60 protein-coding genes and 3 pseudogenes (2 of these 63 running past the window's edge) are annotated in these 54678 nt (G+C 58.1%); 32 read left to right on the forward strand and 31 right to left on the reverse strand.

The features are described from left to right. A protein-coding gene (gene clpA / locus KGB14_RS25955) for an ATP-dependent Clp protease ATP-binding subunit ClpA (RefSeq protein WP_223489955.1) crosses the window boundary here: on the forward strand, positions 1 to 813 show its 3' portion. The gene continues 1458 nt to the left of window position 1, outside the view; the window shows 813 of its 2271 coding nt (coding positions 1459-2271); its start codon lies beyond the left edge, outside the window; the stop codon is at positions 811 to 813. A 241-nt stretch (positions 814 to 1054) separates the two neighbouring features. Here the strand turns inward: clpA and infA are convergent, their stop codons facing one another. The 4 genes from infA to trxB form a co-directional block, all read right to left on the reverse strand. Beyond that, entirely contained in the window at positions 1055 to 1273 is a 219-nt protein-coding gene (infA, locus tag KGB14_RS25960; protein ID WP_002553999.1) for a translation initiation factor IF-1, read from the reverse strand. A 100-nt stretch (positions 1274 to 1373) separates the two neighbouring features. Further along, entirely contained in the window at positions 1374 to 2081 is a 708-nt protein-coding gene (locus tag KGB14_RS25965) for an arginyltransferase (protein ID WP_223489957.1), read from the reverse strand. An 87-nt stretch (positions 2082 to 2168) separates the two neighbouring features. Then, entirely contained in the window at positions 2169 to 2849 is a 681-nt protein-coding gene (gene aat, locus KGB14_RS25970) for a leucyl/phenylalanyl-tRNA--protein transferase (RefSeq protein ID WP_223489965.1), read from the reverse strand. 68 nt (positions 2850 to 2917) lie between these two features. Beyond that, complete coding sequence (gene trxB / locus KGB14_RS25975; RefSeq protein ID WP_223489967.1) at positions 2918 to 3877, reverse strand: thioredoxin-disulfide reductase; 960 nt, start codon at positions 3875 to 3877, stop codon at positions 2918 to 2920. A gap of 306 nt (positions 3878 to 4183) precedes the next feature. Here trxB and KGB14_RS25980 point away from each other — a divergent pair, with 306 nt between their 5' ends. From KGB14_RS25980 to cysG, 6 genes are all read left to right on the forward strand, one after another. Then, a complete protein-coding gene (locus KGB14_RS25980) occupies positions 4184 to 6589 on the forward strand; it encodes a DNA translocase FtsK (protein ID WP_223489975.1) in 2406 nt (801 codons plus the stop codon). A 68-nt stretch (positions 6590 to 6657) separates the two neighbouring features. Further along, a complete protein-coding gene (gene lolA, locus KGB14_RS25985; RefSeq protein WP_150656273.1) occupies positions 6658 to 7281 on the forward strand; it encodes an outer membrane lipoprotein chaperone LolA in 624 nt (207 codons plus the stop codon). 157 nt (positions 7282 to 7438) lie between these two features. After that, positions 7439 to 8764, forward strand: a complete 1326-nt coding sequence (locus tag KGB14_RS25990) for a replication-associated recombination protein A (RefSeq protein WP_223489977.1) — start codon at positions 7439 to 7441, stop codon at positions 8762 to 8764. After that, a complete protein-coding gene (gene crcB, locus KGB14_RS25995; protein WP_223489979.1) occupies positions 8761 to 9135 on the forward strand; it encodes a fluoride efflux transporter CrcB in 375 nt (124 codons plus the stop codon). The genes KGB14_RS25990 and crcB overlap by 4 nt, the downstream gene beginning before the upstream one ends. Before the next feature lie 15 nt (positions 9136 to 9150). Beyond that, a complete protein-coding gene (gene serS, locus KGB14_RS26000; RefSeq protein ID WP_223489981.1) occupies positions 9151 to 10431 on the forward strand; it encodes a serine--tRNA ligase in 1281 nt (426 codons plus the stop codon). Beyond that, positions 10432 to 11826, forward strand: a complete 1395-nt coding sequence (gene cysG / locus KGB14_RS26005) for a siroheme synthase CysG (RefSeq protein ID WP_223489983.1) — start codon at positions 10432 to 10434, stop codon at positions 11824 to 11826. A gap of 121 nt (positions 11827 to 11947) precedes the next feature. On the opposite strand, the gene KGB14_RS26010 is transcribed toward cysG, so the two are convergent. From KGB14_RS26010 to KGB14_RS26050, 9 genes are all read right to left on the reverse strand, one after another. Continuing rightward, a complete protein-coding gene (locus KGB14_RS26010; protein WP_223489986.1) occupies positions 11948 to 12955 on the reverse strand; it encodes a glutathione S-transferase family protein in 1008 nt (335 codons plus the stop codon). A 91-nt stretch (positions 12956 to 13046) separates the two neighbouring features. Beyond that, the gene (locus KGB14_RS26015; protein WP_223489988.1) at positions 13047 to 14048 is read right to left on the reverse strand and encodes a glycosyl transferase family protein; all 1002 of its coding nucleotides are present in this window, start codon (positions 14046 to 14048) and stop codon (positions 13047 to 13049) included. Next, a complete protein-coding gene (locus tag KGB14_RS26020) occupies positions 14045 to 14380 on the reverse strand; it encodes a TusE/DsrC/DsvC family sulfur relay protein (RefSeq protein WP_223489990.1) in 336 nt (111 codons plus the stop codon). Before KGB14_RS26020 ends, KGB14_RS26015 begins: the two co-directional genes overlap by 4 nt. Next, positions 14377 to 14670 carry a sulfurtransferase complex subunit TusB gene (gene tusB, locus KGB14_RS26025; protein ID WP_223489993.1) on the reverse strand — a complete coding sequence of 98 codons (294 nt, stop codon included), beginning with the start codon at positions 14668 to 14670 and terminating at the stop codon, positions 14377 to 14379. Before tusB ends, KGB14_RS26020 begins: the two co-directional genes overlap by 4 nt. Then, positions 14670 to 15032, reverse strand: coding sequence for a sulfurtransferase complex subunit TusC (tusC, locus tag KGB14_RS26030; RefSeq protein ID WP_223489996.1), 363 nt, complete (start codon positions 15030 to 15032; stop codon positions 14670 to 14672). The genes tusB and tusC overlap by 1 nt, the downstream gene beginning before the upstream one ends. A gap of 1 nt (position 15033) precedes the next feature. After that, positions 15034 to 15426, reverse strand: a complete 393-nt coding sequence (tusD, locus tag KGB14_RS26035) for a sulfurtransferase complex subunit TusD (protein ID WP_223489999.1) — start codon at positions 15424 to 15426, stop codon at positions 15034 to 15036. 223 nt (positions 15427 to 15649) lie between these two features. Further along, positions 15650 to 16354: a YoaK family protein gene (locus tag KGB14_RS26040; protein WP_223490001.1), complete on the reverse strand. Its 705-nt coding sequence runs from the start codon at positions 16352 to 16354 to the stop codon at positions 15650 to 15652. Between the two features lie 28 nt (positions 16355 to 16382). Beyond that, positions 16383 to 16712 (reverse strand): DUF6388 family protein, encoded by a 330-nt coding sequence (locus KGB14_RS26045; protein ID WP_223490003.1) that lies wholly within the window; start codon positions 16710 to 16712, stop codon positions 16383 to 16385. Between the two features lie 15 nt (positions 16713 to 16727). After that, positions 16728 to 16976: a hypothetical protein gene (locus tag KGB14_RS26050; protein WP_008154823.1), complete on the reverse strand. Its 249-nt coding sequence runs from the start codon at positions 16974 to 16976 to the stop codon at positions 16728 to 16730. 162 nt (positions 16977 to 17138) lie between these two features. Between KGB14_RS26050 and KGB14_RS26055 the strand changes: the two genes are divergently transcribed. Beyond that, entirely contained in the window at positions 17139 to 17489 is a 351-nt protein-coding gene (locus KGB14_RS26055; RefSeq protein WP_223490006.1) for a hypothetical protein, read from the forward strand. Between the two features lie 109 nt (positions 17490 to 17598). Here the strand turns inward: KGB14_RS26055 and KGB14_RS26060 are convergent, their stop codons facing one another. Next, on the reverse strand, positions 17599 to 18027 hold the full coding sequence (locus KGB14_RS26060; protein ID WP_223490008.1) for a GNAT family N-acetyltransferase: 429 nt from the start codon (positions 18025 to 18027) through the stop codon (positions 17599 to 17601). Between the two features lie 143 nt (positions 18028 to 18170). Between KGB14_RS26060 and KGB14_RS26065 the strand changes: the two genes are divergently transcribed. Further along, positions 18171 to 18764 (forward strand): NUDIX domain-containing protein, encoded by a 594-nt coding sequence (locus KGB14_RS26065; RefSeq protein ID WP_223490010.1) that lies wholly within the window; start codon positions 18171 to 18173, stop codon positions 18762 to 18764. Positions 18765 to 18825: 61 nt separating this feature from the next. Here KGB14_RS26065 and KGB14_RS26070 read toward each other — a convergent pair whose 3' ends face one another. Further along, entirely contained in the window at positions 18826 to 19344 is a 519-nt protein-coding gene (locus KGB14_RS26070) for a methylated-DNA--[protein]-cysteine S-methyltransferase (RefSeq protein ID WP_223490012.1), read from the reverse strand. Between the two features lie 151 nt (positions 19345 to 19495). On the opposite strand from KGB14_RS26070, the gene ggt reads away from it, so the two are divergent. The 3 genes from ggt to KGB14_RS26085 all read left to right on the forward strand — a co-directional run bounded on the left by ggt (position 19496) and on the right by KGB14_RS26085 (position 23004). Further along, entirely contained in the window at positions 19496 to 21223 is a 1728-nt protein-coding gene (gene ggt, locus KGB14_RS26075) for a gamma-glutamyltransferase (RefSeq protein ID WP_223490014.1), read from the forward strand. A 132-nt stretch (positions 21224 to 21355) separates the two neighbouring features. Continuing rightward, positions 21356 to 21889, forward strand: a complete 534-nt coding sequence (locus KGB14_RS26080; protein ID WP_223490016.1) for a cysteine hydrolase family protein — start codon at positions 21356 to 21358, stop codon at positions 21887 to 21889. A 110-nt stretch (positions 21890 to 21999) separates the two neighbouring features. Next, entirely contained in the window at positions 22000 to 23004 is a 1005-nt protein-coding gene (locus tag KGB14_RS26085) for a helix-turn-helix transcriptional regulator (RefSeq protein WP_223490201.1), read from the forward strand. 123 nt (positions 23005 to 23127) lie between these two features. Here KGB14_RS26085 and KGB14_RS26090 read toward each other — a convergent pair whose 3' ends face one another. Next, entirely contained in the window at positions 23128 to 23487 is a 360-nt protein-coding gene (locus tag KGB14_RS26090) for a DUF6124 family protein (protein WP_223490018.1), read from the reverse strand. A gap of 566 nt (positions 23488 to 24053) precedes the next feature. Here KGB14_RS26090 and KGB14_RS26095 point away from each other — a divergent pair. From KGB14_RS26095 to KGB14_RS26105, 3 genes are all read left to right on the forward strand, one after another. After that, positions 24054 to 25880 carry an amidohydrolase gene (locus KGB14_RS26095; protein WP_223490020.1) on the forward strand — a complete coding sequence of 609 codons (1827 nt, stop codon included), beginning with the start codon at positions 24054 to 24056 and terminating at the stop codon, positions 25878 to 25880. Between the two features lie 331 nt (positions 25881 to 26211). After that, positions 26212 to 26865: a peroxiredoxin gene (locus tag KGB14_RS26100; protein WP_223490021.1), complete on the forward strand. Its 654-nt coding sequence runs from the start codon at positions 26212 to 26214 to the stop codon at positions 26863 to 26865. Between the two features lie 23 nt (positions 26866 to 26888). After that, entirely contained in the window at positions 26889 to 27347 is a 459-nt protein-coding gene (locus tag KGB14_RS26105) for a GNAT family N-acetyltransferase (RefSeq protein ID WP_223490023.1), read from the forward strand. 55 nt (positions 27348 to 27402) lie between these two features. On the opposite strand, the gene KGB14_RS26110 is transcribed toward KGB14_RS26105, so the two are convergent. Then, on the reverse strand, positions 27403 to 28263 hold the full coding sequence (locus KGB14_RS26110) for a CAP domain-containing protein (protein WP_223490025.1): 861 nt from the start codon (positions 28261 to 28263) through the stop codon (positions 27403 to 27405). A 253-nt stretch (positions 28264 to 28516) separates the two neighbouring features. Here KGB14_RS26110 and KGB14_RS26115 point away from each other — a divergent pair, with 253 nt between their 5' ends. From KGB14_RS26115 to KGB14_RS26125, 3 genes are all read left to right on the forward strand, one after another. Then, a complete protein-coding gene (locus KGB14_RS26115; RefSeq protein ID WP_223490027.1) occupies positions 28517 to 29329 on the forward strand; it encodes an AraC family transcriptional regulator in 813 nt (270 codons plus the stop codon). Positions 29330 to 29419: 90 nt separating this feature from the next. Then, positions 29420 to 29806: a cupin domain-containing protein gene (locus KGB14_RS26120; RefSeq protein WP_223490029.1), complete on the forward strand. Its 387-nt coding sequence runs from the start codon at positions 29420 to 29422 to the stop codon at positions 29804 to 29806. A 231-nt stretch (positions 29807 to 30037) separates the two neighbouring features. Further along, positions 30038 to 30859, forward strand: a complete 822-nt coding sequence (locus KGB14_RS26125; protein WP_223490031.1) for a MinD/ParA family protein — start codon at positions 30038 to 30040, stop codon at positions 30857 to 30859. An 83-nt stretch (positions 30860 to 30942) separates the two neighbouring features. Here the strand turns inward: KGB14_RS26125 and KGB14_RS26130 are convergent, their stop codons facing one another. Further along, a complete protein-coding gene (locus tag KGB14_RS26130) occupies positions 30943 to 31428 on the reverse strand; it encodes an adenosine-specific kinase (RefSeq protein ID WP_223490033.1) in 486 nt (161 codons plus the stop codon). Between the two features lie 248 nt (positions 31429 to 31676). Continuing rightward, positions 31677 to 32243 carry a thioesterase family protein gene (locus KGB14_RS26135; RefSeq protein ID WP_223490035.1) on the reverse strand — a complete coding sequence of 189 codons (567 nt, stop codon included), beginning with the start codon at positions 32241 to 32243 and terminating at the stop codon, positions 31677 to 31679. A 107-nt stretch (positions 32244 to 32350) separates the two neighbouring features. On the opposite strand from KGB14_RS26135, the gene KGB14_RS26140 reads away from it, so the two are divergent. After that, positions 32351 to 33316 carry a GlxA family transcriptional regulator gene (locus tag KGB14_RS26140; protein WP_223490036.1) on the forward strand — a complete coding sequence of 322 codons (966 nt, stop codon included), beginning with the start codon at positions 32351 to 32353 and terminating at the stop codon, positions 33314 to 33316. Between the two features lie 163 nt (positions 33317 to 33479). Here KGB14_RS26140 and KGB14_RS26145 read toward each other — a convergent pair whose 3' ends face one another. Beyond that, positions 33480 to 33950 carry a GNAT family N-acetyltransferase gene (locus tag KGB14_RS26145; protein WP_223490038.1) on the reverse strand — a complete coding sequence of 157 codons (471 nt, stop codon included), beginning with the start codon at positions 33948 to 33950 and terminating at the stop codon, positions 33480 to 33482. 252 nt (positions 33951 to 34202) lie between these two features. Here KGB14_RS26145 and KGB14_RS26150 point away from each other — a divergent pair, with 252 nt between their 5' ends. Together KGB14_RS26150 and KGB14_RS26155 are read left to right on the forward strand one after the other, a co-directional pair. After that, positions 34203 to 34592 carry a c-type cytochrome gene (locus tag KGB14_RS26150; protein ID WP_223490040.1) on the forward strand — a complete coding sequence of 130 codons (390 nt, stop codon included), beginning with the start codon at positions 34203 to 34205 and terminating at the stop codon, positions 34590 to 34592. Between the two features lie 131 nt (positions 34593 to 34723). Then, positions 34724 to 35059 (forward strand): hypothetical protein, encoded by a 336-nt coding sequence (locus KGB14_RS26155; protein WP_223490042.1) that lies wholly within the window; start codon positions 34724 to 34726, stop codon positions 35057 to 35059. Between the two features lie 70 nt (positions 35060 to 35129). Here the strand turns inward: KGB14_RS26155 and KGB14_RS26160 are convergent, their stop codons facing one another. After that, the gene (locus KGB14_RS26160) at positions 35130 to 35435 is read right to left on the reverse strand and encodes a panthothenate synthetase (protein WP_223490044.1); all 306 of its coding nucleotides are present in this window, start codon (positions 35433 to 35435) and stop codon (positions 35130 to 35132) included. Between the two features lie 352 nt (positions 35436 to 35787). On the opposite strand from KGB14_RS26160, the gene KGB14_RS26165 reads away from it, so the two are divergent. After that, positions 35788 to 36723: a Ppx/GppA family phosphatase gene (locus KGB14_RS26165; RefSeq protein WP_223490046.1), complete on the forward strand. Its 936-nt coding sequence runs from the start codon at positions 35788 to 35790 to the stop codon at positions 36721 to 36723. A 180-nt stretch (positions 36724 to 36903) separates the two neighbouring features. Here the strand turns inward: KGB14_RS26165 and KGB14_RS26170 are convergent, their stop codons facing one another. Further along, on the reverse strand, positions 36904 to 37344 hold the full coding sequence (locus KGB14_RS26170; RefSeq protein WP_223490048.1) for a phage infection protein: 441 nt from the start codon (positions 37342 to 37344) through the stop codon (positions 36904 to 36906). A 170-nt stretch (positions 37345 to 37514) separates the two neighbouring features. Continuing rightward, a complete protein-coding gene (locus tag KGB14_RS26175; RefSeq protein WP_223490057.1) occupies positions 37515 to 38273 on the reverse strand; it encodes a sulfite exporter TauE/SafE family protein in 759 nt (252 codons plus the stop codon). 201 nt (positions 38274 to 38474) lie between these two features. Between KGB14_RS26175 and KGB14_RS26180 the strand changes: the two genes are divergently transcribed. Continuing rightward, positions 38475 to 39404 (forward strand): LysR family transcriptional regulator, encoded by a 930-nt coding sequence (locus KGB14_RS26180; RefSeq protein ID WP_223490059.1) that lies wholly within the window; start codon positions 38475 to 38477, stop codon positions 39402 to 39404. A 131-nt stretch (positions 39405 to 39535) separates the two neighbouring features. On the opposite strand, the gene KGB14_RS26185 is transcribed toward KGB14_RS26180, so the two are convergent. Then, entirely contained in the window at positions 39536 to 40204 is a 669-nt protein-coding gene (locus KGB14_RS26185) for a TetR/AcrR family transcriptional regulator (protein ID WP_223490061.1), read from the reverse strand. Between the two features lie 126 nt (positions 40205 to 40330). Between KGB14_RS26185 and KGB14_RS26190 the strand changes: the two genes are divergently transcribed. The 3 genes and pseudogenes from KGB14_RS26190 to KGB14_RS26200 form a co-directional block, all read left to right on the forward strand. Next, complete coding sequence (locus KGB14_RS26190) at positions 40331 to 41548, forward strand: MFS transporter (protein WP_223490063.1); 1218 nt, start codon at positions 40331 to 40333, stop codon at positions 41546 to 41548. Between the two features lie 354 nt (positions 41549 to 41902). Beyond that, positions 41903 to 42775: a DNA/RNA non-specific endonuclease gene (locus tag KGB14_RS26195; RefSeq protein WP_223490065.1), complete on the forward strand. Its 873-nt coding sequence runs from the start codon at positions 41903 to 41905 to the stop codon at positions 42773 to 42775. Positions 42776 to 42911: 136 nt separating this feature from the next. Further along, positions 42912 to 43148, forward strand: a pseudogene (locus KGB14_RS26200) (LysR substrate-binding domain-containing protein); the annotation flags it as partial. Between the two features lie 140 nt (positions 43149 to 43288). On the opposite strand, the gene KGB14_RS26205 reads toward KGB14_RS26200, so the two are convergent. Continuing rightward, the gene (locus KGB14_RS26205; RefSeq protein ID WP_223490067.1) at positions 43289 to 43855 is read right to left on the reverse strand and encodes a TetR/AcrR family transcriptional regulator; all 567 of its coding nucleotides are present in this window, start codon (positions 43853 to 43855) and stop codon (positions 43289 to 43291) included. A gap of 113 nt (positions 43856 to 43968) precedes the next feature. Between KGB14_RS26205 and KGB14_RS26210 the strand changes: the two genes are divergently transcribed. Beyond that, positions 43969 to 44616, forward strand: a complete 648-nt coding sequence (locus KGB14_RS26210) for a glutathione S-transferase family protein (RefSeq protein ID WP_223490069.1) — start codon at positions 43969 to 43971, stop codon at positions 44614 to 44616. A gap of 53 nt (positions 44617 to 44669) precedes the next feature. On the opposite strand, the gene KGB14_RS26215 is transcribed toward KGB14_RS26210, so the two are convergent. Then, positions 44670 to 45158, reverse strand: a complete 489-nt coding sequence (locus KGB14_RS26215; protein WP_223490071.1) for a GNAT family N-acetyltransferase — start codon at positions 45156 to 45158, stop codon at positions 44670 to 44672. 133 nt (positions 45159 to 45291) lie between these two features. Beyond that, positions 45292 to 46068: a nucleotidyltransferase domain-containing protein gene (locus KGB14_RS26220; protein WP_223490073.1), complete on the reverse strand. Its 777-nt coding sequence runs from the start codon at positions 46066 to 46068 to the stop codon at positions 45292 to 45294. A 166-nt stretch (positions 46069 to 46234) separates the two neighbouring features. On the opposite strand from KGB14_RS26220, the pseudogene KGB14_RS26225 reads away from it, so the two are divergent. The 4 genes and pseudogenes from KGB14_RS26225 (at position 46235) to KGB14_RS26240 (ending at position 51149) form a co-directional block, all read left to right on the forward strand. Further along, positions 46235 to 47672: pseudogene (locus tag KGB14_RS26225) on the forward strand (IS1182 family transposase). A 507-nt stretch (positions 47673 to 48179) separates the two neighbouring features. Beyond that, a complete protein-coding gene (locus tag KGB14_RS26230; RefSeq protein WP_223490075.1) occupies positions 48180 to 49073 on the forward strand; it encodes a transporter substrate-binding domain-containing protein in 894 nt (297 codons plus the stop codon). A gap of 670 nt (positions 49074 to 49743) precedes the next feature. Then, positions 49744 to 50439, forward strand: a complete 696-nt coding sequence (locus tag KGB14_RS26235; RefSeq protein ID WP_317851054.1) for a tRNA (adenine(22)-N(1))-methyltransferase — start codon at positions 49744 to 49746, stop codon at positions 50437 to 50439. Between the two features lie 125 nt (positions 50440 to 50564). Continuing rightward, positions 50565 to 51149 (forward strand): DUF4157 domain-containing protein, encoded by a 585-nt coding sequence (locus KGB14_RS26240; protein WP_223490077.1) that lies wholly within the window; start codon positions 50565 to 50567, stop codon positions 51147 to 51149. Positions 51150 to 51274: 125 nt separating this feature from the next. Here KGB14_RS26240 and KGB14_RS26245 read toward each other — a convergent pair whose 3' ends face one another. Together KGB14_RS26245 and KGB14_RS26250 are read right to left on the reverse strand one after the other, a co-directional pair. After that, positions 51275 to 51898: a DUF4157 domain-containing protein gene (locus tag KGB14_RS26245; RefSeq protein ID WP_223490079.1), complete on the reverse strand. Its 624-nt coding sequence runs from the start codon at positions 51896 to 51898 to the stop codon at positions 51275 to 51277. A 197-nt stretch (positions 51899 to 52095) separates the two neighbouring features. Next, positions 52096 to 52258 (reverse strand): annotated as a pseudogene (locus KGB14_RS26250) (integrase); the annotation flags it as partial. Between the two features lie 118 nt (positions 52259 to 52376). Between KGB14_RS26250 and KGB14_RS26255 the strand changes: the two are divergent. Further along, positions 52377 to 53141 (forward strand): tetratricopeptide repeat protein, encoded by a 765-nt coding sequence (locus tag KGB14_RS26255; RefSeq protein WP_223490081.1) that lies wholly within the window; start codon positions 52377 to 52379, stop codon positions 53139 to 53141. Between the two features lie 320 nt (positions 53142 to 53461). Here KGB14_RS26255 and KGB14_RS26260 read toward each other — a convergent pair whose 3' ends face one another. Beyond that, positions 53462 to 53860: a hypothetical protein gene (locus KGB14_RS26260; RefSeq protein WP_223490083.1), complete on the reverse strand. Its 399-nt coding sequence runs from the start codon at positions 53858 to 53860 to the stop codon at positions 53462 to 53464. A gap of 310 nt (positions 53861 to 54170) precedes the next feature. After that, positions 54171 to 54678 carry the final stretch of an alpha/beta hydrolase family protein gene (locus KGB14_RS26265; RefSeq protein WP_223490085.1) on the reverse strand. The gene runs 545 nt beyond the window's last position, so 508 of the gene's 1053 nt are visible here — the last part of the coding sequence; the start codon falls outside the window, past its right edge — the gene reads right to left on this strand; it ends in the stop codon at positions 54171 to 54173.

Consider the following 54678-nt stretch of genomic DNA (forward strand, 5'->3'; position numbering starts at 1 on the left):
TCGCCTGACAAGCCCGTTGGTTCGTTCCTGTTCGCAGGGCCGACCGGTGTCGGTAAAACCGAAGCCGCGCGGCAACTGGCCAAGGCGCTGGGGGTCGAGCTGGTTCGCTTTGACATGTCCGAGTACATGGAGCGCCACACCGTATCGCGTCTGATCGGTGCACCTCCAGGTTATGTCGGGTTCGATCAGGGCGGTCTGCTGACCGAGGCCATCACCAAGCAGCCTCACTGCGTGCTGTTGCTCGATGAAATAGAGAAGGCGCATCCGGAAGTCTTCAACCTGCTGTTGCAGGTCATGGACCACGGTACGCTGACCGATAACAACGGGCGCAAGGCAGACTTCCGTAACGTAATCGTCATCATGACGACCAACGCCGGTGCCGAGACTGCAGCGCGTGCTTCGATCGGTTTCACCTATCAGGACCACTCGTCCGATGCGATGGAAGTGATCAAGAAGAGCTTCACGCCGGAGTTCCGCAACCGTCTGGACACCATTATCCAGTTTGGTCGCCTCAGTCATGAGGTCATCAAAAGCGTGGTGGACAAGTTCCTTACCGAGCTTCAGGCGCAGCTGGAAGACAAACGCGTGCAGTTGGAAGTGAGCGATGCTGCGCGTAGTTGGCTGGCAGCGGGTGGCTATGATTCGGCAATGGGTGCTCGACCAATGGCGCGTTTGATTCAGGACAAGATCAAGCGTCCGCTGGCGGAAGAGATTCTCTTTGGCGAACTGGCCGACCATGGTGGTGTGGTTCACATCGATCTCAAGGATGGCGAGCTGACCTTCGAGTTCGAGACCACGGCTGAAATGGCCTGACGTTAACCGCAATAAAGCAAAAGGCGCTGAAAGGCGCCTTTTTGCTGTTTATCACACCGATCCCCCTGTAGGAGCTGCCGAAGGCTGCGATCTTTTGATCTTGCTTTTACCGGCCATAAGCAAAATCAAGATCAAAAGATCGCAGCCTTCGGCAGCTCCTACGCGAGCAGGTTTCGGTGGGCGTTAAAATTGCAGGCAAACAAAAACGCCCGGCATAGCCGGGCGTTTTGTATTGACTTGATTAGCGAGCGCGGTAAGTGATGCGCCCTTTGCTCAAGTCATAGGGCGTCAGCTCGACGCGCACTTTGTCACCGGTAAGAATACGGATGTAGTTCTTGCGCATCTTGCCGGAGATATGCGCGGTTACGACGTGCCCATTTTCCAACTCCACACGAAACATGGTGTTGGGCAGGGTGTCGACGACAGTGCCTTCCATTTCGAAGCTGTCTTCTTTCGACATGCAGTAAAGCCCTCGGTGTCCAATGAATGGCCCGGTGCAACTGCGCCAGGCAAAAGCGGCGTGCATTGTGCCCGAAAAATGGGGTTTAAGCCAAGGGGTTCTAGTTCAGGATGACCCAACGTTGATTAATCAGCAGTTCGATAGGGCGATATTGGGTTTTGTAGCTCATTTTTTTGCAGTTTTTGATCCAGTAGCCGAGATAGACCGCTTCCAGCCCCAGGCGCCGGGCTTCGGCGATCTGCCAGAGGATTGCAAAGCGCCCCAGGCTACGACGCTCCTCGCCGGGTTCGTAGAAGGTGTAGACCGCCGACAGACCGTTGGGCAGCAAGTCGGTAACGGCCACTGCCACCAGTCGGCCTTCGAGCCGAAATTCGTAGAAGCGGGAGAACGGCAGGTCACGCACCAGAAAGGTCGAAAACTGGTCGCGGCTCGGCGGATACATATCGCCATCGGCGTGACGTTGTTCGATGTAGCGTTGATAGAGGTCGAAGTACTCTTCGCTGAACTTTGGTCGGGCCGGACGCACTTGCAGGTCGGCATTGCGTTTCAAAATGCGTTTCTGCTGACGGTTGGGTGCAAATTGCGCCACAGGGATGCGCGCCGGTACGCACGCATTGCAATTCTGGCAATGGGGCCGGTAGAGGTGATCGCCACTGCGACGAAAACCCATTTCCGACAGATCTGCGTAGACATGCACATCCATGGGCTGACTGGGATCGAGGAACAGCGTCGTGGCCTGTTCCTCGGGCAGATAACTGCAAGAGTGGGGCTGAGTGGCATAGAACTTCAAACGCGCCAACTCGGTCATGATCAACCCTCGGGATATGCTTTTGGTTAGGGGGCGTTCTCAATTCGTTTCCCCGCATTAAGTGTAAGCCACGCGCGCAAAAGTCGCTCAGCAAACCCAGGTGGCACGGCTGGGTTGATCCAGATGCCGCGCAAGATAGCCGGCAAATTCACGGCGGGGAATCGCTCGGGCACCCAGACTGTGCAGATGATCGGTAGGCATCTGGCAATCGATCAGCACAAAACCTGAGTCTTTCAGATGTCGCACCAGTGTGGCGAAGCCATATTTGGAGGCGTTGTCGGCGCGGCTGAACATCGACTCACCGAAGAACAACTGCCCCATGGCCAGGCCGTAGAGCCCGCCGACCAGCACGCCATCATCCCAGACCTCCACGGAGTGGGCATAACCGCGCTTGTGCAGTTCGACGTAGGCGTCCTGCATCGCCTGGGTGATCCAGGTGCCGTCGGCGTAATCCCTGGGCGCGGCGCAGGCACGGATGACCGAGACAAAATCCCGATCAAAGGTCACTTGATAGCGTTGTTGGCGCAGCAGTTTGTTAAGGCTGCGGGAGACGTGCAGTTCGTCGGGAAACAATACGGTGCGCGGATCAGGCGACCACCAGAGGATCGGCTGACCCTCCGAAAACCACGGAAAGCAGCCGTGACGATAGGCCTGAATCAGACGGTCGGCGGACAGGTCGCCACCCGCGGCCAGCAGTCCGTTGGGATCGCGCATGGCTTTTTCCAGCGGCGGAAAGGTCAGGGTGTTGCGTTGTAACCAAGTCAGCATGGCATCCGGGCTTGCAGAAGGGGAGGGCGGTAGCGGGCCATTGAGCCCGCCTTGAAGGAGGTTAACCGTCAAACGGTGGGGATGTCATCGAGATACTTCTCGGCATCCAGTGCGGCCATGCAGCCGGCTCCGGCGGACGTCACTGCCTGGCGGTAAATGTGATCGGCCACATCACCGGCGGCGAACACGCCTTCGATGTCGGTGGCGGTGGCGTCACCTTCGCTGCCGCCCTTGACCAGCAGGTACCCGTCACGCATTTTCAACTGACCCTGGAACAGGTCGGTGTTGGGCTTGTGGCCGATGGCGATGAATACGCCGGCCAGGGGCAATGCACTGGTTTCGTCGGTTTGGCTGTGACGCAGGCGGGCGCCGGTCACGCCGCTGGCATCGCCCAGCACTTCATCCAGATTCTGGTTCCAGTGCAGGCGGATATTGCCATTGGCGGCTTTTTCGAAGAGCTTGTCCTGAAGGATTTTCTCCGAGCGCAGTTTGTCGCGACGGTGAATCAGGTGGACTTCCTTGGCGATGTTCGACAGGTACAGCGCTTCTTCAACCGCCGTATTGCCGCCGCCGACCACCGCCACCACCTGATTACGGTAGAAGAAGCCGTCGCAGGTGGCGCACGCCGAAACGCCTTTGCCGGCAAAGGCTTCTTCCGAGGGCAGCCCCAGGTATTGCGCCGAAGCGCCGGTGGCGATAATCAGCGCATCGCAGGTGTAGGTGCCGCTGTCGCCGATGAGCTCGAACGGCCGTTGTTGCAACTTGGCGGTATGGATGTGGTCGTAAACGATCTCGGTGTCGAAGCGTTCGGCGTGTTTTTGCATGCGTTCCATCAGTACCGGGCCGGTCAGGCCTTCGACGTCGCCGGGCCAGTTGTCGACTTCGACGGTGGTGGTTAGCTGGCCACCTGCCTGTATGCCGGTAATGACGACTGGTTTTAGGTTGGCGCGGGCGGCGTAAACGGCGGCACTGTAACCGGCGGGGCCGGAACCCAGAATGATCAGGCGTGAATGCTTAGCTTCGCTCATAAAAACACCTCATAAGCCTTTGTCACAAAAGAGAATGCATGCTCAAATTGGACCGCGTGTACTGTGCTGTTGGCTATGCTACACCTACGGACCTGGAGCATGGCATCGGGCGAACAAACCCGTACAATGCCTGCCTGTAACCGTGTGTGTGTCAAAAAAGCATTGCGCGCCGTATTTCGAAAACCCGGGGTGCAGTGTTAAAAGTAGTCCCAGTTGCGCCTGTTAACTTTTTTACCTGCCTGGATTGGGCAGTTTTTATAGTCATTCAACAGATGGACGCGCCATAGGCGCAGGAAAAGAAGCGTTTTGAAGAAATCCACCGCAGCACCTAAAACAGTCGTTCCGCTCTGGCGCCAGCAATTGCACTACCGGCTCAAGGAAGGTGCATTGATCGCCATCGGCGCCTTGTGCCTGTTCCTGATGATGGCCTTGTTGACCTATGGCAAGGACGATCCGGGCTGGAGCCATAACAGCAAGATCGACGATGTGCAGAACTTCGGCGGGCCGGCCGGCTCTTACAGCGCCGATATCCTGTTCATGGTTCTGGGTTACTTCGCCTACATTTTCCCGCTGCTGCTGGCGGTCAAGGCGTATCAGATCTTCCGTCAGCGCCACGAGCCGTGGCAGTGGAGCGGCTGGCTCTTCTCCTGGCGTCTGATCGGCCTGGTGTTTCTGGTGCTGTCGGGCGCGGCGCTGGCCCATATTCACTTCCATGCGGCGACCGGTCTGCCGGCCGGCGCCGGCGGCGCTCTGGGCGAAAGCCTTGGCGATCTGGCCAGGAACGCGCTGAACATCCAGGGCAGCACGTTGTTGTTCATCGCGCTGTTCCTGTTCGGCCTGACGGTGTTCACCGACCTGTCGTGGTTCAAGGTGATGGACGTCACTGGCAAGATCACCCTTGATCTGTTCGAACTGTTTCAGGGCGCGGCCAATCGCTGGTGGGCGGCCCGTGTCGAACGCAAGCAACTGGTCGCCCAGCTGCGTGAAGTCGACGATCGCGTGCATGACGTGGTCGCGCCGACCGTTACCGACAAACGCGAGCAGGCCAAGGTCAAGGAACGCCTGATCGAGCGCGAGCAAGCCCTGAGCAAGCACATGTCCGAGCGCGAGAAACAGGTGCCGCCGGTGATTGCCCCGGCTCCGCCCAAACCCGCAGCGCCCAGCAAGCGCGTGGAGAAAGAGAAACAGGCACCATTGTTCGTCGACAGCGCCGTCGAAGGCACCTTGCCGCCGATCTCGATTCTCGACCCTGCGGAAAAGAAACAACTCAATTATTCGCCTGAATCCCTGGCGGCCGTCGGCCACTTGCTGGAAATCAAGCTCAAGGAATTCGGCGTCGAAGTCTCGGTGGACTCGATTCACCCGGGCCCGGTGATTACCCGTTACGAAATCCAGCCTGCCGCCGGGGTTAAAGTCAGCCGCATCTCCAACCTGGCGAAAGACCTGGCCCGTTCCCTGGCCGTGACCAGTGTGCGTGTCGTGGAAGTGATTCCGGGCAAGACCACGGTCGGTATCGAGATTCCCAATGAAGACCGGCAGATCGTGCGGTTCTCCGAGGTCTTGTCGACCCCCGAATACGATAACTTCAAGTCCCCGGTCACACTGGCCCTGGGTCATGATATCGGTGGTAAACCGGTCATCACCGACCTGGCGAAAATGCCGCACTTGCTGGTAGCCGGTACGACCGGTTCCGGTAAATCGGTGGGTGTGAACGCGATGATCCTGTCGATTCTGTTCAAGTCTGGCCCGGAAGACGCCAAGCTGATCATGATCGACCCGAAAATGCTCGAGCTGTCGATCTACGAAGGCATTCCGCACCTGCTGTGCCCGGTGGTCACCGACATGAAGGACGCCGCCAACGCCTTGCGCTGGAGCGTCGCCGAGATGGAACGGCGTTACAAACTGATGGCGAAGATGGGCGTGCGCAACCTGTCGGGCTTCAACGCCAAGGTCAAGGAAGCGCAGGACGCCGGCGAGCCGTTGAGTGATCCGCTGTACAAGCGCGAAAGCATCCACGACGAGGCGCCGCTGCTGCAAAAGCTGCCGACCATCGTCGTGGTCGTCGACGAATTCGCCGACATGATGATGATCGTCGGCAAGAAGGTTGAAGAACTGATCGCCCGTATCGCGCAGAAGGCACGTGCCGCCGGTATTCACTTGATCCTCGCGACCCAGCGGCCGTCGGTGGACGTGATCACGGGTCTGATCAAGGCGAACATCCCGACCCGCATGGCGTTCCAGGTATCGAGCAAGATCGATTCGCGGACCATCATCGACCAGGGCGGCGCCGAACAACTGCTGGGCCACGGTGACATGCTCTACATGCCACCGGGCACCAGTCTGCCGATCCGTGTTCACGGCGCGTTCGTGTCCGATGACGAGGTTCACCGGGTGGTTGAAGCCTGGAAACTGCGCGGCGCGCCGGAATACAACGATGACATCCTCGCCGGTGTCGAAGAGGCCGGTAGCGGCTTTGAAAATGGCGGCGGTGGCGGTGACGATGATGCCGAAACCGACGCGCTCTACGACGAAGCGGTGCAGTTCGTGCTGGAAAGCCGTCGCGCGTCCATCTCTGCGGTTCAGCGCAAGCTGAAAATCGGCTACAACCGCGCGGCGCGCATGATCGAAGCCATGGAAATGGCCGGGGTCGTGACCTCCATGAACACCAACGGCTCGCGTGAAGTCCTGGCCCCTGGCCCGGTGCGCGACTGATCCGGTTTTGAAAGGGGCGGCGTCTTGAGGCGCCGCCCGCACTCCCACGAATGTTTAAGAGGACTCCCATGCGTCTTATCCGCATGCTGTTGCTGCCGGTACTGGCTTTGACCACGCTCTCGGCCCACGCCGATGACAAGGACGTGGCGCGTCTGACTCAACTGCTGGAAAAATCCCAGACCCTGACCGCGCGTTTCTCCCAGCTGACCCTTGATGGCAGCGGCACCCAGTTGCAGGAAACCGCGGGTGAAATGTCCTTGCAGCGTCCTGGCTTGTTTTACTGGCACACCAACGCGCCGGCCGAACAAACGATGGTCTCCGACGGCAAGAAGGTGACGTTGTGGGATCCGGACCTTGAGCAGGCCACCATCAAGAACCTTGATCAGCGCCTGACCCAGACCCCGGCATTGCTGCTGTCGGGTGACGTGTCCAAGATCAGCCAGAGCTTCGACATCAGCGCCAAGGAAGCCGGTGGCGTGATCGACTTCACCTTGAAGCCGAAAACCAAAGACACCCTGTTCGACAGCCTGCGCCTGTCGTTCCGCAACGGTCTGGTCAATGACATGCAGATGATCGACAGTGTCGGTCAGCGCACCAATATCCTGTTCACCGGTGTGAAGGCCAACGAGCCGATTCCTGCGTCCAGATTCAAGTTCGACATCCCTAAAGGGGCGGACGTGATTCAAGAGTAAGACGCATAACCTGTGGGAGCGAGCCTGCTCGCGATAGCGTCGGGTCAATCAACATTGATGTTGAATGTAATGCCGCCATCGCGAGCAGGCTCGCTCCCACAGGGGTCAACGGTGTTCAAATTATTGACTGATAGGCAGTGAGGTTTCGCAAGTAGTGATGGACCTGTTTCGAAGTGCCCCGATTGCTCAGCCTCTGGCCGCCCGTTTGCGTGCGACCAATCTGGACGAGTACGTCGGTCAGGAACACCTGCTCGCTCGCGGCAAGCCTTTGCGCGAAGCCCTGGAGCAGGGTGCCCTGCACTCGATGATTTTCTGGGGGCCGCCGGGGGTGGGTAAAACCACGTTGGCGCGGCTGCTGGCGGAAGTCTCCGATGCGCATTTCGAAACGGTGTCGGCGGTGCTGGCCGGGGTCAAAGAGATCCGTCAGGCGGTGGAAGTCGCCAAGCAGCAGGCCGGACAGTACGGTAAGCGCACTATCCTGTTCGTCGACGAAGTGCACCGCTTCAACAAGTCACAGCAGGATGCGTTCCTGCCGTACGTTGAAGACGGCACGTTGATTTTCATTGGCGCGACCACGGAAAACCCCTCGTTCGAACTCAACAACGCTTTGCTCTCAAGAGCCCGCGTCTATGTGCTCAAAAGCCTCGACGAAGCGGCCCTGCGCAAGCTGGTGCACCGCGCATTGACCGAAGAGCGTGGGCTGGGCAAGCGGCAGCTGACCCTCAGCGATGAAGGCTTCCAGATGCTGTTGTCTGCTGCCGATGGCGATGGCCGGCGTCTGCTCAATCTGCTGGAAAACGCCTCGGACCTGGCCGAAGACAACAGTGAGATCGGCGTTGATCTGCTGCAAAGTCTGCTCGGCGATACCCGTCGTCGCTTCGACAAGGGCGGCGAAGCCTTTTACGACCAGATCTCCGCGCTGCACAAGTCGGTGCGCGGCTCCAACCCCGATGGCGCGCTGTACTGGTTCGCACGGATGATCGATGGCGGCTGTGACCCGTTGTACCTGGCCCGGCGCGTGGTGCGCATGGCCAGTGAAGACATCGGCAACGCAGACCCTCGCGCCTTGAGTCTGTGCCTGGCGGCGTGGGAAGTGCAGGAGCGCCTCGGCAGCCCCGAAGGCGAGTTGGCGGTGGCCCAGGCCATTACGTATCTGGCCTGCGCGCCGAAAAGCAATGCGGTATACATGGGTTTCAAAGCCGCGATGCGCAGCGCCACCGAACACGGTTCGCTCGAAGTGCCGCTGCACCTGCGCAACGCGCCGACCAAATTGATGAAGCAACTGGGTTATGGCGACGAATACCGTTACGCCCATGATGAACCGGATGCCTACGCCGCTGGCGAAGACTACTTCCCGGACGAGCTCGAACCGCAACGGTTTTATCAACCAGTGCCCCGCGGCCTGGAGCTGAAGATCGGCGAAAAGCTTAACCATCTCGCGCAGCTTGATCGCCTGAGCCCCCGGCAGCGGAGAAAACCGTGATTCCCTTGATCGTTGCAGTTTCCGTCGGCGGTGTCGCCGGTACGCTGTTGCGCTTCGCGACGGCTAACTGGATCAGTACGAATTGGCCGCGGCACTTCTATACCGCGACGCTGGCCGTTAATATCGTGGGCTGTCTGCTGATCGGCGTTTTGTACGGCCTGTTTTTGATACGCCCGGAAGTACCGATCGAGGTGCGCGCCGGGTTGATGGTCGGCTTCCTCGGGGGGCTGACGACTTTTTCATCCTTTTCACTGGATACGGTGCGCTTGCTGGAAAGCGGGCAAGTGCCGCTGGCCCTGGGCTATGCGGCCATCAGCGTATTCGGCGGGCTGCTTGCGACGTGGGCTGGCCTGTCCTTGACCAAACTTTGATAACGAGAAACCGACATGCTCGATTCCAAACTGTTACGTAGCAACCTTCAGGACGTAGCGGACCGCCTGGCATCCCGTGGCTTTGCCCTGGATGTTGCGCGCATCGAAGCGCTGGAAGAACAGCGCAAGACCGTCCAGACCCGCACCGAAGCATTGCAGGCTGAACGTAACGCGCGTTCCAAATCCATCGGTCAGGCCAAGCAGCGCGGCGAAGACATCGCGCCATTGATGGCCGACGTCGAGCGTATGGCGGGCGAGTTGAGCGCGGGTAAAGTCGAATTGGACGCGATCCAGACCGAACTGGATTCGATCCTGCTGGGCATCCCGAACCTGCCGCACGAATCGGTGCCGGTCGGCGATGACGAAGAAGGCAACGTTGAAGTGCGCCGTTGGGGCACGCCGAAGGCTTTCGACTTCCCGGTGCAGGACCACGTGGCCCTGGGCGAGAAGTTCGGCTGGCTGGACTTCGAAACCGCCGCCAAGCTGTCCGGCGCCCGTTTCGCCCTGCTGCGCGGCCCGATCGCCCGTCTGCACCGTGCGCTGGCGCAGTTCATGATCAACCTGCACATCAACGAACACGGTTACGAAGAGGCTTACACCCCTTACCTGGTGCAGGCGCCTGCGTTGCAGGGCACCGGTCAGCTGCCGAAATTCGAAGAAGACCTGTTCAAGATCAGCCGCGAAGGCGAAGCCGATCTGTACCTGATCCCAACGGCTGAAGTGTCGCTGACCAACATCGTCGCTGGCGAGATCGTCGATTCGAAACTGCTGCCGATCAAGTTCGTGGCACACACACCGTGCTTCCGCAGCGAGGCCGGTGCGTCGGGTCGCGACACTCGCGGCATGATCCGTCAGCACCAGTTCGACAAGGTCGAGATGGTCCAGATCGTTGAACCATCGACGTCGATGGAAGCGCTGGAAGGCCTGACTGCCAATGCCGAGAAAGTCCTGCAGCTGCTGGAGCTGCCATACCGCACCCTGGCGCTGTGCACCGGCGACATGGGTTTCAGCGCGGTCAAAACGTACGATCTGGAAGTGTGGATTCCAAGCCAGGACAAGTACCGCGAGATTTCGTCGTGCTCCAACTGTGGCGACTTCCAGGCCCGCCGCATGCAAGCGCGTTTCCGCAACCCGGAAACCGGCAAGCCTGAGCTGGTTCACACCCTGAACGGTTCCGGCCTGGCGGTCGGTCGTACCCTGGTGGCGGTGCTCGAGAACTATCAGCAAGCCGACGGTTCGATCCGTGTGCCTGAGGTGCTCAAGCCGTACATGGGTGGCCTTGAGGTCATCGGCTAAATGGACTATCTGCCGCTGTTTCATAACCTTCGCGGCAGTCGTGTATTGGTCGTCGGTGGGGGGGAGATTGCCTTGCGCAAATCCCGCCTGCTGGCCGAGGCCGGTGCGCTGCTGCGGGTGGTCGCGCCTGAAATCGAATCGCAACTGCGCGAACTGGTGGCCGGCAGCGGTGGTGAGTGCCTGTTGCGTGGCTACGCCGAAACGGACCTGGACGGTTGCGGGCTGATCATCGCCGCCACTGACGACGAACCGCTGAACGCACAAGTCTCCGCCGATGCCCATCGGCGTTGCGTGCCGGTCAACGTGGTCGATGCGCCGGCCCTGTGCAGCGTGATCTTCCCGGCGATTGTCGACCGTTCTCCATTGATCATCGCGGTGTCCAGCGGCGGCGATGCACCGGTGCTGGCGCGGTTGATCCGCGCCAAGCTGGAAACCTGGATTCCGTCCACCTACGGTCAGCTGGCCGGTCTGGCGGCGCGTTTCCGCACTCAGGTCAAAGGCCTGTTTCCGGATGTGCAGCAGCGCCGGGCGTTCTGGGAGGATGTATTCCAGGGCCCGATTGCCGACCGGCAACTGGCCGGGCAGGGCACCGAAGCCGAGCGCTTGATGCTGGCGAAAATTGCGGGTGAAGCACCTGTCGCTACCGGCGAGGTTTATCTGGTGGGCGCCGGGCCGGGTGATCCCGACCTGTTGACCTTCCGCGCCTTGCGCCTGATGCAGCAAGCCGATGTGGTGTTGTATGACCGTCTGGTGGCGCCAGCGATTCTGGATTTGTGCCGTCGCGATGCCGAGCGGGTCTATGTCGGCAAACGCCGCGCCGATCACGCCGTGCCTCAGGAGCAGATCAACCAGCATCTGGTGGATCTGGCCAAGGCCGGCAAGCGCGTGGTGCGCTTGAAGGGCGGCGATCCGTTCATTTTCGGGCGCGGCGGTGAAGAGATCGAAGAGCTGGCGGCCCATGGCATCCCGTTCCAGGTCGTGCCGGGCATCACCGCCGCCAGCGGTTGCGCGGCGTATGCCGGGATTCCGCTGACTCACCGCGATTACGCGCAGTCGGTGCGCTTCGTCACCGGGCACCTCAAGGACGGTTCAACCGATTTGCCGTGGGCTGATCTGGTCGCGCCGGCGCAAACCCTGGTGTTTTACATGGGGCTGGTAGGCTTGCCGATCATCTGCGAGCAGTTGATCAAGCACGGTCGCGCGGCCGATACCCCGGCGGCGTTGATTCAGCAGGGCACTACGGTCAATCAGCGGGTGTTTACCGGCACCCTGGCCGACCTTCCACGGCTGGTGGCGGAGCATGAAGTGCATGCGCCGACGCTGGTGATTGTTGGGGAAGTGGTGCAACTGCGCGAGAAACTGGCTTGGTTTGAAGGGGCTCAGGCGCTGGTCTAGAGACCGAGTCGCCCCCATCGCGAGCAGGCTCGCTCCCACAGGGGATTTGTGAACGACGCAAATCCAATGTGGGAGCGAGCCTGCTCGCGATGGGGCCCTCAACATCAATACAGAATTACGATCATTCCTGGTTGTTGCGCCAAACCCCTTTCCCCTTCAACCGCGCCCGATCATGAGCCGCAGTGAAGTCCTGCGCCGGCCCTTTAGGCACGATTCCGGTCGGATTGATCGTTTTGTGGCTGCCGTAGTAGTGGTTCTTGATGTGCTCAAAACTCACCGTCTCGGCAATCCCCTGCCACTGATAAATCTCCCGTAGCCAGTTCGACAGATTCGGATAATCGGCAATCCGCCGCAGGTTGCATTTGAAGTGGCCGAAATACACCGCATCGAAGCGAATCATCGTAGTGAACAGCCGAATATCCGCTTCCGTCAGGTATTCGCCCGTCAGATAACGATTTGCCCCCAGCAACTGCTCCAGCCGATCCAGCTCGCCAAACAACTCATCGAACGCTTCTTCGTAAGCCTGCTGCGACGTGGCAAACCCGGCGCGATAGACGCCATTATTCACCGCTGGATAAATCCGCTCGTTTAATGCATCGATCTCGGCCCGCAATGGCGCCGGGTAGAAGTCCAGGTCATTGCCGGTCAGGTCATCAAATGCGCTGTTGAACATGCGGATGATTTCCGCCGACTCATTGTTGACGATGCGATTCGTCTGCTTGTCCCAGAGCACCGGAACGGTGACGCGGCCGGTGTAGTCGGCGGTATCGGTGGTGTAGCGCTGATGGAGAAAATTGAAGTGATCGAGCTTGTCGCCGGTCGAGCCCAGATTTTTATCAAAGGTCCAGCCGTTTTCCAGCATCAACCAACTGACCACCGACACATCGATCAGGTTTTCCAAGCCCTTGAGCTTGCGCAGGATCAACGTGCGATGGGCCCACGGGCAGGCGAGGGAGACGTAGAGATGATAGCGACCGGCCTCGGCGGCAAAACCACCGACGCCGGTCGGGCCTGGCTTGCCGTCGGCGGTCAGCCAGTTGCGACGTTGTGCCTGTTCACGCTGGAACGTGCCGTCCTTGCTGCTTTCGTACCATTGATCCTGCCAGCGACCTTCGACTAACAAACCCATGTTCAAAACTCCTCAAACCGATAAGCGTTGGAGAGGAGTTTATGCGCATAGGTTCGAACAAAAAGCGCAAAGGTTGGGCGTTTATGATCGGTTAAATCGATCTGTCCCGGGCATCCCAGTACTGCTGGGCGGTTTCGAACGCTTGCTCGCGGGGCTGGCCGAGGCCGCGCAAGGCCAGGGCCATGGTCGAGATCAACGCCATTTGCGGGTAGCTGTCGACCACGTCCCCACGCCACACCGCTTTCAAATGCTCGGGATCCAGGCTCGCTGGTTTGACGTGGCGCTGGGTCGACAGCTGCGGCCATTCTTCATCCCAGCTTTCGCCGCCGGTGGTGCCATACAGGTGACTGTCGGCGTCCGGGTTGATTTCGATTTCACCGCCGTCGCCCTTGATGACGATGGCGGTGTCGCCCAGCAAACCGCTGGCATCGCGATGCACGGCCTGATAGCCGGGGTGGAAAATGCTTTGCAGACCGCAGCGAGCGCCCAGCGGATTAAGAATCCGCGCCAGGGAATGGATCGGCGAGCGCAGGCCCAAGGTGTTGCGCAGGTCGATCATCCGCTGAAGTTGCGGGGCCCAATCCACCAATGGCATGAACGCCAGACCGCCCCGGTCCAGCGCCGTGCCGACCTGTTGCCAGTTGCGGCACAGTGGAATGTTCAGCGTCTGGAGCAGTTGTTCGCTGTACAGCCGACCGGCCGTGTGCGCGCCGCCGCCATGCATGAAGATGCGCACGCCGTTCTGCGCCAGGCACTTGGCCGCCAGCAGATACCACGGCAAATGACGCTTCTTGCCCGCGTAAGTCGGCCAGTCCAGATCGACCGCCAGCGCCGGTGGATTCAGGCGTTCACGCAAGGCTTCGGTGAACCCGGCCATTTCCTCGGCGCTTTCTTCCTTGTGCCGTAACAGCATCAGGAATGCACCGAGCTGGGTGTCCTCGACCTTTTCATCGAGCACCATGCCCATGGCTTCGCGGGCCTCTTCGCGGGTCAGGTCGCGGGCGCCGCGTTTGCCTTTGCCAAGAATCCGCACGAACTGGGCGAACGGGTGCTCGGCGGGCGTTTCGAGGGTCAGTGCTGGATAGTCGGTCATAAGCAATTCGTCGGTTTGGGCAGGCCCGCCAGTTTCGCGGCGAGTTTGGCAGGGGTGCCTTTGAACAGTCGGTTCAGGTGCAGGCTGTTGCCCTTGTCGGGGCCGAGTTTCAATGCGGTGTACTTGATCAGCGGGCGGGTCGCCGGGGACAGCTGGAACTCGTCGTAGAAGCTGCGCAGCAGTTCGAGGATTTCCCAGTGTTCGGCGCTCAGCTCGATGTCTTCGGCGGCAGCGAGGGCGACGGCCACCTCGGCAGACCAGTCGCTCAGTTCGACCAGGAAACCGTCCTTGTCCAGTTCAATGGCGCGGGCGCCGACCGTCAGGGATTTCATAGCCAACTGTTGACCTTGTCGTAGTGAATCGACAGCTCGACGAAGGCCGGGTAATCGATAGCCTTGGCCCAGTCCGGGACTGCCAGCGCCCGTGCTTGAGTATCTTCGGCCAGTACGAACAGTTTCAGGCTGCGAGCATGCAGCGCGCTGAACGGCGCAGTGCCTGGCTGCAAGGCATAGGCCGCGTCGCCGCTCAGCAACAGCGCATCGTCGGGGCCGATCACGCGCAGGCAACTGCTCAGGCGGTCGTCGCCGAAAGGGGAATGAGACAACACATGCAAAGTCGACATCAGAGGGTGATCACCTGGTCGTAACGGTCAATAAGGGCGGTGATTTCCTGGGCGGCCAGCACCTGGGCTTCTTCAAGCGACAGAGCTTTAGGGTCCAGACCACGGGCAGCAACGCTTTCACCGCACACGAACAGGTCTTCGACACCAAATATCGGCAAGGCTTGCAGGTTGGCGCTCAGGTCTTTCTGTTGCAACGCCTTGGCGTCCTGTTTCGCCGCGAGCTGGAACACGCCGTCATCGAGAAACAGCAGGCCGATCGGCAGATCGAAGGCGCCACCGGCCAGCACGATGTCCAGTGCTTCCCGCGCATTAGGCCCCGACCACGGCGCCTGACGGCTGATTATCAGCAAGGATTTAGCCATCTCACACGCCTCCAAAACAGATCAAGCGGTCAGCGTCCTGTACCGCGTCATGCAGTTGACCAAGGCCGGACAATTCCCACGGCGCGCCCACCGCAACGGCTTCACGCTGATAGCGCTGGGCTTCTTCTTCGTTCAACACCCCACGGCGCAGGGCCGCGGCGATGCAGACCACGCCATCGAGCTGATGCTCGGTGACAAAGTTGCGCCACTGTTTGGGCATGTCCTGCTCATCCTGAGGCGTGACCACGCTGCCGGACGCGTTGTAAACGCCATCCTGATAGAAAAACAGCCGGACAATCTCATGCCCGCCGGCCAGCGCGGCCTGGGCGAACAGCAAGGCACGGCGCGAGGAGGGCGCATGGGCGGCGGAAAACAGCGCAATGGCGAATTTCATGACGGGCTCGATCAGCAAAACTGCGGCCATGATAAAGCTTTATCGGCGAGGCGGCGAAGGGCGTTTACTCATAGACCGAGTCGCTGCCATCGCGAGCAGGCTCGCTCCCACAAGGGATTTGTGTCGTACACAATATTGAAATCCACCACAGCCCCCTGTGGGAGCGAGCCTGCTCGCGATAGCGGAGTGTCAGGCAACATCAATGTTGAATGTGATAACCCGATCAGCGCGGCATATAACCCAACTGCCAACGCCGCGGAATCTTCAACGACAGCACCCCCAGCGCCCCGGCCAGCAGGCCGCTGACAAACAGCGCCCTGAGCCCCAGATGATGTTCCAGCAGCGCCCCGATCACCGCGCCGGCAAACATCCCGGTCCACGGGATCAATTGCACCCGCCAGCCGTTGCGCCGCTCGCCCAGCATCCAGCGTCCCAGCCCACGGCCGAACCGCGACAGCGCGCCGGTGACGTAGGTCAGGCCGACCGGCAGACCGTTCACTTCTTCCACGGCAGCATTGAGCATGCCCATGGCAATGATCGTCGCCAGCAGCGCCGGCAGTTGCAGGTCATAGGGCCAGGCCGCAGCGCCGCACAGCAACGTGGCGATGCACAGCATCAATGGCAGCGCCCGTCGGCCACCGAACCGGCTGACAACAATGCCCAAGGCATTGCCGATGACGAACGTGGCCACGAGAATCAGCAGACGCAACGTCAGCCCGAGATCGCCATCGCTGATCGCTACGGCAAGGCGGGTGGTGTTGCCGCTCATGAAGGACACGAAGTCGCCGCTGGCCATGAAGCCGATGGCATCGGTCATGCCGGCGAGCACCGACAAACCGGCGACCAGCGACAGGCCGATGCGTCCGCGCCATTTATGAGTATGCAGATGGCCCGGCGTGGCCCGGGTGCTTGAAGGAGAAGGCAGCATTGAAGAGGACTTCCTTGAGCAGCGATGATTACTTGGCTAACCCATATAACTCGCAATACTCCAGCCAGTCCATGCCCGCCATCTCCGCGACTTCCTTGTGCACCTCCATGCGTTGAGCCTGGTAATCCTCAGGCGTGGCGGCGGTCAATTGCAACGTCAGCTCCCAGGCAAACAAGCCCAGACGCTCGGCCTCGGCTTCGAACGCTTCATGCAAACGCTCGTCGCGGTACTGCTCGGCTGTCTCACCCTTGGCCTGGGCCAACAGCGGATTGAGGTTATCCAGTTCGATACGCAGCTCAGGACGCTCGTCGAGAAACTTCCTCAGCGCCTGCTCGTGTTGCTGTTCGGTTGCCGCCATGGTCACTCCTTGAGATTACGAAGACTGCTTTTTACTCGCCTTGGCGGCCGCGGCCAGACACTCCAGAGCAAATTGCTCGGGGTAGGTCATCTGGATCGGCGTGGTTTCGCCTTTGACGGTTCTTTCGCCGTCGAGAATGTAACGGATCCGCTTGTCGGTGACGCCAATTCGCTTGGCGATCCAGGAAGGCGTCTGACCGATCTGGCTGATCAGCTTGTCGGCGTATTCAGCGGTCGGTTTGTAGTATTCGGCGTTGGGTGTCATGACCTTTCCAGAAAAATGGGCCCGGAAAAATGGGCGATGCGGCGTTAATGGCGCGACAGGGTGCGCGAATCGTTGCGCGGTGTCGCGGTATAAATGAAGTAAAGCAGAACGATACGCCGCGCCACGGTGATACAGTCCGCTTTTTCCTGATGAGCGAACGCAATGCGAATTCTGATGGTGGCGCTGGCCGCAACCTTGCTGGCGGGCTGCGCCGGATCGGTGATGAATGACGCCCGCACCAAAACCCCGTACAAAACCCTGACCTCGGACAAACCGGAAAAAGTGGTCGCCCAGTGCGTGCAGTTTGCCTGGCAGGACGAAGCGGTGTTCGGCGTCGATGCCGGCGCCTATTTGCAGCCGGGCAAGAAGGGCGGTTCGACGGTCTACACCCGGTCGGCCGAGTCCTTCGTGGACGTGACCGCCGATGCTTCGGGGACAGCGTTGAACTACTACGCGCAGCATGACGATTTTGTCGCCAAGCGCCGATTGGCGGCGTTGGCGACCTGTTTGTAAGCAAGATCAAAAGATCGCAGCCTTCGGCAGCTCCTACAGGGTGAACGCAATCCCATGCAGGAGCTGCCGAAGGCTGCGATCTTTTGTTGGCACCCCGAAAAATCGAAGGTTACACATCCATCAAACGCTTCTGGAAAAAGAAGCGCTTGTGGCCCGGCGGGTAATCGGCAATTTGCCCCAACTCGCTGTAACCGTGCTTCTTGTAAAACTCCGGCGCCTGGAAGTCGAAGGTGTCCAGCCAGATCCCGATGCATTCCTTCTCCCGGGCCAGGTCTTCGGCCATCTGCATCAGCTTCGAGCCCATCCCTTGTCCCCGGGCCTGCTCCGGCACCGACAACAACTCAATGAAAAGCCACTGGTAAAACACTCGGCCATACAGCCCGCCGAGAATCTCGTCGCTGTCATCGCGTACCAGCAAAGCAATCTGCTCTGACACGGTGGTTCCAGCCTTTGAGGCGTTGTAGGCGCGCAGCGGTGTGAGGATCGCCTCGCGTTCTTCCTGAGTGGCATTTTCCGACAATTCGATTCGCAGGGTCATGGCTACATCCTTATGGCGGTGAGCAGGAGCCTATCCGGGTCGCGGCGATTGTTCTATCCCAAAAAGAAGCCCGGCAGCCATGCCGGGCTTTTTCTTTTTCGCCTAACATGGACGCCTTCTGATGAAAATAAGGATGGATTGTCATGTCGAACACAGCCGAGCGGGTCAACATCATCGAGTCCCAGGTGCTGTCCCACGACTGGTATCTACTGAAGAAAATCACTTTCGATTACTTGCGCAACAGCGGCGACTGGCAACGTCAGACCCGCGAAGTCTATGACCGTGGCAACGGCGCGGCGATTCTGTTGTTCAATCGGGAAAAGAGAACCGTCGTGCTGACCCGCCAGTTTCGCTTGCCGGTGTTCGTCAACGGCCACGATGGTTTGCTGATTGAAGTGGCGGCGGGGCTGCTGGAAGGCGCTGCGCCTGAAGAACGTATTCGCGCTGAAGCCGAAGAAGAAACCGGCTATCGCGTTCACCATGTGCAGAAAGTTTTCGAAGCCTACATGAGCCCAGGCTCAGTCACTGAAAAGCTGCATTTCTTCATGGCCGAGTACGACGCGTCTTCGAAAGTCAGCGATGGCGGCGGGCTGGAGGAAGAAACCGAAGAGCTGGAAGTGCTGGAGTGGAAGTTCGACGAGGCGCTGGCGGCGTTTTATCGCGGGGAAATCTGCGATGCCAAGACCATCATGCTGCTGCAGTATGCGGCGATGAAGGATGTCTTCGGAGCGGTTTGATCTAGTGGGCGGCGATTCAGGCAATGGCTGTGGGATGTTCCCTGTTTTTTTGCAGGGTTCATCAGATAAACAAATCATCCATCCTGCCGGCCTCGTGGCACTCGTACCCTTCCAGCGTCAGCAAGCGCTCTTTCGCCTCAAGCCCGCCGGCAAACCCCGTCAGTTTCCCTGATGCGCCGATCACCCGATGACACGGCGCGACAATCGAAATCGGATTCTTGCCATTAGCCGCCCCCACCGCACGAACCGCGTTGGGATTGCCGATCTGCCGGGCAATCTCGCTGTAGCTGCGCGTCTGGCCAAACGGAATCGTCAGCAGCGCCTGCCACACCTTCTGCTGAAATTCCGTCCCGGCAAAATCCAGTTCCAGCTCGAAACGGTTACGCGTGCCGGCAAAGTACTCCTGCAGTTGCTGTGCGGTGCGTACCAGAATCGGGTTGTCCGCTGCTTCCGTCATTGGCCCCAGCCTTACCCGGCCCGGCTTGTCGTTTTCCCAGAGGATGGCCGCCAGTCGCGCGCCTTTCGCGACCAGTTTCAATTCGCCGACCGGAGACGCCAGGGTGATGAAGGTGTAAGTCATGCCGGCGGACTCCGCAAAAGTGCTGAACAGGGGCCAAGCATACTGCCTCGTCGGGGAGGCGCAATACGCAATCCCGGCCATACTTGCCTACTGCTCTTGAACCGTTCCCTCTGTTTTTGACAGAGCCTAAAAACAAAAAAGAGACCGACTCATGAAGTTCGAACCTTTTACCAAATCGCTCATGGCAACCACATTGGCGCTGAGCTGCCTGACGGCCCACGCGGCCTCTGTCGCCCCGGTCGCGGCCGAAAACGGCATGGTCGTCACGGCTCAGCATCTGGCCAGCCACGTCGGCGTCGATGTCCTCAAGAGCGGTGGCAACGCCGTCGATGCAGCCGTTGCGGTGGGTTATGCGCTGGCGGTGGTGTACCCGGCGGCGGGCAACCTGGGCGGTGGCGGTTTCATGACGATTCAATTGGCGGACGGGCGCAAGACCTTCCTCGACTTCCGTGAAAAAGCCCCGCTGGCCGCCACCGCCGACATGTACCTCGACAAAGCGGGCAACGTCGTCCCGGACCTGAGCACCCGTGGTCATCTTGCCGTTGGCGTGCCGGGCACTGTGTCCGGCATGGAGCTGGCGCTGAAGAAATACGGCACCAAACCCCGCAAGGAAGTGATCGCCCCTGCGATCAAGCTTGCTGAAGACGGTTTTGTGCTGGAGCAGGGCGATGTCGACTTGCTGGAGTACGCCACCGACGTCTTCAAGAAAGACATGCGCGACTCGGGCTCGATCTTCCTGAGCAATGGCGAGCCGATGCAGGTCGGCCAGAAACTCGTACAAAAAGACTTGAGCAAAACCCTGCGGGAAATTTCCGAGAAGGGTGCCGACGGTTTCTATAAAGGCTGGGTGGCCGACGCCATCGTCACCTCAAGTCAGGCCAACAAGGGCATCATCACCCAGGCCGACCTCGACAAATACCAGACCCGCGAACTGGCGCCGATCGAGTGCGATTACCGTGGCTACCACGTGGTCTCGGCGCCGCCGCCAAGCTCCGGCGGCGTGGTGATCTGCGAGATCATGAACATCCTCGACGGCTACCCGATGAAAGACCTGGGCTACCGCTCGGCGCAGGCCATGCACTATCAGATCGAAGCGATGCGCCACGCGTATGTGGACCGCAACAGCTACCTCGGTGACCCGGATTTCGTGAAAAATCCGATCGCCCATTTGCTGGATAAAAACTACGCGACCAAAATCCGTGAAGCCATCGACCCGCAAAAGGCCGGCGTGTCCCGCGAGATCAAACCTGGCGTAGCACCCCATGAAGGCAGCAATACCACCCATTACTCGATCGTCGATAAGTGGGGCAACGCGGTGTCGGTGACCTACACCCTCAACGACTGGTTCGGCGCCGGCGTCATGGCGAGCAAAACCGGGGTCATCCTCAACGATGAAATGGATGACTTTACCTCGAAAATCGGCGTGCCGAACATGTACGGTCTGGTGCAGGGCGAAGCCAACGCCATCGCCCCCGGCAAGGCACCGCTGTCGTCCATGAGCCCGACCATCGTCACCAAGGACGGCAAGGTCGTCATGGTGGTCGGCACCCCCGGTGGCAGCCGCATCATCACCGCAACCCTGCTGACCATCCTCAACGTGATCGACTACGGCATGAACATCCAGGAAGCTGTGGATGCACCGCGTTTCCACCAGCAATGGTTGCCGGAAGAAACCAACCTGGAGAACTTCGCCATCAGTCCGGACACGAAGAAGATGCTCGAAAGTTGGGGGCACAAATTTGCCAAGCCGCAGGACCCCAACCATATAGCGGCTATTCTGGTAGGTGCGCCTTCGCTGGAAGGCAAGCCAGTGGGCAAGAACCGCTTCTATGGAGCGAACGATCCACGGCGTAATACCGGGTTGTCACTCGGTTACTAAAACAGGCGAACACCGGCCACCTGAACTCCCCGGGTGGCCCTGATCCCAGATCTTCGAACACAGCCTCGCAGGCTGCCAGAAAAGGGAGTTGAAATCCGTCTCCGAGCCACCCACTTATCAAGGAAGGAAGCCATGAGCACCGCACTCCTGATCATCGACGTCCAACACGGGCTGTGCACCGGCGAATATGAATGCTTCAACATCCAGCGCGTCATCGAAACCATCAACGACCTCAGCACCAAAGCCCGGGCCGCCGACATCCCGGTCATCCTGATCCAGCACGAAGAAGAGGGCGACCTGCTGCAATATGGCAGCGAAGGCTGGCAACTGGCCGAGGGTCTGAAGACTTCACCCCAAGACCTGCGCGTGCGCAAAACCACTCCGGATTCGTTTTACCAGACCCACTTGCATGACCATCTGCAAGAACTGGAGGCCGACCGCCTGATCATCTGCGGCCTGCAAACCGACTACTGCGTCAACGCCACCGTCCGCCAGGCGCATCAATTGGGCTACGACGTCGTGCTGGTGGCTGACGCCCATTCCACCATCGACAACGGCACGATGAGCGCCGAAGACATCATCGCCGAACACAACAAGGATCTGGCGCACCTGACCGGCTCCGTGGCACGGATCGATGTTATGCCGGCCAGTGAAATCAATCTCTGAAAACACCGCCAGCCCCGTGGCGAGCGAGCTTGCGCGCCTGGGGCTGGACGCATTCGCTGCGCCTATGGCATGGTCAAAAAATATGCCATGCAGCGAACGGGATCAGGACGATGGAGGAGGGTGATGAGGTCGGCACCGGGGCGTCGATGGCAACGCTGAAGGCGTTCAATCTTTGCGTATTGCACCTGGGGCGTCTTGCCCGAGATCGTGGTGCATCCCGGTTCATCACCGACGGCCTGCAGGCATTCAGCCAACTGGTGCCCTTCGCTTCAGCCTGGTGGGGCGAGATGTCTGCGTCAGGCGTTGATGTTTCGGCCAGAAACTGGATGCATGGGCGAATCAATCTGCCCGAGTCGTTTGCCGCCGAGTGGCACACGTGTGCGCGCAACGACAGATTCTCCCATGACACCATGAGTCGACCCGGTGAGGTCGTGCGCGACAGCGGCTTCACCGACCCCAATGAAGAAGTGAACGCATTCGCTCGACGCCACGACCTCTACCACCTGATGTGCATCACCTTCGAGTTACCCGAAAGCGGCTTGATGTTCTTTGTCTGTCTCTATCGAGGCATCGATGCCCAGGCTTTCAACGACAGCGAGGCCGATCTGTTTTCGGCCTTCTGCGACCACTTGTTGCAGCTGTGGCGATTTCAGGTGCAGGACATGATCCGCTTCGACACGGGCAACGGCGCGTCTGACTTTGGCGTCGCGCGCATGGACGGCAGCTTGCTGTACGTGGGGGCAACGCTGTGTGCAGCCATTGAACGTGAGTTGCCCGGTTGGAGCGGTTCAATGCTTCCCGCGCAGGTGATCGGGCAACTGCAAAAGGCACCCTGTGTCATGCGTCTGGGCCGCTGCGCACTGACACTGAGCCCCAACGCCGAGTACGTCATCCTGTCGCTCGAAGCTCAGCCGCGCGGGGCGGTGCTTGCGCCACGCGAGCGGACGACAGCGATGCTGTTTGCCGCCGGCCATTCGTACAAGGAAATTGCCAAGATCCTTGAATTGAGTCCTGCGACAGTGCGCACCTATTTGCGCAACTGCTACCTGCAACTGGGTGTGAAGAGCAAGGTGGAGCTGGGGTCTGTGCTGCGTTCAGCGACCTGCCGCGATTAAGTCCGCCTACACGCGTCCTTTGTAGGAGCGAGGCTTGCCCGCGAAGGCGTCAGGTCTGGCACACCGCGTTATCGTTCTTCGCGGGCAAGCCTCGCTCCTACAAGGGCAATGGAGCTCACAGTTCTAAGGCGTATCGATTTTATCCAGCACCCGGTTCGCCGTGATCTCCGCCACCATGATGCTGTTTGAAATGCCCAGCAGGGCGTAGCGCGATTCACCCTCCAGATGATCCACCAACTGATGGACCATCACATCGACCGAGGCCAGCGTCTCGACCAAAAAAACCGCCAGGGTTTCGGTTGTGGCTTCTGGGTCCACGGAAAACAGGGTGCTGCATGTTCGCTGGGTGGCTTTGATGTCGGCATTCGACGGGAAGTGGAAGTCGAGGGCGCGTTCGGCGGCCTCGTTGAGTTTTTTTGAATCGGGAGATTCGTAGGGGGACGCCGGGTCTGTGACCGGCGGGTTGGGCGTTACCTTGAACATGGTGACTAACCTCTAGTGAGGCCGCAACCATCTCGCTGCTAAACGAAAGGGTGGCAGCTGTGCGCAAGTTAGCAGACCGGTAAGTCACCCAAAACCCGGCGCACCCGAAGGTGCCATGCGCACAGCCACCATCAAGTGCAGGCGAATGCCTGACTGGATAAGACATGTGCAACCGTGAATGACTAGCCGGGCTGCTAAACCCGATCACTGGGAATCAGTGACGCGAATCAAGTTACCGGTGGGGCTCCAGGCGCACAAGCCGGCGGATTCTGGCGCGGCCGTAGGCAATGGCGCAAGGTTTTGTAGCTTTCAGGAAGTAAATTTGAGGTCTTTTAAACAAGCCTCTTCGGTCAATGTTGACTGTGCCGCCGTCTTCGCGAGCAAGCCCGGTCCCACAGGTTCCGCTTCTACACCAGATCGGACGCCTGTCATCTAATTGCCTCACCCCTCCTCATTTGTAGAGGTCCATCCGCCCCCCGCGCCCTATAGGGTATGCCCTGCATACCAGAGGCTTGCGGCCGTCTGTTCGGGCCACTTCCAAAACTATAAAAATAGAGGTGAAGCAGTTGAAATTTTCCAGGCTGTTTATCGCCGTTGCGTCGACAACGGCATTTTCCTGCATGGCGCTGGTGGGGTGTCAGACCCAGGGTTCGACATCGGCCGACATGGTGATGCGCAACGGCTATATCTATACCGTCGACGGCAAGAACTCGGTGCAGCAGGCGATTGCCGTCACGGGCGGGAAGATCGTCTATGTCGGCAGCGATGAAGGGGTTGCCTCGTACATCGGCACCCAGACACGGCTGATCGATCTGGCGGGACGCATGTTGATGCCCGGCTTCGTCGATGCGCACATGCACCCGGGGGACGGCGGTCGCGCCATGACGTTGTGCGACCTGAAATACCAGACGATGACTCGCAAGGTTTTCCAGGAAACCATTCAGGCGTGTCTGGATGCCGACAAAGGCAAGGGCCCTGATGTCTGGCTTGAAGTGGGCAGTTGGGACCGCATCGGCATGACCGGGCTCGACGGCGATCCCGACAAATCGACGCTGGATGCGCTCAAGACCACTCGCCCGATTCAAGTCCGTTCCACCGACTTCCATACCGTGCTGACAAACTCTCGCGGCCTGGCGGTGGCAGGCATCAACAAGCACACGGCCAATCCGGGGGATGGCAAGTACATGCGCGACAGCGTCGGCAACCCGACCGGTATCTGCGAAGACGGTGCCGCCGATGCCATGGCCGCCGTGGTGCCGCCGGCCAGCGACGCAGAAAAACTCAAGCAGACCCGCGCGGCGCTCGATGCCATGCGTCGACAAGGCATCACCAGTTTCTTCGATGCCTTGTCGGGACCTGAAAATGGCAAAGCGTTTACCACCCTGCAACAGTCGGGCGAGTTGACTGCACGGGCCTTGCTGGCGATCAAGCTCGACCCTGCCGCCGCTGCTGAAGACCCGGCGAAAACCATTGCCGAGGCCAAGGCATTGGCCAACATCTACGACCAGGGCGAAGCCAACGTTGCGCCGGGTGTGAGCATGCGTCATGTGAAATTGTTCATGGACGGCATCATCAACGCTCCAGCGGATACCGGTGCGATGTTGACGCCGTACCTGCGCAATGCCGGCACCGATGCCGCGCCCAAGTGGACGCCTGGCAAGAATATCGGTGAGCTGTACTTCCCGCCGCAGGTGCTCAATCCATTGCTGTTGCAAGCGGTGCAGGCCGGTCTCGATCCGCACCTTCACGCCACCGGGGACCGAGCGGTGCGTGACTCGTTGAACGGTATCGAATACGTGCGCCAGCAACTGCCGGGCAACGGTTTTCGTCCGGCAATTACCCACGCCGAGTCGGTGGACCCCGCCGACTATGCACGCTTCAAGGCGCTCGATGTGACCGCTAACATGTCGTTCCAGTGGGCCCAGCAGGCGCCGTCCACGGTTGACGGCACCAGCGATCATCTCGGGCCTGCGCGTTTTGCCCGTATGGAGCCATCGGGCAGCATCAGCCGCGCTGGCGGTCGCGTTGCTTATGGCAGCGACTGGCCTGTCGACCCGCTCGATGAATTTCTGGCGCTGAAGATCGGTGTCACCCGTTCAGGCGATCCGCTCAACCCGCACAGCTATGGCCCCCAGTATGCGGGCAGGCTGAATGCCGACCCGGCGCTGTCGCGCACTGACGTACTGCGCACCATCACCATGAACGCCGCCGAGCAGCTGAAACTGGACGCTGTCGTCGGTTCGGTCGAGGTTGGAAAGTTCGCCGACTTGATCGTGCTGGACAAGAACTTCATGCAGGTGCCGGAGGATGAGCTGGCCCGCAATGACGTGCTGCTGACGATGGTCGGCGGCAAAGTCGTGTGGGCCAAGGCGCCGTTCGCTGGACTTGAATGAGCGACGAAAGTCCTGTGGGAGCGTGGCTTGCCCGCGAAGAACGCACCGCGGTTTTCAGGTATTACGCGTCATCGTTCTTCGCGGGCAAGCCACGCTCCCACAGGGTCTGCGTCTTGACTGACCGGCATTCTCTACTACGGGCTGGCCAGGGCGCCATTCGAAGGCTTGAATGCCCCGCCGTCAAAGGGGGGCAGAGCGGGCACGGCGATAGCTACCGTGTGTTCAAGCGTCTCCTATACTGATCCGCGTTGACAGGTTCAACGCAGATCCTGAATGCCGCTGGCACAGCAGCCAGCGGCGTCCCTGTGACTCAACAGTAAGGAGAACGAACATGGCAATCCGTATTGGCGACGAAGCACCGGACTTTACCGTCGAAAGCACCGAAGGCACGCTGCATTTTCACGAGTGGATCGGCGACAAGTGGGCGATTCTGTTTTCGCATCCCAAGGACTTCACCCCGGTATGCACCACTGAACTCGGCTACATGGCAGGGCTCAAGCCAGAGTTCGATAAACGCAACACCAAGATCGTCGGGCTCAGCGTTGACCCTGTCAGTAACCATCAGACCTGGGCCAAAGACATCGAAGAGACCCAGGGGCATGCGGTCAACTATCCGATGATCGGTGACGAGAACCTGGTGGTGGCGAAGCTCTACGACATGATTCATCCGAATGCCAGTGGCGGCACGCGTACCGCAGCCGACAATGCCACGGTGCGTTCAGTGTTCATTATCGGCCCGGACAAAAAGGTCAAGGCGATGCTGATCTACCCGATGAGTGCCGGGCGCAATTTCGATGAGGTGCTGCGTCTGCTCGATTCTCTGCAGTTGAATGCCAAGCACACCGTCGCCACCCCGGTGAACTGGCGTCCGGGCGAAGACGTCATCATTCCCACGTCGGTCTCCGATGAAGACGCCAGGAAGAAATACCCGGATGGTTTCAAAACGATAAAACCTTATTTGCGCACAGTGGCGCAACCGAAGTAACCCATCCGTTCGGAGACCCAAACATGGCCGTCCAGGTCCTGCGCGTTGATGCAACCCACATCGACAAAGTCGCCAGTCTTTTCGACGCCTACCGAGGCTTTTACGGCCAACCCTCGAACCTGATGCAGTCCCGCGATTTCATCGCCGAGCGCATCGCCAGGGACGAATCGGTGATTTTCTTCGCCGAGGATTCCACCGGCGAAGCGCTCGGCTTCGTCCAGTTGTACCCGACGTTCTCCTCCATTGACGCCCACCGTGCCTGGCTGTTGAGTGATCTGTTCACCACGCCTGCCGCCCGAGGCAGAGGGGTCGGGACGTTACTGATGAACACCGCCCGGGCGTTCGCGCTATTGACTGGTGCCAAGGGGATGGTGCTGGAAACCGCCACGGACAATCACGTCGCGCAACGGTTGTATGAATCATTGGGCTATGTGCGTGACAGTGGGTATTACACCTACTGTCTTGACTTGAAGCAGGGCTGACCCAAGGTTTTGAGAACAGGACCGTCTGACCCTGTTCTACAGCAGGCGTCTCACTTCAAGGCGCGCCAAACAGCATCGTCCAGTAAACCCCCTCATTGCTGCGCGAATCGGTGGCATAGGCCGCGCCCACCTGGGTAAACATCGGGTTCATCAGGTTGGCGCAATGCCCGGGGCTGGCCAGCCAGCCGGCCATCGCCTTGCTCGGTGAGCCTTGCCCGGCAGCGATGTTCTCGCCAATCTGCCGGCCGGGGTAACCGGCGGCTTTGGCTCTATCTGCCGGCATATCACCGTCAGGATCGCGGTGGGCGAAGTAATTGCCGTAGGCCATCGCCTTGCTGTGCCCTTGCGCAGCGGCCCCCAGGGCGGCATTCCAGGCCAGTGGTCGCGCGGCGGCGAAGCGCTGGCGCCCACACAGGCGCGGCCTGGCCCGTGCCGCATTGACCTCGGCCAGCAGCGCCTTGCCCGCCGCTCGCGGATCGCCGATACGTCCGTCGAGCACCGGTTGTGCCAGTACTACCTGCCATTCGCTGCGGGCGCGAGTGACGCCGATGTCGGCGAACTGGGTATCAAGCAGCGCCCCGCAATGATCGCTCTGAAGCATGTCAAACGCCTCATCGGCATCTTGCGCGCCGACCACGCGAATGGTGCGCACCGACACCGCTTGATAGCCATTGGCTTTCAATGCGCTGCGCAAACCGCCGCCATAGCCGACTGGCAAGGCCAGGTTCGATTTCAACGACAGCGGCCGCAACGGCTTGACCGTACGCCCCGCACAACGATCGGGATCGGCGCGGTAATCGTTGATGACTTCCACCAGTTGCCGTTCCCCGCTGGCATGGGCGGGGCTGGCGAGCAGCGGGAGCAAAGGCATCAGGCACAGCGAGATAAAGCGACGGCAGCGGACAGTTGGGCGCATGAACGGACAGCTCTGATGAGATGACGGCGATAAGGGGGATAAGATCGAGCGATGACCGTAGGAGCGCTTCGTTGGCTGAGCTTCTTTTACGGCACGGCTAAGACTGCGGGTCTGAAGACTGGTTCACGACGACAAGAGACAAATTTGACGGCGCCTGGGTGAGGGCTGATTCAGGCTTGCACGGGTCAGTCCGCCGGGGACATCAATCGCCCGGACTGGTACCGTACTGACATCATTCAGGTGGTACAGGGACATGACGAAAACCAGGGGTGACAAGGATTGGGTAAAGCGCTCGGCGCAGCCGTTGAAGATGGAGCGCATCGAAGCCTTTTTTGGCGGCCATGGGTTTACGCCGCATCGCCACGATACGTACGCCATCGGACGAACGCTGTCGGGCGTACAAAGCTTCCAGTACCGCAACGCTCAACGTCACAGCCTGCCCGGGAGAACCATCGTTTTGCATCCGGATGAGGTGCATGACGGTGAAGCCGGTACCGAGGCGGGTTTTCATTATCGGATGATCTACATCGAACCGGCCTTGATTCAGCAGGTGTTGGGTGGCAAACCCTTGCCCTTCATCGAGGGTGGTTTATCAAGCGACCCACGGCTTTGTGCCGCGACCCAAGTGCTGCTGCAAAACCTCGACGCTTGCATCGAGCCCCTGGAAGAAGACGATGCCATTTACGATCTCGCGCAAGCGCTGGATGTGATCTCGGGGCAACGCGGGCGGTGCAAGTCATTCGATTTTGCAGCGGCCGAACGCGCGCGTGCGCTGATTCATGACTCGCTGGATCGAGTCATTACCCTGGATGAGTTATCGCAGGCGAGTGGTCGAGACCGCTGGAGCCTGAGCCGTGATTTTCGTGCGCTGTATGGTACGAGCCCCTATCGATACATGACTCAACGACGTCTCGATCTGGCAAGAGCGTTGATGTTCGCAGGCCACTCGATGGCGGAGGCGGCCGTATCGGCAGGTTTTTTCGATCAAAGCCACATGACGCGTCAGTTCACCCAGACCTACGGCGTCTCACCCGGTCGGTGGATGAAGAGGCTGGGCCTTGTTTGAGGGCGTTCGACTTGCACAATCATGCAATACGCAGCGCTGCTCCTCTCCTAAAGTCAGGGCTCGATATTTTGGCTAGTGAGGGCGACTCAAATGCATTCCCAACCCGGCGTGAAGACCTGCACCGCGATTAACTTTTCCGAAAAACTGGCTTTGTTCAGCGAGCATTGGGCGCCCAGGGTCATTGCCGAAATGAACGACTACCAGTTCAAGGTGGTGAAAATCGAGGGCGACTTTGTCTGGCATTCCCATGCCGATACCGATGAAACCTTCATCGTCCTCGAAGGCGAACTTCGGATTGATCTTCGAGAGGGGGCCGTCGTGGTGAGGCAGGGGGAAATGTATGTCGTCCCCAAGGGCGTCGAACACAAGCCTTACGCTGAACGAGAAGTGAAGATGTTATTGATCGAGCCGCGTGGTGTGCTCAATACCGGCGATCAGGACGGAGAAAGAACCGCAATGAATGACGTCTGGGTTTAGATCATGGGTGGACACAGTGAGCGGGTGCCGATCTTGCCGGGTTACAGGGCGAAAAATGTGTATTTGTGGCCTTGATCTGTCGGCTTTTTCGTTGAAATGGTTCGATGGTATGTGGCGAAGTGCCTATCGTCGGAAGACAAATCGGCTATTTCGCGCTTTTCAGCTATTCTTCCGACATCTGGAGAGTGCCATTACGTACTGGCACACAATGCGCAGGGAAGGAAAGCTGAAATGGATGAGGTGCATTGCGTGCAAGTTATCGCTGTGACCGGCGGTAAGGGTGGTGTGGGCAAGACGACGGTGGCGGTTAACCTTTCGTTGGCGCTGGCAAAAATGGGACGGCGCGTGGTGTTGCTGGACGCCGATCTCGGCTTGGCGAATATCGATATTTTGTTGGGGCTGACTCCGCGCTACACACTGGCCGATGTCATCGAAGGGCGTTGTGAGCTGTCCGAAGCACTGGTGCCGGGGCCAGGAGGAATTCGTGTTGCTCCGGCCTCTTCTGGTTTGCAGAGCATGATTCATCTGGAGCCGGCGCAATACCGTGCGCTGATCCAGTCCTTTAGTGATATTGGCGACAAGCTGGATGTGCTGGTGATCGATACGGCCGCCGGTATCGGTGGTTCAGTGGTCAACTTCATTCGCGCGTCGCAGGAAGTGATGGTGGTGGTGTGCGATGAACCCACCTCGATCAGCGGCGCCTACGGGCTGATCAAGTTGCTTAACCTGAACTACGGTCTGCATCGTTTCCGCGTGTTGGTGAATATGACGGGAAGTCCGGCGGAAGGTCGCAATCTGTTTGCCAAGCTGGAAAAGATTACCGACATGTTCCTGGATGTCTCGCTGCAGTACGTCGGCGCGATACCCAACGATGACTGTGCGCACAAAGCCGTGCAGAAGGGGCGTGCGGTGTTTGAAGCCTTTCCCCGCTCCAAATGCGCTCAAGCCTTCCGGGCCCTGGCTCAAAACGTCGACACCTGGCCATTGCCGACTCATCCGAGAGGGCATGTGGAGTTTTTCGTTGAGCAACTTGTGCAGAATTCGGGCAGGTGAGTCTCAAGGCCAGCCTTTAAGAAAATCTTGAGTCAGAGAGAAACTTGTGGCGAGGGAGCTTGCTCGCCACAAAAAGACTCAAATCACAACTTGTAGCCGATCTGCCGCAACAGGTTCTTGCGCCACAGGATGTCTTCATCGCCTTCAATGCCATTGGCACAGAAGCCATCCACCACGCCCAGGATGGCTCGTCCCTGTTCCGTCTCGGCGAGAATCACTTCAGTTGGATTGGCCGTTGCACAAAAAATACGACACACCTCTGGAACCATTTTGACGGTGTTCAATACGTTCAGCGGGTAGAAACCGTCGCCCAGGAAAATGATGAAGCTATGGCCCGCGGCAATGGCTTGCGCATTTTTCTGCGCAAGTTCGATCATCGCGGTGTCGGTGCCGGACCAGCGCACCAGGCATTTGCCGGAGGCTTCACAAAAGGCCACGCCAAACTGGATACCTGGTACGGCGTTGACCAACGCTTCGTGGATGTCTTCGACGGACTTGATGAAGTGCGTCTGACCCAACATGAAGTTCGTCTCTTGCGGCTTGTCGATTTTCAACGTGACGAGTTGCATTTCAAACGCCTCCTTTCACGATGCTGCGAACCAGAGTCTGGCCTTTAATCAAGCCGGGACAGTGTCTTGCTCTGCTGGCGGTGTCTCTGTGTAGACGCGAACATCCCCCAGTTTTCTGATTGTCGACTTGGGCAAGGTCGGGGCATCAAGAAGAATCGAATCAATGCGCTTGCGGATGTCCAAAACGATTGCAGTCCTTGCAGGGGGATTCACAGAATATTAGCTTCTATTTGGCTGCCTGTTTGGGCTCAGGGGCAGGGCGAGGACTGAGCCGCCAGATCTTCTTCCCCTCGCAGCTGACGGCTCATGTCGTCGCAGCTTTGCGACCAGTCCGTCAACCATGTCGACATCTGGAGTGACTGTTCGGCCAGTCCCAATTCCCGGACAAACTCGGCAGGTGGAACCGTGCCTTTGGCCGCGCGGAACAGCCCCCGCATGATGACGACGCCAATCACTCGTCCTTTGCTCACGAAGCGGTGTTCCATAAAGCTCCACTTATCGTCCCAGCCGAGTATTCGGGTATGAATCTCAAACGATTCGAACAGCTTCAGTTCCCGACGAAACTTGCCCCAGGTATCCCCAACGATCGGCACAGCCCTGTTGCGCAGGGCCACTCGATAGGCGCCGCTACGCAGGACGAAGTCCATGCGACCCACGTCGGCCAAGGTGAAATAGCGGCCATTGGTGACGTGCCGGTTGAGGTCGAGGTCGAGCGGCCAGACGCGCATGCGGATGACGGTGGTGGCCAGGGCGTCAACCGGCTTGCGCCACGGGCGACGAAACAGCATGAGGATCAGTCGAAACCAGAGATTCATAAGGAGGCCGAGGGTTGAGTAGAGCGCTGCACTTTAGGGGGGCGAAATCGGATAAGGTAGGTGCACAAATGACTTTTTTCATGCGAAAAGCGCAATCGGGATCATTCATGCACGTCACCCTGCTACTGGCCGATCAATGTTCCGCCGCCAGCGCCACCCTGGCGCTGGAGGTGCTCAGTGCTGCCAACCTGTTCGCCGATACCGCCAGCGCGCCGTTTGATGTGGTCGTCGCCTCACTGGATGGCAGTGACGTCGCCGCGTGGGGCGGGCAGACGCTGCGGGTGGACCGATCCATCGGCGAAATCCGCCGAACCGATCTGGTGGTAATTCCGGGGTTCCTCTTCACGCTGAAGGACGCCTTGCCGGCATTTTCCGGTTATGGGCCGTGGCTGCGTCAACAGCACGCCCAGGGAGCTGTTGTGGCGTCAATGTGTACGGCGGCGTTCATGCTGGCTGAAGCGGGAATGCTGGACGGCATTCGTAGCACCACGCACTGGGCCTTTGCCGATCTGTTTCGTCGCCGGTATTCAGAAGCCTGTCTGGAGGAGGCTCAAATCCTCTGCGAGGACAATCGCGTGATCACCTGCGGGGGCGCGAGTGCCGCCATGGATCTGTTGCTGCATCTCATCCGCCGGTTCGCTTCACTGGAGCTGGCGCAGAAGTGTGGCAAATACTTGCTGGTCGATAATGTGCGTAGCGAGCAGTCGGTCTATGCCATGTGGTCGCTGCCGAAGAATCATGGGGATGGCGACATCCTGCGGGTGCAAGATTGGCTGGAGGATCACTTTGCTCAGTCGCTGTTGATCAATGACGTGGCCCAGCGATTCGGGTTCGGCGTCAGGAACTTCAAAAGACGTTTCAAGGAAGCCACGGGTTATACGCCGCTGACGTACCTGCAAGCGCTACGTGTGGAGCGGGCAAAGCAGCTGCTTGAATCAACACGAATGACGCTGGACAGCATCACTTACAAAGTCGGTTACGAGGATGGCAACTCGTTTCGCAGGCTTTTTCGGCAGCGGGTGGGCCTGCTACCGGCGGCTTACCGCAAGAAGTTTCAAGCGAGTGCGAGCTGAGCCGTTGGCATTCGCAGGGCAAGGTATTGCGCTCAGGAATGCTTCCCTAAAAATCATGCATTTTCTTTATGGCACTGGATCTCGTAGCGTGTCTGCCGCGGCCTGCGGTGCAGGAGTGGGTCAAATTGCAGCGGCCTGCGCTGTAATCGGCGTCCCCATTGTTTTAAGTCGCAGGTGCGACTGGACGAACATAGTAGTTGTCGAACTCGCCGCTTCCGACGAATTGGAAGCCATGACGGATGTAAAACCGATTCGAAGCGCTCTCTTTGAGAGCGCCTACCCTGATAGGGCGCGCGGCGGCGTCCGCTTCTTTGAAAATCTGCATGAGGACTGCAGAACCTACTCCTGATCCCTGAGCATTCGGTCTGACATACAAGTGCTCAAGCAGCAGTTCTTTCAGGTGATGCCTGACCACAACAAAACCGATTTGCTCACCGGACACTTCGATGTGACGCGTGTTACGGAAATCAAAACCGTTGAGAAAGCGCTCACGGGCACGCACCGGATCAAATCGCCCAATACGCTCCAGACTTTCGCGCATGGCCTCAATTCGAATAGCCACAAGATTATCCAAATCGCTTTGTTGGGCCGCGACCAGGATGACTGGAGGATTTTGATCAGGTATGACGGACATCGTCTGCGCTCTAATTATCATCACGGGCAACCAGTATAGGCTTGCTGCGCACGGCGCTGGAGGGGCAGGGCATTTATCAAGATGCGTACCCGCAGCCCATCATCGCCGCGGGTTTCATTCTGGCCCTCCTGCAACGACGTTAAAGGGACAAAGAGCGTTATAGATTAGCTTCAAGGCTTCGGTATAGCAGCCAGTCATGATGAAATAGCCGCCCGTTTTTGCTGTCAGCAACACCTGATTTGGAGCCACCACATGAAAAACGCCGCGGTCCTGACTTTCGCCTTGATGCTCAATACCGGGTTATTCAGCCTGCAAGCAGCGGCGGCGGGGGATGCTGAGGCCGGTCAGAAACTGTTTAACCGTATCTGCGGCGGCTGTCATCAAGTAGGGGGTTCGGCGCGGGGTTCTTTTGGTCCGCAACTCAATGCCATCTTTGGGCGCCCTGCGGGAAGCACGACGGACTACCAGTACTCATCCGCGATGAAATCATCAGGCGTCGTCTGGACCCGCGAAACCCTCACGGCGTACATCGAAGCGCCAAAAGAAGTGGTCCCCGGAACCCGCATGATTTTCTGGGGCATCAGCGATCCGGAGAAAATCGAAAACCTGTTGGCCTACCTTCAGACCTTTCAGCCGCAATAATCTGTGCCCCATCAACCTATTTTTGGAGCACCGCATAAAGTCTGTATAGGTGATGTCAATGAGCCATCTTATCCGTTAAAGTATGCGCCGCCCGAGAGACGGATCCCGGGCTTTTCTAATGGAGTGACTCAGTGAATTACCTCAGCAAAGTTGTTGCCGTAGCCCTGTTCGGTCTGGTTCTGGCGGGTTGTACCGGCGCCCCGATGCAGACTCAGCAATACGATAGCAGCCAGTACACCGTTGTCGGCCACAGCGAAGCGACCGCCACTGGCCTCCTGCTGTTTGGCGTCATCCCGATCCAGCAGAACAACCGTTTCATCCGCGCTCAGAACGCCGCGATCAAGGCCAAGGGCGGCGACGCCATGATCAACACCCAGGTGCAGGAAAACTGGTTCTGGGCCTGGGTCCTGACCGGTTACACCACCAAGATCTCCGGTGATGTGGTCAAGCTGAAAAACGTTCAGTAAGCGCCAGCTCTGCCTTTGTGGCGAGCGAGCTTGCTCCCTCGCCACAGGTTTCTCACTCATTGACTGCACCTCACCCCCATGCTTTTCCGAGCTCCACCAGACCGGCGTCTTGCAGGTTCTGCGGGCTCATGACCACACGCAGCTTGCAGTTGGCCTGGAAGTTGAGAAAGAAGGGTTCCGCATATCCGGGAATTTCGGAAGGGTCCTCTATATCGATCAGAAAAATCCCACCTCGCATGCCATCCTGCTCAGTGAAATAAGCCGCCTCCGGCTTAATGGTTTCCAGCACGCGGTTCATGATTTCGCCGACTTTCCCCGACCGGACAAGCGCGTTGAAAGGCTCATGGGGAAATTCGACCATCAGTAGCATTTTCATTATTCGATACTCTGTTGAGGTGGCGTGCTCCTTACCCGAATCCTTACTCCTGACGATGATGCCGCAAGCCGTGCGTTCAGCCGTGCCAGCGGTGTGTGTGGTTAAGAATAGCGAAGGGTGAGAAGTTGCCGGGGCAGGGTTACGGACGGTCGTTCTTGGTTCAGCGGCGAGACTTGGCAGCATCAGGGCGAGAATGCCGGAACGTCACGGTTGCCCAGTGTCTGTTCTTTTGAAACGGCTAGAGGGTGTCATCATGGTGTCATCGAGCTAATGGCAAGCTCCTCGCAAACCGTCTTGAGCGCTCAGACGGAACTCCGCCTGCGGGCCGATGAATTTGCCAGGAATTCCCCCCATGAAAGGAGACGCCTCCCTGTTTGCGGCCATTGACCTGGGGTCTAACGCGTTTCGCATGATGATCGGCCAGTCAGTCAGGCGTAATCAGGGGTTCTTGATCCAGGAAGTGAAAACCTTGCGCGAGCCTGTCCGTTTGGCGGAGGGCTTTCAGAGCGGGGCGCTGGATGAGTTGGCGCTGGATCGTGGATGGCAGGCGCTCGCGCGATTTGGCAAAAAACTGCGTGGCTTTGAGGCGGGGCGCGTGCGGGCAGTGGCAACCAGTGCCGTGCGCGAAGCCGATAATGCCCAACTGTTTCTGGCCAGCGCGGAGCGGCATCTGGGCTTTCGTATCGATGTCATCTCTGGGCATGAAGAAGCCCAACTGGTATATGCCGGTATTGCCCATACGATACCCAGTACAGAAAGTATGCGCCTGGTCGTGGATATCGGCGGCGGCTCTACTGAGTTGATTTTGGGGCAGGGCGCTCAGCCCCTCTTGACCGAGAGCATTGCCATTGGCAGCGGCACTTTCGGCGCGCGTTACTTTCAGGGGGGCCGTATAACGGCTCAAGCGCTCCTGGAGGCTGAGCGCGTCGCCACTCTACAGTTTGAAAAAGTGACCCGTCGTTATCGCGCGCTGGGTTGGCAGCAGACTATTGGCTCTTCAGGCACTGCACGGATGCTGGCCAAAGTGCTCAAGGCCAACGGGTTGAACGACCATGGTCAAAGCGGTATCACCTACGGCGGTCTGTTGCGCTTATCGTTGCGTCTGCTGGAAGTGGGGCATGTTAAACAACTCAAACTGGCGGGCTTGCAACCCCATCGCCTGAGTATCTTGCCCGGTGGTCTGGTGCTGATGCTGGCGGCGTTCAAGGTATTCGGCATCTCGCACATGAGTCCTTCCGAGCCGGGCTTAAGGTTGGGCGTTCTTCATGGCTTGATGTCCAAACACTGAATGACGCCGCTGCTGTTATTGGCAGAATGCTGCTGTAAGCGTCACTGTGAAGACCCTGCAGTGATGTTCGAGTGCTAGCGCTGATCTATTTGATGATCCAGTCGGACACTAAAAGCGCATGAAAAAAACCGGCTGATGAGGCCGGGTTTTTTGGTTGGGTGTCGCGGTAAAGCCACTCATTCATGCCGCACGATTCTGAATCAGACGATCCGAACCACCTTCAGCGACGCGATTCTCGATCAGACGATCCGAACCACCCTCAGCGACGCGATTCTCGATCAAACGATCCGAACCACCTTCAGCGACGCGATTCTCGATCAGACGATCCGAACCACCTTCGGCGACGCGATTCTCGATCAGACGATCCGAACCACCTTCAGCGACGCGATTCTCGATCAGACGATCCGAACCACCTTCAGCGACACGATTTTCGATCAGACGATCCGAACCACCTTCAGCGACGCGATTCTCGATCAGACGATCGGAACCACCTTCAGCCACACGGCTTTCGATCAGACGATCCGAGCCGCCTTCAGCGACGACCGGGTGAGTAGAGGAAGCGGCGAAAGCGTTAACTGCAAATACCGAGAAAGCGATGCTGAGGATGGTTTGGCGTTTCATGATGGTGTGCTCCGGGGTGTTATTGGTTGGGTATGGAGCGGATGTTACGCCGAGCATTTTTTATGAGAACTTCATTGACGTGATGGTGACTATCAATGCCAACGATGGATGAAACCTAGCGAGCAAATACCGCGTCCACGAACACGGGATGCCTGTCGCGTTCCTCAGTTTTACAGGAACAGGTCATAGGACAGTTTGCTGATCAGGATCACCAGCAACACCAGGAACAGAGCCCGGACAAAGGGCACGCCTTTATGAACCGCCAGCCAGGTCCCGGTCAGCGCGCCAAGGATGTTGAATGCCGCCATGGGGATTGCGATCAGGTAAAGCACGTTACCCGTCGGAATGAAGAATATCAGCGCCGCTACGTTGGTCGCGATGTTCACCAGCTTGGCCGACGCCGAGGCATGAAGAAAGTCGAAGGCGAAGCAACGGATAAACAGGAAGATCAGGAAGCTGCCAGTGCCAGGACCGAACAGTCCGTCGTAGAAGCCGATGGCACCGCCGATGACGATCGCCAGCAGTTTTTCCTTGGTACCGATACGCATGGGTTTATGCAAGGCGCCGAAGTCCTTTTTCCAGAAGGTGTAGATCGCCATCAGCACAATCAACACCAGCACCGCCGGCCGGATCAACGACTGAGGTACGGACGACACCGTGGCCGCTCCGAAGAAGGCCATGACAAAGGCCGCACAGGCGGCGGGAATCACCAGGCCCCAGTCGATCACCACCTTGCGCACGAAGGACCGGGCCGCAAATGCGGTGCCGCAGGCTGCCGCGACCTTGTTGGTACCCAGCAGCGCCGCCGGTTGTGCCGTGGGCAGCACGTTGAATAGCGCGGGTATCTGGATCAGTCCGCCGCCGCCCACCGCCGCATCGATCAGGCCGGCGGCGAAGGCGAACACGCAAAGGATAACAATATCGACCATGAAATCAGGCTCTGACGATGAAGGGTGGGTGAGGGGGCAAGCGGCCCCCCGTGGTAGAACCGTCCCGGGCATGCAGGGTTTGCTGGTGCTTGAAGGTCAGCAGGTCCCCGGTTGCAGCAGTTGTGGGTTCAACGGAAGGTTAACGGAAGGGCCTTTTTTGTGTTGCAATGCCACGTTGTGAAAAGTGCAATGAGGTGGTCAGTGGCATTGAATATGTTGGGCGAACTTGAAGCCTTCGCGACGGTGGCTCGCAAGCGCAGTTTCGTTGCGGCGGCACGTACGCTGGGGCGCTCACCTAGCGCGCTGACCCGTGCCGTTCAAGCCCTGGAGGAAAGTGTCGGGGTCAAGTTGTTCAATCGCTCGTCCAATGCCGTGAGCTTGACCGAGGCGGGTGAGCGCTTGATGCCTCACGCTAACAAAATGCTGGATCTGCAACGTGAGGCGGATGAAGACCTGGCCGGGCTTAGTGGTTTGGCCTACGGCTGGATCCGCTTTTCCGCCCCCGAGGTTCTCGGACACGGGGTATTGCCCCGGTTGATCGCGCAGTACAGCGAGCGTTATCCAGACGTGAACGTCGATGTGATTTTCACCGATGAGGCCATCGACCCGGCCAAGAGCAAACTGGACTTCTCGATTCGCGGCGCGTTTCCACAATCCAGTGACCTGATCGGTTATCCGCTCTGGAGTTATTCACGTTACCTGTATGCCAGCCCCGGGTATCTGGAGCGGCGAGGGATGCCCGACTCCATCGAGGCACTGGAGGCGCACTCGCTGATCCTGCATACGGCGCCGCGAATTCTCAAGGAGTGGAATTTTCGCAGCGAGGAGCAGGCCATCAGCTTTCGGGTTCATCCCAAGTTTCGTTTCAGTTCTGGTTTGGCGGTGTTCCAGTCGGCCCTGGCGGGCATCGGAATCGCCCGTCTGGCGGACTGGATGGCCGAGCCCGAAGTGGAAGCGGGGCGCCTGCTGCGGGTCTGTCCCGAGTACACGCTCACCTCCAGCGGTGGTGAAAGCCCGCAGATGCATGCGGTGTACCCGACGGGGAATCTGCCGCTGCGGGTGAAGTCGTTGTTGGAAGTGATCCGTGGCTTTGGCGAGAGCCTTGATCGAAAGCATGCGGTGGCGCTTTAGGTGGCTGGACGCAGACCCTCAATCAGTGTGAGGCGATTTATCGGGGTGTAGCCGCCTTAGGCGGAGTCACCAATGGGCGTTTTTGGCAGTTACGCAATCGCCTCACGGCACAAGGCTTGGCTTTCCGCGCATCACTCACCGGTTGAATCAATCAGTCCCTTTTCCGTCATGCGATCCGTGGGCGGCACGGTAGTGGCCGCATTGTCCCACGTCAGCAGTATCTGGGTGATGGCCGCATCAATGACCTCATGCGGCGTGTTATCCCGAGCGAGGATGGAAATGCCTTGCAGGAAACTGTCGAACACCGTAGCCATCGCGGGCGCGTGAATAGTGCCCGGCAACTGACCGGCACTGACACCTCGCTCAACACACGCCAAAATCCCCGCGCGAGTGTGGGCGCGAGATTGGGTCAGGGCCTCGACCACCCGCGCATTCTCCGAGCTGGGTGCGCTCATCACGCCGAGGGACACCATGCAGCCCTTGGGATGGCCGTCTTCACACTGCATGCGCGCCGACTGGCGCAGCGCGGTCTCGATGGCTTGGCGTGGCGGCAGGCTCTCGTCCCACAGGCATTCGGTGACTTGGGCGAACGTCGCCAGGTAACGCTGCACACACTCATCAAACAACGCTTCCTTGGAACCGAACGCCGCGTAGAAACTCGGCGCGGAAATTCCGCCACCCAGTCTGGCTTTCAACTGAGCGAGGGAGGTTGCGTCGTAGCCGTGTTGCCAGAACAGGTGCAAGGCCTGTTCCACCGCGTGGTCGCGGTCGAAAGTGCGAGGGCGGCCCATTTGCGCCATTTCAAACTCCTCTGGATGGATATAGATACTAGTCGATACATAAGTCGTTGACAACGAGCGCTGGCAACCCTCAACATTTATATCGATCGGTATCTAAGTCTGAAATCCTCACTCAAGGAGTCTCCCGTGACACCCTCAATCACCTTATTGGCAGCGCCGGACCGACTGCCCATCGGCGCCTTGCTCGCCTTGGCCATGACCGGATTTATCTGCATCGTCACCGAAACCCTGCCCGCCGGCCTGTTGCCGCTGATCAGCGCAGGGCTGACGATTTCCCCCTCCATGGCTGGCCAGATGGTCACCGCCTACGCCTTGGGTTCGGTGCTGGCGGTCATCCCCATGACCATCGCCACCCGCGGCTGGCGCCGCCGTAACGTGCTGCTGCTGACCATCGTCGGTTTCTTGCTGTTCAACTCCATCACCGCGCTGTCATCCCACTACGGCGTGATCCTGATGGCGCGCTTCTTCGCCGGCGTCGCTGCGGGGCTGGCCTGGAGCCTGCTGGCTGGCTACGCCCGACGCATGGTCGCGCCCCATCAACAGGGCAAGGCGCTGGCGCTGGCCATGGTCGGCACACCGATTGCCCTGTCTCTGGGCGTGCCTCTCGGCACTTGGCTGGGCGGCCTGGTGGGTTGGCGCACCACCTTCGGCATCATGTCGGCCCTGACTCTGGTGCTGATCGCCTGGGTACTGGTGAAAGTCCCTGATTACCCACCTCAAGCCGCGCATCAGCGCATGTCGCTGCGCACAGTATTGACCACGCCGGGCGTGCGCCCTGTGCTGGCGGTGGTGATCAGTTGGATGCTGGCACACAACGTTCTCTACACCTACATCGCACCGTTCGTGACGTCGGCGGGGTTGGGAGATAGGGTGGATTTGGTGTTGTTGGTGTTTGGCATTGCGGCGTTGGTAGGGATTTGGGTGACTGCCAAGTTGGTTGAGCCGTTGTTGCGCAAGACTGTGTTGGTGAGCTTGGCGGCGTTTGCGGCGGTTTCCGTGGTGTTTGGCTTTTTGAGTAGCGTGCCTGAGGTGATCTACATCGGCGTGGCGATTTGGGGGTTGAGCTTCGGCGGGGCTGCGACGTTACTGCAAACGGCGCTGGCGGATGCGGCGGGGGATGGGGCGGATGTGGCTTTGTCGTTGAATGTGGTGGCATGGAATAGTGCAATTGCGGTGAGTGGGGTGGTGGGTGGGTTGCTGCTGGATTGGTGGGGCGTTGCGTCTTTTCCTTGGGCAATGGTGGTGTTGGTGGGTGTGGGGTTTGCGATTGTCTGGGGCGCTCGGGCCCACGGCTTCAAACCGGGCCCGCGTGCGGCTGGAGGGCCTGCGGTGGCGGGGCACTGAACTAAAAAAGCTATCTTTGGGGGCTCGGTCTTTAAAGCGATAGCGGTTTTCTGATCGAATTCTGAGATCTATAAAAGGCCGCTCTCGACTGTGGGTTCAACCGGTCTCATCGGCGAGCATTGGCAAGTCGAATGTAAACGCTGCTCAGCACTAATGTGACTTGTAATGGTCAATAAATCCCGCACGACCATCCGCAGTCGTACTACTCGGAGCCGACCGGATCCGCATCGGTATTTTGATCAAGGACAGTGAAAGCATGCTCGCCGCAATTTAATCAGCAATCGCCTCCACCTGGTTCCGTGAATCGGGACTCGCCGTACGTTTATCCCTCAATCCAATACGAAGATTTAAAGCATGCACCTACGCAAAATTGCAGTTGGGCTGTCGGCCCTTGTTTTGCTCTCGACCGGGGCAGAAGCCCGCAGTCTGCTGGATCTCCTCAAACCGCCCAGCCAGCATCAGGAACAAACGTCCCACTCGGGCTCGATCAGCCAGAACGCGGCCCTGGACCTCTACTCAAACAAACAGAAACAGGCATCGTTTGATGGCTGCGCAGATCTGTTCCCGGCAGCGAAACCGATCAACACGGCCACTGTGCCTGCAACCATGAAACCCCTGGCCCTGTGTTCCGACAACTTTGCGGTGCTGTACTCGCAAACCAGCAAGACGCCATTGGTAGTGGTCGAACGCCTTAATGCCGCCCAGCTGCAGGATGCCAAAGGGGAGGAGCGCACCAACCAGTTCTACCCGGACCCACGCATCCCCAAGAGCGGACGGGCAGAGTTGAGCGACTACCGTAGCCAACATCCGGCCGTGGACCGTGGCCATCAATCCCCGGCAGCCGATGCACCGAACCCCAATGCAATGGCCCAATCCTTTGCGCTGTCGAACATGGTGCCGCAAGACCCAACCAACAACCGGAAGATCTGGAGCAAGGTCGAGTCCGATGTCAGAAAGTTTGCCAAGCGAGCCGATGGTAATGTTTTTGTCTTTACCGGCCCGCTCTTTGACTCAGGCCACACCACCATCGGCGACAACAAGGTCTGGGTGCCGACCCGTCTGTTCAAGCTGGTTTATGACGCATCGTCCAAGCGTGCCTGGGCCTACGTCCTGCCCAACGCTGAAACCCGTATCGAGCGACCGATGGACTATGACGCTTTCGTGAAGAGTACCGGGCTCAAGTTGCTGGGGAATCTACCGGTCACAGGTTCCATAGGGCGCTCTTGATGGCTTGATGCATTGCACCCCAAAGGCTGGAGGCAACCGATGGGGTGTTTCATTCATGGATAAATGGCGGCGGTTCAAAAGTTGCTGCGTGACTGCATGCCAGCGCCCAAGAGTTTGTGGGGGAGCATCATTGGTCGTGATGCTGTTCGATAACTACAGCCTTCTCATACAAATGGCGCTGGATGATCAAGGGCTCGCTCTGGGGTGGGATCATCTGGTCAGGTTTGGTAGAGCAGGGGCGATTGGTGCGCCCGGTAACCGAGGAACTGGCTCTCAGGGAGTCAGTTCAGTACCTGATGATCAATGAGAAAAGGACGATGACCCTGCATGTCGCCACTTCAGGGACTGGCTGATCATTCAATTCAAAACATAGGGCAGCGAGCGGCGCGGTTAAGAGGCATCCAGTCAAGAAGGTTGCACGGACATTTCGATGTCTGCTTCTGGCTGATTTTTGCCTCTGACGTGGGATAGCGTGCGACCCAATGCGGTCGTTTCGTTGCTTGCTAAGGAATGTCATAGCTCAACGAGCTGCAAACATCCCTGTTGACAGGCCGTGAGAATCTCTTGCGCCAATTGGTCATCGGCCACAGCTCGAGCGAGTGCCAAGCCACCAATCATCCCTACGGCAATTTGCAAAGCATGCTGGCGTGTATCTGTCTCTGTCGTCGATTTCAGTCCGGATTCTAGACGTGTAATGAAAGCTGCGAGCACTTGGGTGTAGCTCTCCTGGATGGCTCCGTCCTGCTGAGCAGCATCATTGACCATGAAGGCTAACGGACAGTGCATACGGCTAGCATCCCGATGGTCCATGCGGAGATAGTCTTTCACTACCTGTTGTAAACCGTCTTTACCAGCCTCTTCCAGTATCGCGCCCCCCGCGTTCGCGGCATTTCTAATAGCTTCGGTGTAAAGCTCCGTTTTGGATGCGAAGTGACTATAGAAGCCCCCCCGGGTCAATCCCGCACTCTCCATAATTGAGTCGATACTGACTTTTTCGAAACCTTCCAATGCGAAGCGTCGCGATGCGCTATCCAGAATCATCTGTCGAGTGGTTGCGCGCTGTGTAGCAGGCCAGGGCATACGTCTTCTCCTCAGTAAAGCGTGAGATGGAGTATGACAAAGCGGGACTTTATGTTCTTGAACATAAAGTCATACCGACCAGAATTGCCGACTCTTCCCTCAAGGAGCTACACATGAGATTGCACATACTGGGACCTGGATTTAGCACCTTCGTGCGTAGTGTCAGACTTTACTGCGAAGAGAAAGCGCTCGATTACACACACGGGATGCACGTGGATGGTAAAACGATCACGCTCCACAGCCCTGAACACAAGGCACTGCATCCTTTTGGCAAGGTCCCGGTATTGCTGCATGGAGAGCGGAGCGTAATTGAAACAACCACCATTTGCCGCTACCTGGATGAAGCCTTTGCGCACACTTCTCTAAAACCTGCAGACTTGGCCCAGAAGGTAAAGGTCGATCAGTGGTCCGCTGCCTTGGCGATGTATGCCGATGATCGACTAATACGTCGTTATCTTTTATTGCTGGTTTCACCTGCGCAACCGTCACGCCCTATCGATAGAGAAGCTGTGGCTACCGCCGAGCCAATGGCTACCCAAACACTTGGGCTGCTGGAGAAGCATTTGGGCGGGCAGCAATTTTTCTGCGGGGCGGACTACAGCATGGCGGACGCCATCCTGACGCCTATGCTCGATTATTTGGACCGCGTGCCCGAAAGTGCGCAATGGCTGAAAAAAACATCAAATCTTCGTGACTATCTTTTTCGCATGCGATTGCGCCAGTCAGGGCGCAACGTGTTGACCGAGCCGAACTTTAGTTAATGCAGAAAATGCTGGACTTATCGTTCGCCCAAGTGCCGCTTTTGGCTGTGTATTCAACCTGTCAAGCTTCTGCTGCGCGTCATGTGTATGAGGGCCGATCGGCCGTTTCCCAAAGAAGGTCGCTCCTCAATGGCATAAGGCACAAACCCAAGCTTGGGGTAGAGCAGCAGCCCTGCCGTATTCTCGTTGAAACAGGAAATCTGCACCTCGTTGGCTCCATAACGCTCGAATGCCAAGCCGGTCATTGTCTCTACGATAAACGTGGCCACTCCTTCGCCCCGAGCGCTGGGCGAGACGATGACATTGCCGATACAGCAAACGCCATTGCGTTCAGCTCGATAGAAATTGGCAAACCCAACGACAGTCCCATTGATCTCCACGACGGTAGAGTCAAAGCGTTGGGAGATCGCGGTAATCAACTGCGTTTCCGTTAGCGGGAAGTGCGCCTTCGGAAACATGAAAAACAACTCTTGAGCGTTCTGAGGAAAGCCGCAGATCATTTTTACGTCGCTAGCCTTCACTGGCCTGTGGTTCAGTTTCATTGCTCGTCTCTAAGCTCCATGAATCAGTACTTTAGCTGAGTCCCAAGGCCAGCGCAGGGTGATGGAAAGTAATGATATGTCTGCAAAATGGCCGATTTCTGCCTGTCACCAAGGGCTGCAATCGACTGTGGATTCAACCGGTTTCTGTCGCCATCCAGGTCAAAAAACTATGGAGCTGAGTCGTAAATTCTTTTGGCTTAGCGTACGGGTTCTTTGCCTGGGACAAGAAAAAAGAGATCTGCATTCTCATACACGGGTAATGCTGAACAAATAGTTCGACATGCTCTTCCAGTGTTTGCGGCCACATCAGGTCCTGTTCAGGGCGAAGTACTTGAGTTGACCGGATGAGTTTGCGCGAGGCTTCTCGTTGCAAGCGTAGCGATTGCGTCGGTGTGGTCGCCTGATCAATAAGATCGGCATACAGGGTCAGTACGGATTCAAAGTCACCATTCACGGCAATGGCGATATCATGCGACGGCTTGAACCGGTCGAAGCGCTTGGTCAGATCGTTCCCCCATAAGCAACGACAGTGATGCTTGAGCCAATACCCCCAGCTCAATCGATTGTCAGCCGCCAATACTTCAGAACGACTACCGATGTCGAAATCGATCTTGATGACTTCGGTATGCCGACTTTCCAGCGTGCGCCTTTTCGACTCGAGCATTTCGAGATCCTGCGACGTAGGAGGGCTGTGCAGAACAAGGGTCAGGTCAAGGTCAGAACCCCCTGGCACGGCGTCGCCTCTAGCGACGCTGCCATAAATATAAATCCCGTCCAGCAGAGGTTCCGACCGCGTGAGCGTCATGCAAACGTCCACCAGTAAATCCTGAAACTGTGGCTGCATCTCGACGTTGGACACGGTGAGGATATAACCGTCTGCATCAATGCCACGAGGATGGAATCGTTCCATGAGGCCGTCCGTGAGTTGTGTTCAGAGAGCTACTTTAACAGAGCCAATATTGACAGCTTCTGGCCCGATTTCTGCCTTTGGCAACTGACCGGTTTGGGCCCAGGCTGTGTGAAAACTCCCGCAATTGTCTAATCTTCTGATCGTCGAGATCGTAGCGGGGGCGATCATGAAGCGATTTATTGAAGGTGAGGCTCGGACGCAAGTCACCTTGCTGCCGGAGTGTCTGGACGATTACGTGGCCGAAGAAAATCCAGTGCGCGTGGTCGATGTTTTCGTCGATGAACTCGACCTGGGCGCACTTGGTTTTGAGGGCGTCGATCCTGCCGCAACTGGTCGTCCGGCCCTATCACCCAGCGGTGTTGCTGAAGATCTATATCTACGGCTATCTCAATCGGATTCAGTCCAGCCGCCGACTTGAGCGTGAGGCCGAGCGCAACGTCGAGTTGATGTGGCTAACGGGGCGTTTGGCTCCGGACTTCAAAACCATTGCCGACTTTCGCAAAGACAACGGCAAAGCCATTCGCAGCGTATGCCGCCAGTTCGTAGTTCTTTGTCGCAACCTCAATCTCTTCTCCCAATCGATCATCGCCATCGACGGCAGCAAATTCAAAGCCGTCAATAATCGCGACCGCAACTTCACTCAGGGCAAGGTGAAGGCACGCATGCAGCAGATCGAGCAGAGCATTGATCGATATCTGGCGGCAATGGATTCGGCGGATCGGGCAACCCCCGAGGTGGCCGAGTCCAAAGCAGAGCAGCTTAAAGAAAAGATAGAAACACTGAAAAAGCAGATGCAGAAACTCAAGGAAATCGAGGAGCAGCTCCACGAAAGTCCAGACCAACAGATCTCCCTCACAGACCCAGATGCACGCTCAATGGCTACGAGCGGCCGAGGCACCGGAACGGTTGGCTACAACGTACAAACAGCTGTCGACGACAAACACCATCTGATCGTTGCCCATGAGGTGATCAACGTTGGTAATGATCGTGGGCAACTGAGCAATATGGCGAACCAAGCGCGTGAAGAAATCGAGGCTGAGTCGCTAACGGTGGTGGCCGACCGAGGCTATTACAAAGGACTGGAAATCCTCGCTTGCGAGCAAGCAGGCATCACTACCTTCGTACCGAAACCCCTCACATCTGGCAGCAAAGCCGAAGGCCGATTTGGTAAGCAGGACTTCATCTATCTTGCGGCGTCGGACGAGTATCGATGCCCTGCGGGGCAGTTACTAACCAGGCGGCATTCGTCGATGGAAGACGGCATGTTATTGCATTGTTACTACTTCTCGGGCTGTCAGTCCTGCTCAATGCAAAAGCAATGTACGACGGGTAAGGAGCGCCGTGTGAAACGCTGGGAACATGAGGCTGTAGTCGATGCGATGCAAGTTCGGCTAGAACATGATCCAGCGATGATGAGGGTTCGTCGACAGACCGTTGAACATCCTTTTGGAGCGCTCAAGTTCTGGATGGGAAGTACCCACTTCCTGACCAAAACCCTGCCTAGAGTGAGCACTGAGATGAGCCTTCATGTGCTCGCCTACAACCTCAAACGAATGATGAGCATCTTCGGCATCGCAGGACTGCTTGATGCGATCAGGGCGTGAGCCCAGCCGCTTGGCCCGCCAGTTAGAAGCCGATTGGGCCGCTGCCGCGGCCCAAACGGCATTACGGACGTCTATGTCACTGACTAAGCTAATTCGCGCTTCCGCCCGCTGATTCCATAGGCAACCTTCGCGACCCTTAGTTTTCGAGGTGTTTAGCGCGTTTTCACACAGCCTGGACCCAAAGCGGAAGTAGCCGGCTTGGGAAGCAGACATTCAACGTCTGGCCTAACCCGGCGCTACGCGGCTTCATTGCCCGGCGTCCATATTGATCGATACGTTAAGCCCCAGGCTTTAGATGCGCCTAAGTGTCAGCGAGCGGTATTAATTTAATGAAAACTACCTAATCTGTCGCCCGAACATCGCGATGGACTTCGTGCGATTTCGCAACATGACTCAGTTTCTTGATCTAACGTTTCATAGATACGCCGGAAATTGGCGCTCATCCTTTACATTTGTCAGTGTGTTTTTGAGATGCTTTTGTCTTTTTCATACTTTCAAGGGAGTCCCATGAAAACCTCATATTTCGTAGCAGCGACAATCCTCGCCGCAGGCTTGTCTGCCATCGCATCTCACGCCAACTCACAGACACTCAAAAAAGTTGCCGATAGTAACAAAATCACCGTGTCTTACCGCGAGGCATCGGTACCCTTCAGCTACTTGATTAGTCCCACCAAAGCCGTGGGTTTCTCTGTCGATTTAACCGATGCCATCGTTGATGATGTGCGCAGGAAGCTCAAGAAGCCGAATCTAGAAGTGGCTTACATTCCTGTGTCTTCGCAAACCCGCATTCCGTTGTTGGTCAACGGCACCTACGATCTGGAGTGCGGATCCACCACCAACAACGCTGCGCGGGGCAACGACGTGGCTTTTGCAATTAGCCATTTCTACACCGGCACGCGCCTATTGACTAAGAAGACCTCCGGCATAAAGAACTACGCCGATCTCGCAAAGAAGACTGTCGCCAGCACCGTCGGCAGCACGAACGAGAAGGTCCTCCGCAAATACAGTGCCGACAACAATCTAGACGTACAGGTCGTCTTGGGCAAAGACTATGACGACTCCTTGGCGCTGGTTGAAAATGATCGTGCCGTGGCGTTTGCCATGGACGATATCCTGCTGTTTGGCCTCATGGCGAACTCCAAAAATCCCGACTCGCTCGAAGTCGTGGGTGATGCGTTGCAAGTCGAACCCTACGGCTGCATGCTTCGCAAAGATGATCCTGAATTCAAGGAATTGGTCGATGGCACCATAACCCGTCTCATGACGTCAGGCGAATTCGAAAGGCTATACACCAAGTGGTTTCAATCACCGATTCCTCCAAAAGGAATGAATCTGAACATGCCGATGAGCGAACAGCTCAAAGCCAATCTCAAGGCGCGCAGTGACAAACCAGCGCTGTAAAGCTTGACGAATACCTGAGCAAACGACACAAAAGTCCGACTTAACTCGGTCATTGCGAGCAGCTGCCGGTTCCGAATCGCATCGGGTCGGTACTCACGCTCGTTGAGAGGCGGAAGGCCCTCGACTGAAGACAGTCGATCGTTTCATCATGGCTGATTTATCGATCATCGATCTAATGGAGTCGAACCTAAAAGGGGTTCCAGACGCAAAGCCAAAATTATTTGGCTTTCCTTTTAAAACAAAGAGTTGGCTCCATTCACTTAATTGAGTACAAAACCGGGCGGTTGCGTACTCTCATACATTTCAAGTATTCGAAACTTAGCAATGTAATTTTCGGACACGTCAATAATTTCATGCATCCATTCCGGACGGAATTATCTGAGCCTTGCGGCTAGACCGCCTTTAAGCAACGCCTAGTACTACTTGAGTGGGTGCGAACGTCTTCTTTGAAGCGAAAGCACCAATGTTTGGAATTGGCCGATTTCTGCCTGTGGCAACTGACCGGTTTGGGTCGATTCCGGGACGGTCGCGATCGATTGCCCAAAGCCGACTTTGTTTTCTAAAGTTACAACCCGCGCCGGCGCTTTACCCTGCCTCCCTCACCAAGCATGATGGACCGCTCGCACCAGCGCCAAAGGTGCCGGATATTCGTGGTGAAAAGGAACTGCAGTTGAACGAACAGACATTGTCCATGCGCCTGGAGCGTGTGGCGGCGCATATGCCAGCAGGTGCGCGCCTGGCCGATATCGGCTCGGATCACGGCTACCTGCCGGTGGCGTTGATGCGTCGTGGCGCCATCGCGATGGCGGTGGCCGGCGAGGTGGCATTGACGCCGTTCCGCTCGGCCGAACGCACCGTGAGCGAGAACGGCCTGGACCAGCGGATCACCGTGCGCCTGGCCAATGGCCTGGCGGCGATCGAGCCGGGAGACGGGATCACGGCGATCAGCATCTGTGGCATGGGCGGCGAGACGATCCGCGACATTCTCGACAGCGGCAAGGCACGCCTGAGCGGCCAGGAACGCCTGATCCTGCAGCCCAACGGCGGCGAGCAGCCATTGCGCCAATGGCTGATGGAAAATGGCTACCGCATCCTCTGCGAGGAAGTGCTGCGGGAAAACCGTTTCGACTACGAAATCATTGTCGCCGAGCGCGCCGGGCCGGTGATGTATACCCCCGAGGAGCTGTACTTCGGCCCGCTGCAGATGCAGGCACGCAGTCCGGCGTTCCTGTCCAAGTGGCAGCGCAGGCTGCGCCAGAAGCACAAGACCCTGGCCAACTTCGCCCGGGCGCGGCAGGCCGTTCCCGAAGAGAAGGTGCAAGACATCGCCCGGCAGGCCCGGTGGATCACCGAACTGCTGGCTTGAGCACGATAAAGGTGGTCTGTCGCTTCCTGCGATTATCCTGGGGGCGCTGGGTTCGGGGCTACGCTAAAGCTACGCGGGTCGTCGATCAATTGTGACCCACTGTTCGCGCTGTCCCAGGAGCGCCAATGTCGCCCATCACCACGCGCCTGGTGGCGCTGTTTGTTCTTTGCCTGACGCTTGAAGTGCCAGCCCAGACCAACGTCTGTCCGGCTGGCGAGAAACAAGTGTGCCTGGACGGCTGCATCTGCCTGCCAGACGTAGGGCAGCTGCCGGATGGCATCTACCAGATCGCTGCACCTGCCCTGGCGCTATGGCTGACCCAAGCCTGCGATGAAGCAGTCAACGCCGGCGTCCAACCCATTCCACCGCACATCCGGGAGCAACTGCTGCGGTGGTACGACTCCAGCGTCCTCGATACCGCGCGCTACAAAGTTAGCGACAATGGCCAATTCAGCGCCGCCACTGCCATGCTGCAAAACCCAGATGTCGGCGCCGTGACGCTGATCGACATCATCCTCTTCCGGGACGCTCAAACCGCAGAACAGAACATCGCGCTCTGGGCTCACGAATTAAAGCATGTGCAGCAGTATCAGGAATGGGGAGTAGAAGGGTTTGCCCAGCGCTATACACACGACTTCAATGCTGTAGAGGCGCCGGCTTATGCCATACAGGCTGAGGTCAGACGGTTGGTGCGGGAAGGGACTTACTGAAGAAATTGTGAATCTGCCCGTCGCAAGGGGTGCATTTGACCCTTTGCGGACGTTAAAAAATGTCTATTACGGGGCGTTTCAAGTAACTCATCCATCATTAGCCGACTAGGTTTCACCCTTTGAACTCAAGGATTTCGAGGAGGCTCTGTCTGGGCCACGCTGACTCTTAGCGCTCTGGCTACCTGGGTTTGAATCTCGTAGGCAGGTGCCTCAACGGTTGTGTAATCACGGGTATAGCGAGTGGCAAACTCGCGAACGCCCAATTGCAGGTACTGCTGCACGTGTTTCAACTCATGCGCCCATAGCGCGACATTGTTAAGTGCATCATCGGGACTGCGAAAGACGATGATGTCTATAAGGGTGACCGCAGTTACATCGGGATTCTGCAGCATGGTGTGTGCGGCGTTCAGCTCCCCATCATCGCCTACCTTGTAGCGAGCCGAATCGAGCACTTGGATGTCATAGTAGGGTTCGAGCTGGGCTCGGATATTCAGCGGGATTGTCCGAATATCGCCAGTTGCCGCGGTATTGCGCGATTGCACAATCCAACTCTGCAATCCAGAGGCCGCCATTTGGTTCATGTTTTCGAAAATCTCCCCGGTTTCCTCTTTGGAGCCTGGAGCACAGAAACAAGCGACCATGCAGACTTGGTACTGTCCTTCCGGGCAGGCGAAAACAGCGGACGAAGTGCCGACGGAAAAGAGCGGTATCGCAAACCGGAAAATTTGACGCAAAAAAACAGTTAACAATGGGTTCTCCCAAAGGCAATGGTGGTCGGCAAACGATACTTTGCATCTCGCGCGCGTTGTCATGCCAGGTGTTGGACCGTTGCGACTACCGTTCGATTCCCTGAGTTCCACAACTTTTTCAGGCCACCTCCAGCATTGCCTGAAAGGCCGCGCCTGGCCGGAAAGCGACGGTCTAACTGCTACCGTCGCAGTGGAAGTCAGACTTCCGTCTGTTCCGCCATTTCAAGAGCATCATCGACCTCGATTTCCAGGTACCTGACGGTGCTTTCAAGTTTCGTATGACCACGTGGGAGTTGGACAGGTTCGTCGTAGCGTGTGAGTGCCGTACAAGGCTGGTTCAAGGCCAATGGCCGCCCACCCCAAGCGGGAACTTCAAGGTACTTGCCAGGTCAATTGCGGCCCTGTATCGGAGATGCCGAGCAGCGCTGTGGCCTGTTTTACGGCAGTGCCTTCCTAGATCAGCCGAGTCCGCCTCCTGATGCCAACCAAGAGTTTTCTGCCGGGTCTCATCTTGGCGTTCTGCGCCGTCGCGTCGCTTTGTTCGGTTGCTGCCGAGCGAAGTGTGCCCTCGCAAAGTAACAGCGCATCAACCACCCTGATCGAAACCGCCTCGCGGCAGTATGAGAATGGCCAGTTGGACCAAGCCGCTGCCACGCTGGAGCGTGCCCTGCATATCCAGCCTAACAATCCCGCGACGCTGCATTACCTCGGTGTGTTGCGTCTTCAGCAGGGGCAGTACCAGCAGGCTGAAACGTTGGCGGTGCGCTCGAACATGCGGGTTGGTCGCAACGTCGCGTTACGCAACCGCAACTTCCAATTGATCCAGGCGGCGCAGCAGGCCCAGGCTTCGAGTACCCCACCCAATGCCAAAGAGGACCTGATCGCAGTACAGAAGGGGCTGGAAGAGGAGACTCAAAGGCGCCTCGAAGCAGAGACGGCCATTGCTGAACCATCCACTCCGGACACTGGGCGCGACGCTGGCAACTTCGTTCGCGCAAAGGCAGATCGGGTATCGGATTCACCGACGGCCGACAGACCTCGGCCCGAAGGAGAATTGCAAATGGCTTCCGTCGAGCCAGCGCCCGGGTACGATGAGGTTGAGATTCCCCGCGGCCATTGGCCGCCTCCGGGTAGATGCCGAATCTGGTTTCCTGATCGCCCGCCGGGGCATCAGCCCAAACCCGGCAGCTGCAAAAAGCTGCGATATCGGGTTCCGTTAGGGGCCTACTTGGTACATGGTTGAGTTTCTGAGTCCACTTCTGGCCGATTCCCTTAAAAAAGTCGGCCGTGGTTTTTAAGGCAGAAAAGTACGCGTCGGAGATTGAAATCCCGAATGTCCGCAGAGCCTTTCAGGCTGAGACTACGCGTAGAAGCGTGCTGAGGAGGGGCTTTCACCGACCCATCCTACAGCAGCCTGAGAAACCCGACTTTTTCAACAGAATCGGCCGATAGCTGCCTGTTTAAATAGCAGCTATCGACTGTGGATTCACCGGTCGATGCAACACACTGGGTTCTGTGTATGCAGGAGGCGTGTTGCAGGCGGATTGATCCTGTGGCTTGGCACTAGCGACGATAGTAGCGGCGATCGTCCTCGTAGCGGTGCCGCATGGCCCGATCCTCGGGGCGCTCCCAATAACGATGACGTTCGGCTTCTCGGCGGGCTTGCTCTCTGCGCCACTGATCTCTACGCCAGTCGTCTCGGCGCCAATCGTCTCTGCGATCGTGCCAACGGCCGTCATGCCAGTATCGGTCGTCATGGGCCAGCAATGGCCCTGGTTGCTTGCCGGCCATACTGGCCAAGGTCGGCCAAGGGTTGCCGGCAGCCTCGACCGGAGTCTGAGCGGCTGCCACTTCAGTTGCGGAAACAGGGGTTGAGGTCTTCATTTGTGTTGCTGATGCCGAGCCCACTGCCGCGAGCGCGAACAGGCCAAAGAGCACCATCCGTGGATCATGGAATTTCATGAGCGAAGACAACCTCTGATTGACAATTGGACATGTGGCCATCTGGCTGCGGGAAGCCTGCGGGTTCGCGCTTACCGAGCGGATGTGCCTATCCACATAGACCGATAATCAGGTAAAAGTTCTAGAAGGCCGCTGTTTAAATAGCCAATGGCCTCAGTGCTCGGCTCTTTTGAGGTTTGCTATCTCGATGTCCGCTACTGGCCGAGGCTGTGTAAAAACGTTTTTGATCGTAATAGGTGGTTGGATTCGACACAAAAATTGCGCTCCTACGCAAATTTCAGGTCTGCTGAGTTGCCGAGTGCCAGCAATCCTAGAGCTCCACTTTGTTGTTCGCGGACTGCGTCAAAAACTCGGTGATCAGTGATGTAACCTGCTGTTGGATTACCTCGCGCGGGCGAGCATTGTCGCCATCCCCGCAAATGATGCCATCGCCAGGAATGTCCTCTTCGAGCAATGCCACTGCACCTGGTTTGCAAATCGACAAGAAGCTGAAATGGCTGGCGTCACTTATCTCGACATAGCGGCTGGACGCTTGGGGCAGGCGTGTGGCCAGGTTGGCGGACTCCAACTGAGCAGGCAGTTCCACCGATGGTGCGCCGGCAGCGATAACTAGCACCGGCACCGGCAGTGCCGCAAGGCTCTCATCTGTCATCCCGCGCGAGAGTCCCAGGTCCAAAGAAACCACAGCGGTGACGCGTTGATCGCGCAAATCGCCGGCCAGACCAGCCTTTAATGCCGGAGTACTCTCAGGGTTGATCTTTTGATAATTGGTGCAACTGGATAACTGCGGATGGAGTTTGCAGTCACGGGCAAACAGG

The organism is Pseudomonas sp. A-RE-19 (assembly GCF_019956555.1).
GTDB lineage: Bacteria > Pseudomonadota > Gammaproteobacteria > Pseudomonadales > Pseudomonadaceae > Aquipseudomonas.

What these genes read in the sequence shown, in the direction of transcription:
- cysG (WP_223489983.1), top strand. Translation starts at nt 10,432, where the DNA reads ATGGACTATCTGCCGCTGTTTCATAACCTTCGCGGCAGTCGTGTATTG.
- KGB14_RS26165 (WP_223490046.1), top strand. Translation starts at nt 35,788, where the DNA reads ATGAAAGGAGACGCCTCCCTGTTTGCGGCCATTGACCTGGGGTCTAAC.
- KGB14_RS26060 (WP_223490008.1), bottom strand. Translation starts at nt 18,027, where the DNA reads ATGACCCTGCGAATCGAATTGTCGGAAAATGCCACTCAGGAAGAACGC.
- KGB14_RS26195 (WP_223490065.1), top strand. Translation starts at nt 41,903, where the DNA reads ATGCACCTACGCAAAATTGCAGTTGGGCTGTCGGCCCTTGTTTTGCTC.
- KGB14_RS26150 (WP_223490040.1), top strand. Translation starts at nt 34,203, where the DNA reads ATGAAAAACGCCGCGGTCCTGACTTTCGCCTTGATGCTCAATACCGGG.
- ggt (WP_223490014.1), top strand. Translation starts at nt 19,496, where the DNA reads ATGAAGTTCGAACCTTTTACCAAATCGCTCATGGCAACCACATTGGCG.
- KGB14_RS26100 (WP_223490021.1), top strand. Translation starts at nt 26,212, where the DNA reads ATGGCAATCCGTATTGGCGACGAAGCACCGGACTTTACCGTCGAAAGC.
- KGB14_RS26210 (WP_223490069.1), top strand. Translation starts at nt 43,969, where the DNA reads ATGAGATTGCACATACTGGGACCTGGATTTAGCACCTTCGTGCGTAGT.
- KGB14_RS26230 (WP_223490075.1), top strand. Translation starts at nt 48,180, where the DNA reads ATGAAAACCTCATATTTCGTAGCAGCGACAATCCTCGCCGCAGGCTTG.
- KGB14_RS26205 (WP_223490067.1), bottom strand. Translation starts at nt 43,855, where the DNA reads ATGCCCTGGCCTGCTACACAGCGCGCAACCACTCGACAGATGATTCTG.
- KGB14_RS26040 (WP_223490001.1), bottom strand. Translation starts at nt 16,354, where the DNA reads ATGCTGCCTTCTCCTTCAAGCACCCGGGCCACGCCGGGCCATCTGCAT.
- KGB14_RS26255 (WP_223490081.1), top strand. Translation starts at nt 52,377, where the DNA reads ATGCCAACCAAGAGTTTTCTGCCGGGTCTCATCTTGGCGTTCTGCGCC.
- KGB14_RS26260 (WP_223490083.1), bottom strand. Translation starts at nt 53,860, where the DNA reads ATGAAATTCCATGATCCACGGATGGTGCTCTTTGGCCTGTTCGCGCTC.
- KGB14_RS26015 (WP_223489988.1), bottom strand. Translation starts at nt 14,048, where the DNA reads ATGACCGACTATCCAGCACTGACCCTCGAAACGCCCGCCGAGCACCCG.
- KGB14_RS26020 (WP_223489990.1), bottom strand. Translation starts at nt 14,380, where the DNA reads ATGAAATCCCTGACGGTCGGCGCCCGCGCCATTGAACTGGACAAGGAC.
- KGB14_RS26070 (WP_223490012.1), bottom strand. Translation starts at nt 19,344, where the DNA reads ATGACTTACACCTTCATCACCCTGGCGTCTCCGGTCGGCGAATTGAAA.
- KGB14_RS26160 (WP_223490044.1), bottom strand. Translation starts at nt 35,435, where the DNA reads ATGAAAATGCTACTGATGGTCGAATTTCCCCATGAGCCTTTCAACGCG.
- KGB14_RS26125 (WP_223490031.1), top strand. Translation starts at nt 30,038, where the DNA reads ATGGATGAGGTGCATTGCGTGCAAGTTATCGCTGTGACCGGCGGTAAG.
- KGB14_RS26110 (WP_223490025.1), bottom strand. Translation starts at nt 28,263, where the DNA reads ATGCGCCCAACTGTCCGCTGCCGTCGCTTTATCTCGCTGTGCCTGATG.
- KGB14_RS26050 (WP_008154823.1), bottom strand. Translation starts at nt 16,976, where the DNA reads ATGACACCCAACGCCGAATACTACAAACCGACCGCTGAATACGCCGAC.
- serS (WP_223489981.1), top strand. Translation starts at nt 9,151, where the DNA reads ATGCTCGATTCCAAACTGTTACGTAGCAACCTTCAGGACGTAGCGGAC.
- KGB14_RS26220 (WP_223490073.1), bottom strand. Translation starts at nt 46,068, where the DNA reads ATGGAACGATTCCATCCTCGTGGCATTGATGCAGACGGTTATATCCTC.
- KGB14_RS26090 (WP_223490018.1), bottom strand. Translation starts at nt 23,487, where the DNA reads ATGTTCAAGGTAACGCCCAACCCGCCGGTCACAGACCCGGCGTCCCCC.
- KGB14_RS26080 (WP_223490016.1), top strand. Translation starts at nt 21,356, where the DNA reads ATGAGCACCGCACTCCTGATCATCGACGTCCAACACGGGCTGTGCACC.
- KGB14_RS26105 (WP_223490023.1), top strand. Translation starts at nt 26,889, where the DNA reads ATGGCCGTCCAGGTCCTGCGCGTTGATGCAACCCACATCGACAAAGTC.
- trxB (WP_223489967.1), bottom strand. Translation starts at nt 3,877, where the DNA reads ATGAGCGAAGCTAAGCATTCACGCCTGATCATTCTGGGTTCCGGCCCC.
- KGB14_RS26130 (WP_223490033.1), bottom strand. Translation starts at nt 31,428, where the DNA reads ATGCAACTCGTCACGTTGAAAATCGACAAGCCGCAAGAGACGAACTTC.
- KGB14_RS26055 (WP_223490006.1), top strand. Translation starts at nt 17,139, where the DNA reads ATGCGAATTCTGATGGTGGCGCTGGCCGCAACCTTGCTGGCGGGCTGC.
- KGB14_RS26140 (WP_223490036.1), top strand. Translation starts at nt 32,351, where the DNA reads ATGCACGTCACCCTGCTACTGGCCGATCAATGTTCCGCCGCCAGCGCC.
- aat (WP_223489965.1), bottom strand. Translation starts at nt 2,849, where the DNA reads ATGCTGACTTGGTTACAACGCAACACCCTGACCTTTCCGCCGCTGGAA.
- KGB14_RS26185 (WP_223490061.1), bottom strand. Translation starts at nt 40,204, where the DNA reads ATGGCGCAAATGGGCCGCCCTCGCACTTTCGACCGCGACCACGCGGTG.
- KGB14_RS25990 (WP_223489977.1), top strand. Translation starts at nt 7,439, where the DNA reads ATGGACCTGTTTCGAAGTGCCCCGATTGCTCAGCCTCTGGCCGCCCGT.
- KGB14_RS26170 (WP_223490048.1), bottom strand. Translation starts at nt 37,344, where the DNA reads ATGAAACGCCAAACCATCCTCAGCATCGCTTTCTCGGTATTTGCAGTT.
- KGB14_RS26010 (WP_223489986.1), bottom strand. Translation starts at nt 12,955, where the DNA reads ATGGGTTTGTTAGTCGAAGGTCGCTGGCAGGATCAATGGTACGAAAGC.
- tusC (WP_223489996.1), bottom strand. Translation starts at nt 15,032, where the DNA reads ATGGCTAAATCCTTGCTGATAATCAGCCGTCAGGCGCCGTGGTCGGGG.
- KGB14_RS26045 (WP_223490003.1), bottom strand. Translation starts at nt 16,712, where the DNA reads ATGGCGGCAACCGAACAGCAACACGAGCAGGCGCTGAGGAAGTTTCTC.
- KGB14_RS26135 (WP_223490035.1), bottom strand. Translation starts at nt 32,243, where the DNA reads ATGAATCTCTGGTTTCGACTGATCCTCATGCTGTTTCGTCGCCCGTGG.
- KGB14_RS26085 (WP_223490201.1), top strand. Translation starts at nt 22,000, where the DNA reads ATGGAGGAGGGTGATGAGGTCGGCACCGGGGCGTCGATGGCAACGCTG.
- KGB14_RS25965 (WP_223489957.1), bottom strand. Translation starts at nt 2,081, where the DNA reads ATGACCGAGTTGGCGCGTTTGAAGTTCTATGCCACTCAGCCCCACTCT.
- infA (WP_002553999.1), bottom strand. Translation starts at nt 1,273, where the DNA reads ATGTCGAAAGAAGACAGCTTCGAAATGGAAGGCACTGTCGTCGACACC.
- KGB14_RS26120 (WP_223490029.1), top strand. Translation starts at nt 29,420, where the DNA reads ATGCATTCCCAACCCGGCGTGAAGACCTGCACCGCGATTAACTTTTCC.
- KGB14_RS26115 (WP_223490027.1), top strand. Translation starts at nt 28,517, where the DNA reads ATGACGAAAACCAGGGGTGACAAGGATTGGGTAAAGCGCTCGGCGCAG.
- tusD (WP_223489999.1), bottom strand. Translation starts at nt 15,426, where the DNA reads ATGAAATTCGCCATTGCGCTGTTTTCCGCCGCCCATGCGCCCTCCTCG.
- KGB14_RS26145 (WP_223490038.1), bottom strand. Translation starts at nt 33,950, where the DNA reads ATGTCCGTCATACCTGATCAAAATCCTCCAGTCATCCTGGTCGCGGCC.
- KGB14_RS26215 (WP_223490071.1), bottom strand. Translation starts at nt 45,158, where the DNA reads ATGAAACTGAACCACAGGCCAGTGAAGGCTAGCGACGTAAAAATGATC.
- tusB (WP_223489993.1), bottom strand. Translation starts at nt 14,670, where the DNA reads ATGTCGACTTTGCATGTGTTGTCTCATTCCCCTTTCGGCGACGACCGC.
- lolA (WP_150656273.1), top strand. Translation starts at nt 6,658, where the DNA reads ATGCGTCTTATCCGCATGCTGTTGCTGCCGGTACTGGCTTTGACCACG.
- KGB14_RS26240 (WP_223490077.1), top strand. Translation starts at nt 50,565, where the DNA reads ATGTCGCCCATCACCACGCGCCTGGTGGCGCTGTTTGTTCTTTGCCTG.
- KGB14_RS26175 (WP_223490057.1), bottom strand. Translation starts at nt 38,273, where the DNA reads ATGGTCGATATTGTTATCCTTTGCGTGTTCGCCTTCGCCGCCGGCCTG.
- KGB14_RS26065 (WP_223490010.1), top strand. Translation starts at nt 18,171, where the DNA reads ATGTCGAACACAGCCGAGCGGGTCAACATCATCGAGTCCCAGGTGCTG.